Source organism: Nocardiopsis coralliicola (assembly GCF_054779695.1).
On record NZ_BAAGXT010000033.1, the window covers coordinates 1 to 57,671 of the forward strand.

Genomic DNA, 57,671 nt, shown 5'->3' on the forward strand with positions numbered 1-57,671 from the left:
CACCCGGACGGCCGGCGCCGCCGGGAAGCCTGCGGCCGGCGCGCAGGGCCCAGCGGGCCGCCGCGTCGCCGAGCGCGTCGGCGGGCGGGAGCGAGGGGGCGGCAGCCCGCGGGAGCGTGGGGGATCGGTGCTCGGGCACCCTCGCAGTCTGCGCCGGGCGCACCGGTGCCCGGACCGCCGCGGCGGCATTCGCGCGGTGAATTCGCCGGCGTGAGCGCCACCGTTCACCGGCCCGCCACCTGGCCGGCCCGCCGCGCGCGCGACGGGCCGGGCACGGGCGCCGATTGCGAGGCGGCGACGACGCGCGGATGCGTTTCCGGTTGCCTGCGCGCGATCAAGGTGATCAGGCTCTGGCTGCTCGGCTGCATTCGGAGCATTTCCCGAACCAGCCGGACGGCGGCGCAGTCTCCCTGCACATCCGAAGAAGCACGCCAGTGGAAGGGGACCACTCCATGCCTGCACTGAGGTCTGTCCGTGCGGCGGCGACCGCCGTTCTCGCGTCTGCCGCCCTGTTCGCCGGGGGTGCCGTCGCGGGGGCGCCGGCCGCCCTGGCCGACGGTCCGAACACGCCGCCCGAGGTGCGCCAGCAGATCCAGGAGTGCTCCTGGCTGGAGCTGAAGCCGGGTTCCGAGGGCTGGCGCGTCAAGGCCGTCGAGCACCTGCTCGTCGAGTGGGGCCACTTCGGCGGTACCCCGGACACCGTCTACACCGCCGATGGCACCGGCGCGGCCGTCGCCGACTTCCGCGCGGCGATGGGCCTGCCCGAAGGCGACTCGGTCGACGCCGACACCTGGGAGAGCCTGCGGGGGGCGTTCGGCGTCGTCGGCCAGGGGACCGATCAGGAGCCCAGCCAGAAGGTCCACGCCGTGCAGACCGCGCTCCTCGCGCACGGCTACGCGATCAAGCAGGCCGAGGAGACCGACGGCCGCTGGGGCCCGGTCACCGAGCAGTCGGTGCGCGACTTCCAGGCCGAGGCCGAGATCGACGTCGACGGCGACGTCGGCCCGGACACCTTCAAGGCCCTGCTCGCCGCCGACAACTGCACCGGCTAGCCGGAGAGGATCCGCAGAGCCCCGCGGGCGGGTGCCCCGAGCGCCCGCCTGCGGGGCCTCTCCTCCGGTACGCACCGCTTCCTCGGCGGGTTCCCGCCCGCCAGGCGCCGCGGTCGCCGGGTTCCACCCGGTCTGTCCTCGGCCTGCTGCGGGGGCGCAGGCGCGCGGCGGCGTGTGCGGTTGTCCCGGACTACAGAAAGTGATCAAGTCCTGGCTGTGCGGCTGCATTCGGAGCGCTTCGGTGAACCGTGCAGGTCAGAGCCGCGTCTCCCCCCGCGTCCGAGGAAGAATCGAGTGGAAGGGGACCACTCCATGCCCGCAGTTTCGTCCATCCGTGCGGCGGCGACCGCTGTTCTCGCGTCTGCCGCCCTGTTCGCCGGGGGTGCCGTCGCGGGGGCGCCGGCCGCCCTGGCCGACGGTCCGAACACGCCGCCCGAGGTGCGCCAGCAGATCCAGCAGTGCGACTGGGTCGAACTCAAGCCGGGTTCCGAGGGCTGGCGCGTCAAGGTCCTCGAGCACCTGCTCGTCGAATGGGGCCACTTCGGCGGTACGCCGGACGAGCTCTACAACGAGAAGGGCACCGCCGTGGCGGTGACCTACTACCAGGAGTCCAAGCAGGACGCCGAGAACCCGCCGCCGGTCGACGGCGTCGTCGGCAACGAGACCTGGGAGCACATCCGCTCCGACTTCGGCATCGTCGGCGACGGCACCGAAGAGGAGCCGAGCCACATGGTGCGGGCGGTGCAGACCGCTCTGCTCGCGCACGGCTACGACATCAAGCGGGCGGAGGAGACCGACGGCCGCTGGGGCCCGGTCACCGAGCAGTCGGTGCGCGAGTTCCAGGCCGAGGCCGGCATCGACGTCGACGGCGACGTCGGCCCGGACACCTTCAAGGCGCTGCTCGCCGCGGACGTCTGCATCCCGTAGTTCCTGCAGTTCCCGCAGTTCCCACCGCCCCGCGGGCGGGTGCCCCGAGTGCCCGTCCGCGGGGCGGAGGCGTGTCCAGCCGCCCCCGGACACGGCGGTGCATGCCGCGCCGGCGTGCCACGCCGCCCCCCGCCCCGCCCCCTGCTCCCCGCGCTGCGCCGCACCCTGCCCGGATGCCGGCCCGGGGCGGCCGATCCGCTCCGCGGCCCGCCCTGCCGCTCTCCACCCGCCGGTGCGCGAGGCGGGGCGGACGACCGGGGTCCCGGGTATCGGACGTGCCCGCAGCGTCGGGCGGGAGAGCCGGATCACGCGGGCGCGGTGCGCAGCGGCGCCCGGACGCCGCCCCGGGGCAGCAGGTTCCGCGCGCCGGCGGACAGATGCGGACTCGGGCGGAATAGGGCCGCTCTGCAGGACGCTGAACCTTTCGCTGCCACCCGCGCAGTTCCGCGCAGGAGGCTCGCACCGAGCACATGCCGCCCCGACCGGATGGCATGTGCTTTTTGCCGCGCCGCCGCGCCGCAGGCGGCAGCGGCGGCGCCCCGCGGGCAGGCCGCGCACCGCGGGCACGACAACGGACAGGGGGCCGCATGCCGCAGGGCATCCGCCAGGACGGGGCCGCATCCAACCGCGCCGGATCGGCGCCCGACAGCTCCAGCGGCTCCGGCGGCATCGCCCCTGGCGCGCCGGAGAAGCCGCGGCGGTCCCCGGTCTTCCGCCGCGGCATGCGGGTGCTGTGGGTCGCCATGCGCACCGAGCCAGCCGTCTTCCTGGTCGCCGTGTTCGGTGCGTCGCTGCACGCAGCCGTCACCGTCGGCTCCTCCTGGGTGCTCGGACGCGTCACCGACGACGTGATCCTGCCCGCCTTCGCCGAGGGCCGCACCACCGCCGCACTGCTGTCGGCCGGCGCCGCCGCGCTCCTCGCCGTCGGCGTGCTCAAGGCGTTCGGCCTCGCCCTGCGCCGCCTCTACGCCGGCCTGATGCAGTTCCGCATGCAGGCGCGCTACCGGCGCGCCGTCTCCCGCAAGTACCTCGAACTGCCGCTCGCCTGGCACCAGCGCCACCCCACCGGGCAGCTGCTGTCCAACGCCAACGCCGACGTCGAGGCGGCCTGGATGCCGCTGGCCCCGCTCCCGATGGCCATCGGCAGCGTGTTCATGCTCGCCATCGCCGCCGGCGCGATGGTGGTCACCGACCCCTTCCTCGCCCTCGTCGGCTTCGTCGTGTTCCCGCTCCTGTTCGCCGTCAACGTCGTCTTCCAGCGCGTCTCCGCACCCGTCGCCGCCCGCGCCCAGGCGCTCCGCGGCGAGGTCAGCGAAGTCGCCCACGAGTCGTTCGACGGCGCCCTCGTCGTCAAGACCCTCGGCCGGGAGGACACCGAGACCGAGCGCTTCGCGGCCTCCACCGAACGGCTGCGCGACACCCTCATCCGGCTCGGCCGGATGCGCGGCACCTTCGACCCGGTGATGGAGGCGCTGCCCAACCTCGGCGTCCTGGCCGTCCTCCTGGTCGGCTCCTGGCGGCTCGCCAGCGGCGCCATCGACCCCGGCGAACTGGTCCAGATCGCCTACCTGTTCACGCTGCTCGCGCTGCCCATCCGCTCGTTCGGCTGGATCCTCGGCGATCTTCCGCGCTCCGTCGTCGGCTGGAACCGGGTGCAGTCCGTGCTCACCGCCCGGGGCCGCATGGAGCACGGCGAGCGCACCCTCGGGGCGCGCGCGGACGGCGCCTCCGTCACCGTCGAAGGGCTCTCCTTCTCCTACGAGGACGCCTACGACCCCGACGGCGCCGCTGACCGGGACCTCGACGGCGCCGGCGGCTCCGCGGCCGCCGCGGAGCCGCGGCCGCGGACCACGGTGCTGCGCGACGTCGACCTCGCCATCGCGCCCGGCCGCACCGTCGCCGTCGTCGGCCCCACCGGCGCCGGCAAGTCCACTCTGACCGCGCTGCTCATGCGGCTCGTCGACCCCGACACCGGCCGGGTGCTGCTGGACGGCACCGACATCCGCGACCTGGAGCGCGGCGCGCTGCCCGGCGCCGCCGCGCTGGTCCCGCAGACCGCGTTCGTGTTCGAGGACACCGTCCGCGGCAACGTCGAACTCGGCACCGGAGCCGGCGACGACGAGGTGTGGGCGGCACTGCGGACCGCCCGCGCCGACTCCTTCGTCGCCGCCCTGCCCGACGGGCTCGACACCCGGCTGGGCGAGCGCGGCACCTCCCTGTCCGGCGGCCAGCGGCAGCGCCTCGCCCTCGCCCGCGCACTGGTCCGGCGCCCGCGGCTGCTGATCCTCGACGACGCTACCTCCGCCGTCGACCCGCAGGTCGAAGCGGAGATCCTGGCCGGCCTCGCCGACACCGGAGCGGCGTCCACCGTCGTCGTGGTCGCCTACCGGCGGGCGACCATCGAACTCGCCGACGAGGTGGTGTTCCTGGCCGGCGGCACCGTCGCCGACCGCGGTACGCACGCCGAGCTCCTGGGCCGCTCGGCCGGCTACGAGCGCCTCGTCACCGCCTACGAGCGCGCTGCCGCCGACCGCGCCGCCGAAGCCGCACCGCCCACCGACGCCGAGGAGGCCGCCCGATGAGCGCACCGACCCGCCCCCGCGACCGCGCGGACGGCACCGCAGCGCCGGCCGGCCCGGCGCCGGAGCCCGTCCGCGGGCCCGCCCTCGCCAGATCCGCCGACGGCGCCATCGGCACCATCCGCCGCGGCCTGCAGCTGTCGCCGGAGTTCACCCGCGGCATCGGCTGGACCCTGCTGTTCGCCGCCGTCGCCACCGCGGGCAAGGTCGTCGTCCCGGTCGCCGTCCAGCAGATCATCGACGGCGGTATCGCCGCATCCGGCCGCCCCGACCTGGGCTTCGTCGCGACCGCGGTGGGGCTGTGCACGGCGGCGCTGCTGATCACCGCGGTGTGCACCGGGCTGATGAACGTCCGGCTCTACCGTGCTACCGAGTCCGGCCTGGCCACCCTGCGCCGCAAGGCGTTCCGGCACGTGCACGACCTGTCCGTGCTCACCCAGAACAGCGAGCGCAAGGGCGCGCTGGTCTCCCGGGTCACCGCCGACGTCGACCAGATCAGCACCTTCATGCAGTGGGGCGGGCTGATGCTGATCGTCTCCGCCGGCCAGCTCGCCATCGCGACCGGGCTGATGGCGGTCTACTCCTGGCAGCTCACCCTGGTCGTCTGGATCTGCTTCCTGCCGCTGCTGTTCGGCGCGCGCTGGCTGCAGCGCCTGCTCTCCCGCGCCTACCTGGCCGTGCGCGAGCGGACCGGCGCGATGCTCGGCGCCATCGGCGAGACGGTGAGCGGCGCCGCGGTCATCCGCGCCTACGGCACCGAGGACCGCACCGCGCAGCGCGTCGACGAGGCGATCCTCGCCAACCGCACCGCCCAGGTGAAGGCGCAGCGGCTGTCGATGGCGGTCTCGCCGTTCGCCGAGATGATCGCCGCCGTCGGCAACGCGGCCGTGGTCGTCGTCGGCGTGCTGCTCGGCGTCGCCGGCGACATCACGCCCGGCCAGCTGATCGCCTTCCTGTTCCTGGTCACCCTCTTCATCCAGCCGATGATGATGGCCACGGAGATCTTCAACGAGGCGCAGAACGCCATCGCCGGCTGGCGCCGCGTGCTCGGCGTCCTGGACACCGAGCCCGACGTCGCCGACCCCGGCGCCGACGGGGTGGAGCTGCCGCGCGGCCCGGTGGAAGTACGCTTCGACGGCGTCGGCTACAGCTACCCGGACGGCCCGGTGGTGCTGCACGGGGTCGACGAGCGCATCGCGCCCGGAACCCGGCTGGCCGTGGTCGGCGAGACCGGCTCGGGCAAGACCACGTTCGTCAAGCTCCTCACCCGGCTCATGGACCCGCGCGAAGGCAGGGTCCTGCTGGACGGCACCGACCTGCGCGAGGTGTCCTTCGCCTCGCTGCGCCGCCGCGCCGTCATGGTGCCCCAGGAGGGCTTCCTGTTCGACGCCTCCCTGGGCGACAACATCCGGTTCGCCCGGCCCGGCGCGACCGACGCCGAACTCGCCGCTTCGGTGCGCGAACTCGGCCTGGGGGAGTGGCTGAACGGCCTGCCGCACGGCCTGGACACCCCGGTCGGGCAGCGCGGCGAATCGCTGTCGGCCGGAGAGCGGCAGCTGGTCGCACTGGTCCGCGCCTTCGTGGCAGATCCCGACCTGCTGGTGCTCGACGAGGCGACGTCCGCGGTCGACCCGGCCACCGAGGTCCGCATCCAGCGCGCCCTGGACCGGCTGACCCGGGGCCGCACGTCCATCACCATCGCGCACCGGCTGTCCACCGCCGAGGCCGCCGACGAGGTGCTGGTGTTCGACGCGGGCCGGGTCGCGCAGCGCGGCCCGCACGACCGCCTCGCCGCCGAGCCGGGCGTCTACGCCGACCTGTACGCCTCCTGGGTGCGGAGCTCCGCCTGAAGCAGCCCCCGCCCCGCCGCGCTCCCGCGGCGGGACGGGGGCTGCCGTGCGGGTCCCGGCAGCGGCGCCGCACCTGCGCGGGGCGGGCCCTCGTGACGGGCTCGGCTCAGCCGCGCCCCGCCCACCAGCGCGCGGCGAGGAGCTCGCCGACGACCGGCTCGGTCAGCAGCGCCACATCCGGGTCGGAGTCGCCCAGGTAGCGCACCGCGACCGCGGCGCCCTCGACGTCGCGGCCGACGGCGACGAAGCGGCCGCGCAGCTGCAGCAGGTGTTCGGCGAACCGCTCGTCGTAGTGCGAGCCGCCGAACAGCAGCGCCCGGTAGTGCGTTACCGCCGCGATGTGCCGTCCGGTGTGCGACCACTCGGCCGTCTCCCACGCCGCCGCCGGCAGCACCGGCCCCTCGCGCAGCGCCAGCGCCGCCTGCTCGGCCGAGGCGAGCCGCCCCGGCGGCGCCACCGCATACAGCGCCCGCGGTGCCGTGCCCGCCCCCTCGCCGCCGAGCGCGGCAGCGGCCGCCGGAAGCCAGGTGCGGGACCGCTCCAGCAGGTCGGCGGCCGCGTTGGCGGACCGGCGCAGCGTCGGCACCAGCGACGCCGACGAGCCCGCGGCGGGCGCGCCCAGCCGGTGCCCCAGGTGCAGCAGCAGGGCCAGGGCGAGCCGGTGCCGGCGGCAGGCCAGGCCGCTCTCCTCGGGGCCCGCCTGCAGCGGTGCGAGGATGTCGGCGTACCGTGCCACCGGCGAAGCCGGGTCGTCGGCCAGCACGATGATCGCCGAGGAGCCCGCGTAGCGGTCCAGCGCGGTGCACAGCTCCCGCCGCCCGCTGCCCGCGTCGACCGCGACGACGAGGGTGGCCGGCCCCGGCGGCAGCGACGCCTCCGCGGAGGGGTATTCGGCCACCGCGCTCAGCCCGGCCATCCGCAGCCGGTAGGCCGCGGCCGTGCAGGCGTAGCGCGCCGATCCGGTGCCCAGCAGCAGGATGCCGGCCGGCTCGTCGTCGACGAGCGCCGGCAGCGCAGCGAACGGATCGAAGCGCGCCAAGCGGTCGGCGAGGGCGGTGAGCGCCGCCGGAACGGCCGCAAGATCGGCCTGGAGCAGCTGGGCGGTCACGGGACTCCTTCGGGCACGCAGGGGAACGCACCCGACCCTACCGACGCTCGGTCCGGCGGCAGTCCGCCGTACCCGGCGGCCGAGGCACCGCGGCGGCCGGGCAGTGCCCGGTCTGCCCGGCCCCGGCGGCGCTGCGGCATTCCTCCGCCGGGCCGTGGCCAACCTCACCCAGCGCCGGACGGCGGACCCGGGGGAGGGTCCCGCTCCGGGCACCCTAATCTGGAGGTATGAACGGGCGCCCCACTACCGAGCAGGCCGCATCCGGGCTCGACCCGGAGATCGCCGCCCGCCTCACGCGGACCGCCGACGGCCTCATCCCGGCCATCGTGCAGCAGCACGACACCGGCGAGGTGCTCATGCTGGCCTGGATGGACGACACCGCCCTGGCCCGCACCCTCGCCACCGGTGCGGCCACCTACTGGTCGCGCAGCCGCGGCGAGTACTGGGTCAAGGGCGCCACCTCCGGCAACACCCAGCGGGTGGTCTCCGCCGCCCTCGACTGCGACGGCGACACCCTGCTGCTCCGGGTCGACCAGGCCGGCGGCGCCTGCCACACCGGTGACCGCACCTGCTTCGACGCCGACCCGCTGCCCGCCGGGCCCGGTACCGCTCCCGGAGCCCCGGCATGAGCACCGCCGCTTCCCGCCGCGGCTACACCGCCGCAGTCGCCGCCGCAGCGCTCGGCGCCGCAGCGCTCATCGCCGCCACCGGGCAGGTGTGGGCGCACGGCACCGTGGAGATGCCCGGCCGGCTCGCCGCCGCCCCCGTCGAAGCCGGCGGCGCGGACCTCGTCCCGGCCGCCTCCGGGCTGGGCTGGGCCGGACTCGCCGCGCTCGCCGCCGTCTTCTCCACCCGCGGCCGCGCCCGGATGGCCGTCGGCGCCGCCATGGCGCTGCTGGCCGCCGGCGCCCTCGCCGCGCTGTGGACGGGCACCCGCGGCTCCCGCGTCGCCGCCGCCCTGGCGGACGAAGCCGCTTCCGGCCGCGCGCCGTCCGACGTCGAGGTCGCCTGGGTCTGGCCGGCCGCTGCGGCCGCCGGAGCCGCGCTGATCGCCCTGGCCGGCCTGGCCGTGTCGGTGCGGGGACCCGGCTGGCCCGGCATGGGCAGCCGGTACGATCGCCACGGCACCGCAGCACGACGGCCCGCCGGGCCCGCCGACCCTGCTGACCTGTGGAAGTCCCTCGACGGAGGCGACGACCCCACCCTCGACCCCGCGCCCGCCGCAGGCGAGCGGGCCGAGACCACCGAGCACCCGAGCGTCCGTCCCGAGGGCGCCCCGGCAGCACAGAAGGAGCCCTGATGGCCGACACCGCTGAGGCACACCACGAGGAGCACGAAGACCACGGCAACACCGTCGCCGCCTGGTTCCTGACCCTCACCTGGATCATTACCTGGACCGTCGCCGGCGTGGCCATCGTCCTCGGCGGCGACCTCATCGCCTGGACCGGCCTGGCCTTCGGCGCGAGCGTCGTCCTCGCGGTGGTGGCCGGCCTGATGAAGAAGGCGGGCCTGGGCCGCAAGGAGCCGCGCCCGGTGCCGCCGACGCGCCAGGAGTGGGAGGAGTCCCGCCGCTCCGCGGCGAAGCCCGCCGCCAAGGCCGCCGCCGAGAAGGAGACCGTCGGCGCCGAGTAGCCGGAGCATCCCGCGGTGCGCGCCCGATCGGCGCGCCCGCCGCCAGGGACGGGCGGGGACGGGCGGTTCTGCACCCCGCAGAACCGCCCGTCCCTGTCCTGTCTCCCGCTGCGGCCCCCCGGGTCCGCGGCTGCAGGGCCCCCGCGGCCCCGTCCGGCAGTCCCTGCGGAGGCGCTGCCGCCCGCACCCCCCGGACCGGTGCGCCCCGCCAGTGGCCGCATGTGGTCGCGGCGCGGAGGAGCGCCGCCCGCGGCCGGGGCAGGGGCGCGGCCGCGGAAACCGGCTGTCCGCAGGTGCTGTCGCACGCCGCGGGGCGGATGCGGGCGGATGCGGCGCGCGAGGGGGATGCGGCGGACTGCGCAACAAGAGTCCCAATCGTCACCGTGCACTGCCATGATGCAGACCGCTCCGCCGGCAGCGGACGGCCGCGCCCTGCTCCGCGCGTCCTGGCCGGCGGCGCGGACGGGCCGGGCCCGTCCGCGCAGCAGAGCCTCCGCGCCCTCCCGGCGCCGCGACTGCCGCGGGACTTGCGGGCGCACCCTCCCTACCGAGACAGAGAGCAACACGGCTATGAGCTACGGCACTCCCCAAGGTCCCCCTCCCGGCCAGCCCGCTGGCGGTCCGCCGCCGGAGGTGGGCCTGGTCGGCGTCATCCTCTCCCTGCTGTGCTGCTGGCCGCTGGGTATCCCGGCGCTGGTGTTCCAGCTGAAGATCGACAAGCAGTGGCAGACCGGCGACTACGCCGGTGCGCAGGACTCGGCGAAGAAGGCCACGACCTTCCGCAACATCGCCTTCGTCCTGGGCACCATCGCCATCGTCCTCGGCGTGGTGAGCAACCTGATGCTGGCGGGCATGTCGGCGGCGACCTACTGAGGCGCCCGCCTGCCCTGGTGACACCTGCAGGCTCCGGCTCCCGCCCACTGCGGGCGGGGCCGGAGCAGCAGCACGGCCGGCGCCGCACACCCGCGGCCCGGCGCGGGCGGTCCGCGCACGGTTGTGAGTTCCGGACCCGTTCCCTTCACGTCCGGAGTCGGCCAGATCCGGGGTGAATACCGGCCGTTCGGCCCGAATTGGCCATTCAGGACCGGATTATCTGCCATCATGCTCTAGCCCCCGCCGCAGCTGCGGCGCGCGATCCCAGCCCCCGGTCGCCGGCACCATCCCCCCTGAGAAACAGCCCGCTCCGGCCCGCGGTGTCCGCGGCCGGAGCGCTCGGCGTCGTTATCCGTTCCGTCAGAAAGCGCGACTCGGCATGAGCTACGGACCGCCTCCCGGCCCCCCGCCCCCCGGCCAGCCCCCTTACGGAGGCGGACCCGGCGGCTACGGCCCGCCCCCCGGTCCCCCCGCTGGCGGTCCGCCGCCGGAGGTGGGCCTGGTCGGCGTCATCCTCTCCCTGCTGTGCTGCTGGCCGCTGGGTATCCCGGCGCTGGTGTTCCAGCTGAAGATCGACAAGCAGTGGCAGACCGGCGACTACGCCGGCGCGCAGGACTCGGCGAAGAAGGCCACGACCTTCCGCAACATCGCCTTCGTCCTGGGCACCATCGCCATCGTCGTCGGGATCGGCGCCCAGATCTTCAGCGCGATCGTGCTGAACGATCTGGAGCAGCAGCAACAGCAGGAGATGGAGCAGTTCGAGCAGGACATGGAAGACCTCGAGACCGACTTCTGAGCACCCTGCCCGTCTGCAGCGTGCCGGATCGCCTCCGGCCCGCCGTACGCATTGCGGCGCGCCGCCCGCCCGGGCGGCGCGCCGGACCGCACCGGGGCGCCGCCGCACACCGGCGGCGCCCCACGCGCATTAAGGTGGCACCGTGGAAGAGATGGCCCGCCCCGCACCGCAGACCCCCGCCGGACCGGCGGACCGGCTGCGCGCCCTCGCCGCGCGCGTCCACCCCGGAGCGTGGCCGGTCCTGGTGGGCGTGGCCGGCCTGGCCGGCATCGCCATGGTGCACCTGGTCGACCCGCACGAGCCGGGCCACTACCCCACCTGCCCGTGGCTCATGCTCACCGGAACCTGGTGCCCCGGCTGCGGCACCATGCGCGCCGTCAACGCGCTCAGCAACCTCGACATCGTCGGCGCGCTCCAGATGAACGCGCTCTTCACGGTGCTGGTGCCCTACTTCCTCTTCCACTACTTCCGCTGGCTGTACCGCTCCTTCCGGCCGCAGGGGGCGGTGCGCCCGCCGGGCCGGATCGGCGCCGCCGTGATCCGCTGGCGCAGGGTGTGGCTGCTCGGCATCCTCGCCGTCATCATCGGCTACTGGGTCGTGCGCAACACGCCGTTCGGCGCCGTTCTGGCCCCCGGCGGAGTGCTCGCACCCCCGTCCATCCTGTTCTGACCGGCGGCGCAGGGCCGCCCCCGCGCGCTCTGCCGCACCCCGGCCCGACCGCGGGCCGGTGCCCGGTCGGCCAGCGGGTCCGGATACGATCGGAGCACACCGGGCGGGCCGAGCGGCCGCCCCGCACGGAGCCGGAGCCGCGCCCGGTCCGACTACCGTCCACCACGGCTGAAACTAGAGGGGGCAGGCCCACGTGAGCGTGCTCGACGAGATCCTCGACGGGGTACGCGACGACCTCGCCGAACGGCAGGCAGCCACGCCGCTGGAGGAGCTGAAAGACCGCGCCGCGGCCGTCTCCCGCCCCATCGACGTTGCCGCGGCGCTGCGCCGCCCCGGCGTCCAGGTCATCGCCGAGGTGAAGCGCTCCAGCCCGTCCAAGGGCGCCCTGTCGGCGATCGCCGACCCGGCAGCGCTCGCCACCGACTACGCCGCCGGCGGCGCCGCGCTGATCAGCGTGCTCACCGAGCGGCGCCGGTTCGGCGGCAGCCTCGCCGACCTCGCCGCGGTCCGCGCCGCCGTGGACACCCCGCTGCTGCGCAAGGACTTCGTCGTCAGCTCCTACCAGCTCTGGGAGGCGCTGGTGCACGGCGCCGACGCCGTGCTGCTCATCGTCGCCGCCCTGGAGCAGGACGCCCTCGTCTCGCTCGTCGAGCGCGCCGAATCCCTCGGGCTGACCCCGCTGGTCGAGGTGCACACCGAGGCCGAGGTCACCCGCGCGCTGGACGCCGGCGCCACCGTCATCGGGGTCAACGCCCGCGACCTGACCACCCTCAAGGTCGACCGGGACACCTTCTCCCGCGTCGCCCCGGCCATCCCCGCCGACCGGGTCCGGATCGCCGAGTCCGGCGTGCGCGGCCCGCACGACCTGCTGGCCTACGCCTCCTCCGGCGCCGACGCCGTCCTCGTCGGGGAGAGCCTGGTGACCGGCCGCCACCCGCGCACCGCGGTCGCCGACCTCGTCACCGCGGGCGCCCACCCGGCGCTCCGCGACCGGCACTGAGGCCGCGCCATGACCGCGGCTCCGCACCGCACCGCTCCGGCCGCTCCGGCCCGCGGTTGCAGAGCGCTGCGCGCCGCCGCGCCCGCGGCACCCGCGGGGCTGCGCGCCCGTACCCGGCGATGGCTCTAGGGAGACCGCCCACCACGCCGGGACCGGGATAGATATCCGCGGCCCGCACGGCGGCCTCCCCCCTTCGCGCCCGCATAACCCGTACCGCCCGCGGCGGGCCCGCCCACCGGCGCGCCGCCGCGGCTCCCAGGAGAGCAACCGACATGACCACTGCACCGACCGGCCCCGCGGAGCAGACCGCTCCGGTGGGCCACTTCGGCGCCTACGGCGGGCGGTTCGCCCCCGAGGCGCTCGTCGCCGCCCTCGACGAAGTCGCCGCAGCCTGGGAGGACGCCCGCAGCGACGCGGCGTTCCAGACCGAGCTCGCCGACCTCCTGCGCGACTACAGCGGCCGGCCGACGCCGCTGACCGACGCCCGCGCCTTCTCCGCGCACGCCGGCGGCGCCCGCATCCTCCTCAAGCGGGAGGACCTCAACCACACCGGCTCGCACAAGATCAACAACGTGCTGGGGCAGGCGCTGCTCACCCGCCGGATGGGCAAGACCCGGGTGATCGCCGAGACCGGAGCCGGCCAGCACGGCGTGGCCACCGCCACCGCCTGCGCGCTCCTCGGCCTCGACTGCACCGTCTACATGGGCGAGGAGGACACCCGCCGCCAGGCGCTCAACGTCGCCCGGATGCGGCTGCTCGGCGCCGAGGTCGTCCCGGTCACCATCGGCAGCCGCACCCTGAAGGACGCCATCAACGAGGCGTTCCGCGACTGGGTCGCCAACGTCGAGACCACGCACTACCTGTTCGGCACCGCCGCCGGCCCGCACCCGTTCCCCGACCTCGTCCGTGACCTGCACTTCGTCGTCGGCGCCGAGGCCCGCGAGCAGGTGCTGGAGCGCACCGGGCGGCTGCCCGACGCGGTCGCGGCCTGCGTCGGCGGCGGCTCCAACGCGATGGCGCTGTTCGCGGCGTTCATCCCGGACAGCAGCGTCGCCCTGTACGGCTTCGAGGCCGGCGGCGACGGCGCCGAGACGGCCCGCACCGCCGCGTCCATCACCGCCGGCACCCCCGGCGTCTTCCACGGCGCGCGCACCTACGTGCTGCAGGACGAGGACGGCCAGACCCGGCCCAGCCACTCCATCTCGGCCGGCCTGGACTACCCGGCGGTCGGCCCGCAGCACGCCCACCTCGCCGACACCGGCCGCGCCGTCTACGAGCCGGTGACCGACGCCGCCGCGATGGAGGCGTTCCGGCTGCTCTGCCGTACCGAGGGCATCATCCCCGCCATCGAGTCCGCGCATGCCCTGGCCGGTGCGCGCACGCTCGGCGAGCGGCTCGGCCCCGACGCGGTCATCGTCGTCAACCTCTCCGGGCGCGGCGACAAGGACGTCGACACCGCCGCCGCCTACTTCGACCTCCTGGACAGCGAGGAGCAGGCGTGAGCACCTCCACCCCGGCCACCGCCGCAGACGTACCGCAGCCCACCGCCCTGACCCGCACCCTGGAGCGGGCCCGCAGGGAGAACCGGGCCGCCCTCATCGGCTACCTGCCGGCCGGCTTCCCCGACCTTCCCGGATCGATCGAGATCGTCCGCGCCATGGTCGAGGGCGGCTGCGACGTCGTCGAGGTCGGCCTGCCCTACTCCGACCCGATGATGGACGGCCCCACCATCCAGCAGGCCGCCGATAGGGCGCTGGCCGCCGGCACCCGCCCCGGGCACGTGTTCGACGTCGTCTCCGCCGTCGCCGAAGCGGGCGCGGCTCCGCTCGTCATGTCCTACTGGAACCCGATCGACCGGTACGGCCCCGAGCGGTTCGCCGCCGACCTCGCCGCCGCCGGCGGCGCGGGGATCATCACCCCCGACCTGCTGCCCGAAGAGGCGGGGGAGTGGGTGCGCGCCTCCGACGCGCACGGCCTCGACCGGATCTTCCTGGTCGCGCCGTCCAGCACCGACGCGCGGCTGCGGCTGACCACCGCAGCCTCGCGCGGCTTCGTCTACGCCGCCTCGCTGATGGGCGTCACCGGCGCCCGCGAACAGGTGGCCGACACCGCCGAGAAGCTCGTGGTGCGCACCCGCGCCGCGATCGGCGGAACCGGCCTGCCGGTCTGCGTCGGGCTCGGCATCTCCACCGGCGCCCAGGCCGCCGAGGTCGCCGGCTACGCCGACGGCGTCATTGTCGGCGCCGGCTTCTGCCGCCGCGTGCTGGAGGCACCCGACATGGACGCGGCCCGTGCGGCGGTGCGGGCGTTCGCCGCCGAACTCGCCGAGGGCGTGCGCGCCGGGCGCGGCTGAGCGCAGCGGGGGCGCTGCGGCGCAGCGGCCGGGCCGGAATGCGCGCGGCCGCCGACGGCGGTAGGTTCGCCTCACCGGAGCGTTCCCGGGGGTGCCGCACACGGTGCGCGGCACCCCCGGGCGGCTGCGGGCCGCCCCGCCGGCGGCCCGCGCCGGGCCGATCCGTGCGGACTTGCCGTCACGCCGCAGTCACGTGCAGTAGGCTCCGCTGCGACCCCCGGCCCGGCGCGCCTGCGCGCCCCGGGGCCGCCGCCCGCCCTCAACGGGAGAAGCCATGGAATCGACCGACCCGGCCGCCACCGAGGAGCCGACCGCGCAGGACAGCGCTGCGCCCGGCGGCGCCCGCGCCCTGTGGAGCACCGCCCAGCCCTGGGTGACCCTCGCCAGCCGGCTCGCGCTCACCGGCATCCTCGGCTTCGCCGCGGTGACCAAGCTGCCGCCGGCGCTGTCCATCCAGTCGGTCGAGGCCTACGACCTCTTCTCCGACCCGGTCAACGAGTTCATCGGCATTACCCTGCCCCTCGTGGAGATCGCGCTCGCGCTGCTGCTGCTCGTCGGCCTCGCCACCCGCTACGCCGGCGCCGCCACCGCGCTGCTGATGGCCGTCTTCATCGCGGGCATCATCTCGGCGTGGGCGCGCGGCCTCAACATCGACTGCGGCTGCTTCGGCACCGGCGGCCCCGTCGCGCCCGGCGAGACCGAGTACGGCCTCGACATCGCCCGCGACGTCGGCTTCATCGTGCTGGCCGGTATCGTCATGATCTGGCCGCGCTCGCCGCTCTCCCTCGACCGGGTCGCCGGCCTCTACCGGTGACCGCGCCGGCCCCTCCGGCGCCTGCCCCCGCCCGCGCCGCGGCGGCCCCCACCCCCGATCCACGTCCCACACCCGACCGAGAACGGTGAAGGCCAGATGAGCAAGGCGGCGCGGCGCGAGGCCCGCGAACGGTTGAAGCAGCAGCGCATCGCGGAGGAGCGCAAGCGCAAGCGGAACACCTATCTGGTGATCGGGGCGGCCGTGCTGGTGCTCGTCCTCGTCGTCGCCGGCGGTTACCTCTGGTTCAGCTCCGACCGCGGCGACGAGGGGCCGGAGGCGCTCGCTCCGCAGACCCTGCAGGAGGACGGCAGCGTCGTCATGGCGACGGACGGCGGCGGCGAGAAGCCCCTCGTCGAGGTCTACGCCGACTTCCAGTGCCCCGCCTGCAAGCAGCTCGAGGTCGCCAGCGGGCCCGCGATCAAGGAACTCGCCGCCAGCGGGCAGGCGACCGTGCAGTACCGGCCGGTGAGCATCTTCGCCCTGCAGCAGGACCCCATCTCCACCAACTCGCTGCGCGCCGCCGGCGCCGCGCGCGCCGCCGCCGACCACGGCCGCTTCGTGGAGTTCCACGACCTGGTCTTCGAGAACCAGCCCACCGAGGGCCAGCCCGGCTTCGCCACCGAGGACCTCGTCGACTGGGGCAAAGAGGCCGGGATCGACGACCCGGCCTTCGCCGAGCGCGTGGAGTCCGAAGCCGCCGTCGCCGAGGAGTTCGGCACCTCCTTCGGCCCCGACCTGCTCGAGCGCGCCCAGGGCGAGATCGGCGCCGAGCAGATCAACACCATGCCGATCACCGACCTCATCGCCTGGGGCGAGGAGAACGGCCTCGACGCGTCCTTCCTCGACGGCAGCTACGTCCAGGAGGTCCTCGAGGCGACCGCCGCGGTGAACGAGCGCTACTCCGGCGCCGACGCGTTCTCCGGAACCCCCGCCGTCTACCTCAACGGCAGCCAGCTCGGCGACGAGGCGTTCTCCGCCTCCGGCCTGCGCGGCGCCGTCGAAGGAGCCGGCCCCGGCGAGGTCGAGACCCAGCCCCTTGAGGGAGAGGACGCCGGCAGCTCCGACGCCTCGCCCTCCGCCTCCCCTGACGCCAAGGAATGAAGACCAGCACATGACCAGCCCCACCACGGCCGCGCCCGACGGCGCCGGCGAGGGCGCGGCCGAAGCCGGCCGCGCCCTCGCGGCGATCCCCAGCCCACCCATCAGCGGCATCGAAATCGGCCCGCTCACCATCTACCTGTACGCGCTGTGCATCCTCGCCGGCGTCGTCGCCGCCGTCTTCTGGGCCGAGCGCCGCTGGGCCGCGATGGGCGGCGAGAAGGGCACCATCATCGACGCGGCGGTGCCCGCCGTCTTCCTCGGCCTCATCGGCGGCCGGATCTACCACGTCATCACCGACTACCAGCTCTACTTCGGGCCCGGCCGCGACCCGCTGGGCGCACTCGACATCCGCAACGGCGGCCTCGGCATCTGGGGCGCCATCCCGCTCGGCGCGCTCGGTGTGTGGTTCGTCGCACGCCGCCGCGGGCTGTCCCTCACCAAGCTGTCCTTCGCGATCGCGCCGACCATCCCGCTCGCGCAGGCCTTCGGCCGCTGGGGCAACTACTTCAACCAGGAGCTCTTCGGCGCCCCCACCGACGTGCCCTGGGCGCTGCACGTCTCCATCGACGAGGGCGTCCCGGCCGGCTACATCATGGGCGAGACCACCTACCACCCCACCTTCCTGTACGAATCGCTGTGGTGCGTGGGGCTCGCGGTCCTGCTCGCCTGGCTCGGCCGCCGCTACACCGACGCCCTCGGCGGCGGGCGGCTCTTCGCGGTGTACGTCATGGGCTACTGTGTGGGGCGGTTCTGGATCGAATACCTCCGGGTGGATCCCGCACACGACATCCTCGGGCTGCGGCTCAACAACTGGACGTCGATCGCGGTCCTCCTCGCCGCACTGGCCTACTTCATCTGGGCCGGGCGCAGGCTCGACCGCTTCTCCACCCGGGTCGTCCCGGTCGGCCACGACCCCGGGACCCAGGTCTTCGACACCGATCCCGCCACCTCCGGCGGGCGCGGCGCGTCCGCGCCGGACGCCGAGGAGAGCGGATCGGCCGGCGGCGACGCCGGGACCGCGGGCACCGACGGCTCCGACGGCACCGGCCCCAGCGCCGGAGACGCCGGCGGGGACGCTGAGCAGGAGAGCGCTGGAGACGCCGGCGGGGACAGCGCCTCGCCGGAGAGCGGCGCCGACTCCTCCGACGGTGCCCCCGCCGGGCCGTCCGGGCCCGAGCGGAACGCCTAAGGCGCCGGCGGCGCCGCCGCGGCAAGGCGCGGCGGAGACCCGGCGGCGCCGCCGAGGATGAGTGAGCACCCAGGTGAGCAGATCCGAGTCCGCGGGCCGCGCCGGCCGGCGCCGCGCACGCCGTTCGGCGCGCCGCCGCCGCGACGAGCCCGTCCGCGACGGCACCTACACCGGCGACGGCTACACCGAAGAGGACTACGACCGCGCCGGCGAGGGCTATGACGGCGGCTACGGCGACGGCGGCGGCTACGACAGCGGCCGCGACGACCGGGGCGGCTCCGCGGACGACTACGGCGACGACCACTCCGGCGGCGAGGAGCTGGACAGCGAGTCCGCCGCCGGCACGCCCGGGCGCCGCGCGGAGAAGCGCCGCCGCAAGGACGGGTCGCGCCGCAGCGCGCGCCGCGCCGACCCGGTATCCCGGTTCTCCGCCTCGGCCCTGCGCCGGGTCAGCGTGCTGGGCGACCGGCCCAGCCAGATGGTCAACAGCCTCGCCGAGCAGAGCAAGCGCAAGCGCGGGACCGTGATCCTCGGCGTCCTGCTGGCCCTGTGCGGCGTCGCGCTCCTCGCGCTGCTCGGCCTGCTCGCCAGCCTGCTGCTGGCCGGCGGACCCATCTCCGGCGGCGACAAGCCCGAACTGGACCTGCCCGAGGAGGGCCACTCCACCCTGCTGCCCACCGTGTACCAGGGCGCCACCACCGAGCTCGACGTGTTCGACCCGATCGCCGAGCGCGGCGCCGACGCCGCCCCGCTGGACGACAGCAAGGTCTTCGGCGGCGACGCCGAGGAGCTGGAGCAGGGCGACCTGACCATGGCCCTGAAGGGCTCCGAGACCACCGACACCTGCACCCAGTGGGTCTGGGGCGAGGACCTCGGCCAGTCCCTCGTCGACGGCGAGTGCACCTCGGCCGTCCGCGGCGTGTACACCGACAGCAGCGACGACTACGTCGGCCAGGTCGCGCTCTTCGACATGGCCACCGCCGATGCGGCCTCGGCCACCGCGGAGATCCTCGACCCGCGCAACCCCGACGTCCAGCCCGGCTTCCTGGTGCCCATGGACACCTCCATCGAGGGCCTGCAGACCGGCTACAGCCAGGCGTCCACCCAGGCGATGGGCCACTACCTCGCCGTGTACTGGGTGGCGCCCACCGACGGCTCCGCGCCGGAAGCCGACGACACCGGCCTGGCCGAAGCCGGCGTGCTCGCCATGGACGCCTCCATCTGGGTCTACGAGCAGGCTGTCGCGGCCAAGGGGGACGACTGAACGGGGCCGCTTCCCGGGCACCGCGCCCGGGCGGCGGCCCCGCTGCCGGTCCGCTTCCCGCAACTGCGGCCCGATAGCCCCAATGCCCTAAGATGCACCCACCGGGGGAGGGGCGCCCGGTGCCGCAGCGCCGCACGGGGTCCCGCGCGCCGCGCCGGCCGCACCCGCCGCCCGATCCCGAAGCCGCCGACTGGGCCGACCGCGCCCGTCCCGTCCACCCCGAGAGGTACCGGTGTCTTCTTCAGATCCCTCTGACGCGCCCGCTCCGCAGGGCGGACGGCGGAGGCGGGCCGGCTCCGCCGGCGACGCCAGCGAGGGCGGCAGCGGCCGCCGCGCGTCCGGCACCCGCCGGCGCGGTTCCGGCGGCCGCCGGAAGACCGTGCCGATCCTGCTGGGGGTGCTCGGGGCCGCGGTCGTCGCGCTCGCCGTGGTGCTGGTGGTCCAGTTCGCCTCGGGCCCGAGCGCGCCGGAGAACGCGCGGCCGTCCAGCTACACGGTCGTCCACGAGTCCGACCGGATGGGCGCGGTACTCGCCTCGCAGGAGACCGACTCGCGCCCGCTCGCCGAGGGGGAGATGTTCGAGCGCGGAAACGAGGCGATCGACTCCCAGGACATCGAGTTCGAACTGGCCGACCACGAGCTCACCGAGGACTGCTCCGCCGCGGTCTGGGGCGAGGCGGTGGCCGGCGCCCTGGAGGACGGCGGCTGCACGCAGGCCGCCCGGGCTGCCTACAGCTCCGGCGACTACGTCGGTGCCGCCGTCCTGTTCAACCTGCGCGACGCCAAGGCAGCCAAGGCCGTGGCCGACGCCATGGAGCAGCCGAAGGACGTCGAGGCCGAAGGCCCCGGCTTCATCACCAATCCGGGCTCCGAGGACCCGCTGACCCGCCTGGGCGCCGGCTACAGCCGCGCCGAGGCGTCGGTGAACGGCCACTACCTGCTGGTGGCGTGGGCGCAGAGTGCCGGTTCCGACGACCTCGCCGAGCACGAGGACCTCACCTCGCCGCTCATCGCCCTGACCTCGTTCAAGGACCCGCTCTACCGCCGCGTCGTCGAGCTCGAGGCCGCGGCCGATGTGCAGGGCGGCGGAGCGGGATCCGGCCAGGGCGGCGGCTCCGGCCAGGGCGGCGGCGCTGGCGCCGGCCAGGAGGGCGGCGCCGGAGCGGGTGCCGGCCAGGAGGGCGGTGCTGGGGCCGGCACCGGCCAGGAGGGCGGTGCGGGTGCCGACCAGGGCACCGGCGGAGGCGCGGGGACCCCGGCCGGCTGACACCCCCGCTGGTCAGGCCATGACAGCGCCCCTGCCGTGTGCGGCAGGGGCACTGTCATGGAAGACACCAGCAGCAAGGGCGGCTGCGCCGGTAGCGCTTCCCTCTGTCCCGCTTAGGGGCCGTGTGCGCATAGCGCCTGCGTGGGTCGCGGGACTGGTGTGCAGGGATGACAAGCAAGGACGGCTGCGCCGGCCGTCTCCCGCTCTGTCCCGCCGCTTCAGGAATCGCGTGCGACCAGGGTTTCTGCTGGTTGAAGGCGCGGAGAAGGCCGCGGGCTCGCGCGCAGGGGCGCCCGAGTGCTGGATGGCCAGTGCGTCGCAGCGGCAATAGCGACAGCGAGGCGGCCCGGGCCCCGGGCTGGTCGGCCGGGCGGCCGGCCGCGGGGCTGGAGCGGCCGCGACCGCAGGCTCCCGCTTCTCGGCGGCCGGCATTCCGGTGTTCAGTGCGTCGGACCAGCGAAAATGCGGCAGCGACGGGGAGGGCGGCCGGGCCCTCGGGGCGGCGGCCGGGGCGCGGGCTTGCGGCAGGGCTGCCGCGGGCTGGCCGCGTGGGGGGGTGACGAGAGAGACGGGAGAGGGATACAGGCTCCCGCGTGAGGACTGCCGGGTACCCGTTGGTCAGTGCGTCGGAGCAGCGCAAAAGCGGCAGCGACGGCGAGGCGGGGCAGAGGCTCCGGCGGGTCGGCCGGGTGGCGGGCTGGTCGCGGGGCTGGTGTGGATAGAGAGACGGGGGAGGCTACGGGCTCCCGCGCGCGGGCGGCCGGGTGGCGATTGGTCAGTGCGTCGCAAAAGCAGAAAAGCGGCAGCGACGGCCGGGGGAGCAGGGGCTGGGCGGGTCAGCCGGGGGCGGGCTGGTCACGCGGCGGGAGCAGCGGACACATGCCGGGAAATCGGGCACGGCAACGGGGCCCTGCGCACCCCGTCCAAGCAGAAGGGGCCCCGCCCCTACGGACCCTGCGCGGAGAGGCCGATATCGCGCCGCACTGGCCTGCACAAACACGGGGTCACGCAGCGTGGCGGTGCCCGATTCCCGCGCATCCACCTTTTTCTGGGGCCGATCAGCGAAAAGGCGCGATCCGTGGCGCCAGAATGCCCACATTTAGGCGATTTGAGGCGGGAGAGGTTTCACTACCCGGCGAAAAGGAACGCGGCACGCTCCTGCGCGTGGGCCCCCAAACCGGACACCCAGCCCCAGGTGGCGATCGGTGTCCGATTTCGACCCATATGTCGCCACGCAGAGTGAAACCAGGCCCGGAAGCGGGCCGCAGAGGGATCGCGCCTCTCGATTCCACACGCATTTGCCGCTGAAAAGGTGGCAGTCGCGGCGCCGATGGGGTGTTACCAGGGGTTCGCGAACCACCGCCTACACCCGGCCCACCAACCGCCGACCCTGCAGCCCCGCTATTCACACCAGTCACACCTGCTCCCTCGCGCCCGCCCCGCGACCAGCCCGCCACCCGGCCGACCAGCCCGAGCCCCCTGCCCAGGCTCGCCGTCGGTGCCGCTTTTACGCCGGTCCGACGCACTGAACACCGAAAAGCCGGCCGCAGACATGCGGGAGCCTGCGGGCCCCAGCCGTCCCATCCCCGCGAACAGCAGAAACCCTGGTCGTACGCGATTCCTGAAGCGGCGGGACAGAGCGGAAGACGGCCGGCGAACCCGTCCTTGTCTTGAAGCCTTACGCCCCGCCCCGCCCCGACCACCCGCCACCCGGCCGACCCGCTCGCGCCCGCCCCGCGAACAGCGGAAGCTCTGGCCATGTGCCGATCCAGACGCGATGGGAGAGCGCGGAAAGCCTGCCGGCGGGACCGCCCTCGTCCTTGCGCTGTGCGCCCTGCCCTCCGACGCCGCCGTTACCCGCACACCGCCCGGCAGCCCTGCCAGGTCCGTGTTCAGGGCAGGCCGCGCCGCTACTCCGGCAGCCCCGCGGCCGAGGTGATGGCGGTGCAGGCGGAGAACAGGTCGGCGAAGCGGTGGGCGGGCAGGTCGAGCACGGTGTGGCCGGCCGTCCACGGAGCATGCTCGCTGACGAGGGTGCGGGCGGTGCGCTTGTTCACCGCGGTCTCCGACGCACGAGCCTGCTCGATGAGCGCTTCGCGGAGGATGCGGGGGAGCGGGCCGTGGGCGCTGCCGATGCAGTGTGCCGCGAGCTGCGCGCCGTGAGCGAGCCCGGACGCCCGGGTCGCGGACGCCTCGACCGCCGTCCAGCCCGGGGCCGGGGAGCCGGCCAGGAAGCGCACCGTCCGGCCGGGGCCGAGCAGGTCGCGCAGCCCGGCCTGGCCGCGCGCGGTGCGGACCTCCGGAGCGGTCGAGCGGACCAGGGCCCGCACCGCACCGCTGCCCGCCGCCAGCAGCACCCGGGACAGCAGCCCCTCCCAGCCCGACGTCAGGTCGACCACTGCCGCGCGCTCCACCGGCACCGGAGCCGTCAGCCACGCGCGCAGCCCGACCGGTCGCACCCCCTCAGGGAGCTGTTCGGCGTCCCACGGGCCGACCGCGACGTCGGCGCCGTCCAGAAGCGCGTGCACGTCCGCGGCGCGCCCGGCGCGGTCCGCTCCTGCTGCGGCCGCGCCGCCTCCGACCGGGCCGGCGGCCTCCAGCCGGGCCCCCGCGCGGCGGACGGCGCTCTCCTTGGCGTTCCCGCCCTGGCTGTAGATCCGGGCCCGCTCCGGCGGGTCGGCCGGTGCGTTCTTCGCCGTACCGCGCAGCACATACAGGTCGGAGGAGGCGCCGATCGCCTCGGCGCCCGTGTAGCGGTTGAACTCCGGCAGCAGCGCCTCCACCAGGACATCCAGCCGGGCCAGCCGCGCCTGGGTGCTCTTCACCAGCTGCGGAGTGGTCTCGCTGGCGCCGTAGGCGACCGCCACCCGGCCCCGGCGGGGGTCGGCCAGGCCCTGCAGGGCGCGGCGCACGAACAGGTCCACCCCGTCCGGCGTGTAGGGCGGGTCGGTGAACGCCAGGTCGGCGCCGCCGGCCGCGGCGGGGATCCCGAGCCGCAGATCGGCGAAGAAGCAGCGCACCGGCAGGCCGAGCCGGGCGGCCGCACCGTCGATGTAGTCGAGCATCCGCTCGTCGACGTCGACCACGGCCGCCTCGGCGTCCGGCGCCACCAGCAGCGCAGCGAGCGAGGTCAGGTCGTGGTCGCCCACGCAGAGCAGGCGCCGCCCGCCCAGCGCCAAGTGGTCGGCGAGGTAGGCCGCCCTGCGCAGTGCCGTGCCGGGCGTCGCCGCCACGTGGTCGAGGTCGGCGCGCGCCGCCGGCGCTTCAGCGACGAGCCGCGCCAGCTCCGCGGCCGCTTCCGGAAAGCGCTGCTCGGCGTCGGTGAGCGGGCCGGCCGCCGGATCCGGCGCGGCGAGTGCCGCAGCCCAGGAGTACTCGGCGCCGCGGCGCAGCCGGTACTGCGGCTCTGCGCGGCCCGCCCCGCGGGCCGGCCCCTGCTGCGGCGGCTGCTCCGCTTCGAGGTCGGCCGCGAGCGCCCCGAGCACCGCGTCCACGTTCCGGTAGGCGACCGCCGTGTGCCGGACGAGCCCGCGGGCCGTCCACCACCGGCCGTCGGACAGTGCCGCAGGCACGCGCAGGAGCCGGCCCGCGTCGGCTCCCGCCTGGTGGAGGAGTGCGGTCAGCCGGTCTGCGGGCGACTCTGCTCCCGCCGCCGTCGGAGCCGGCGGTGCGGCTGAGGAGGGGGGTCCGGCGTGCTCAGCGGCTGCAGAAGGGGCGCGATCGTTCACCCGTCGATCCTCCCACCTGCGCCGACCGGGTGCCGCCCGGGCCGTGCGGGCCGCGGCGCGCGGACACCCCGGCGTCTCCTCGAGCGCGTGCGTCCGCCGCCCGGTCACCACCGCAGCCCCGCCCGCGGCACTCGATGCCCGGTGAGCTGCAGAGAGGGGGATCATCCATCCGGCCGGAGCCGGGTCAGTCGCCGCCGGGTGCGCCTTCGCCGGCGACGCAGAGCCGCACGCCCGCGGCGTGCAGCTCACGGGCGAGAGCGGGGGCGGGTTCGGAGTCGGTGACCAGGACGCCCGCCGCTGACAGCGGAGCCGTGGCGAAGTCGGCGGCCACCCCGAACTTCGTGTGGTCGGCCACCACCGCCACCGTTCCGCGGGTGCGCTCGATCATCAGCCGCGCCACCTCCCCCTCCGCCGGCGACGGCGTGCTCAGCCCGCTGCGCGGCCCGATGCCGTCCACTCCGATGAACGCGCGGTCGGCGTGGAACTGGCGGAGCACCTGGCCGGCCAGCGGCCCGACCAGCGAGTTCGAACGGGCGCGGTAGACGCCGCCGACAACGATGAGCTCGCTGCCGCCGCCGTGGTGGAGCGGAGCAGCGGCGTTGGTGGTGATGATCCGCAGCCCGGACCGGTCCGCCAGGTGGTGCAGCAGCCGCGCCGTCGTCGAACCGCTGTTCACGAAGACCGTTTCGCCGCTGCGGGCCAGCTCCGCCGCGCACCGGCCGATCCGGTCCTTGGCGGCGCTCTGGCGCTCGTCCTTCTCGCCGAAGCCGCGCTCGGCGTGCAGCCGGGTGGCGAGCAGCCCGCCGCCGTGGGTGCGCTCCAGAGTGCCCTCGGCCTCCAGCCGGTCGAGGTCCCTGCGGATCGTCACGTCGGAGACCGACAGCTCGCCGGCGAGTTCGGCGACGCGCACCGACCCCGCGGCGTGCAGCGCCGCGAGGATGCGGCGGCGGCGCTCGGCCGGGATGACGTGGCGGGTACGGGGCGGCATGGGGCGGGTCCTCTCTGGTCAAGCGGGGGACCGGAGCGCCGTCGCAGCGCACCGCGGCCGCGCCGGGGCGCCGCCCCATCCGCCCACGCCCGCTCCGACGTGCAGAACTGTACGGCAGTGAACGCTTTCTGGGAATTCCTCCGGAAACACACCGGCTTCCTCGCGGTGAACGGCCGGGGAATACTCCCGGTAATGCCGCAGCGCCGGTGGGCAGGGCCTCGGCGGCCACCTGCTGAGCGGCCCCGGAAGGCCTCTTGACTCGGTTGTTCATGCGTGCGTAACCTCGCGTTCAGCACCGGTACCGAACAGAAACGCACAACTACCGGCACAAAGCGCCACGGAGCCGTTCCCCGAACCGTCCGCGTTTCTGGGACCGGCACAGCGTCGGCCCATGGCCGCCGTTGGCGAGCCGCACTCCGCGCCCGCCGTAGGTGCCGCGGAATCCCCCCGTCCATCCCCCATATCCCCCCGCCAGCCACACGACTTCCTCCGCGGTTCCGGAGCGTCCGCGGCGCTGCCCCCTGCCTGAATCCTTCCGGCCCTGCCGGTCCGGGGCGCCGCCGCGGCCGGTCTCCGACGCGCACCGGCTGCATCCCCCACCACGCGCCACTGCTGACCGCAGACCGCCGCATCGGTCCGCCCCCGGCCGGCGCAGAAGGAGTAATCGCGACATGCGCAGAACCATCCCCCTTCTGGCGGCGAGCGCCGCCGCCACCCTCCTCGCCTCCGGCTGCGGCGGATTCGGCGGCGGAGGATCCGGCGGTGACGGCAGCCTCGGCACCATCACCTTCTATTCGCCCGAGACCCCGGATATGACCGAGGAAATGGCGGCCGCGTTCGAGAAGACGCACGACGCAGATGTGCAGGTCGAATACGGCGGCACCAACGTCATCGTCAACAAGCTCATGGCGGAGCAGAACAACCCGCGCGGCGATGTCTGGTACGGCGGCGGCGGATTCCTGCCGTTCGAAAACGCCCTCGACGACGGCCTCATCCAGGCATACACCCCCGAGACCACCGCCGATATGCCGGAAACACAGGGCGACGTGCGGCTGCGCGACGACGAATGGGGCTGGGTCGGCGCGGAGCTGTTCGTGCTCGGAGTGGCCTACGACCCCGAAAAGGTCAGCGAGGACGAACTCCCGGACAGCTGGGCCGACCTCGCCGACGAACGGTGGGCCGACGAACTGCAGTTCCCCAACCCGTCCGCCTCGGGCACTGCGACGCTCCTGGTGCTCAGCCAGCTCATGACCCAGGGCGAGGACGAGGGCTGGGAGTACTTCGACGCGCTCGTGGACAACGCCAGCGCCATCCCCGACTCCGGCGCCGCGCCCACCCAGGCCGTCGGCCAGGGGGAGGCGAGCATCGCCGTCGGCTACGACTTCATGGCCTTCCAGGCCGCCGAGCGCGGCGAGAGCGTGGCCTTCCACATCCCGGAGGAGACCCCGGTCCTGGTCAACCCGGTCACCATGGTCGCCGACGCGCCCAATGAGGAGGGTGCCCAGGCGTTCATCGACTGGATGATGTCCACCGAAGGACAGCAGGTCCGCGCAGACTGGGGGATGATCCCGCTCGACCCCGAGGTGGAGGCGAAGACCGACCTCACGCTCGACCAGGTCGAAGAGCACGCCCAGGAGCTGGACGTCGACTGGGTCGTGGACAACTACGACCTCGTCCGCGACGAGTGGCGCACCCGCTTCGAGGTGTGAGCCGGCGCCCCGCCGTCCGGCCGGCGGGGCCCCGAACCCCTGCCCTGACCGCCGCCCGCTGCGCCCGCGGCGGGCGGCCCGGGCGCCGCAGCCCGCCGCACCGTGACCTCCCACCGTGCCGCCGCGCTGCGCTGCGCCCGCAGCTCCAGAGAAGGTGAACGATGGGATCAGTGGACCTGCGCGGTCTCACGAAGGTCTTCAGCGGCGGGGTCGCCGCGGTCGACGGCGTCGACCTGGAGATCGCCGAGGGCGAGTTCTTCGCGCTCCTTGGCCCCTCCGGCTGCGGCAAGACCACCACGATGCGCTGCATCGCCGGCTTCGAGGCGCCCACCTCCGGCGAGGTCCGCATCGCCGGGACCGACGTCGGCAGCGTTCCGCCGCACCGCCGCAACACCGGGATGGTGTTCCAGAGCTACGCGCTCTTCCCGCACTACGACGTGTTCCGCAACGTCGCCTACGGCCTGGTCATGCGCGACCTCTACACCGGCACCGGCGGCACCCGGGCCCGGGCGGCCGCCGCCCTGTTCAGCGGGCGCGCCGCCCGCCGCTCGGCCGACATCCGCGCCAAGGTCGACGAGGCGCTGGACCAGGTGGGCCTCACCGGCTACCAGGACCGCGCCATCACCGCGCTCTCCGGCGGCCAGCAGCAGCGCGTCGCGCTGGCCCGCGCCCTGGTGCGGCGCCCCGCGGTGCTGCTGATGGACGAGCCGCTGTCCAACCTGGACAAGAACCTGCGCATCCAGATGCGGGCCACCATCCGCACCATCCAGCGCGACGTCGGCATCACCACGGTGCTGGTCACCCACGACCAGGAGGAGGCCATGGGCATGGCCGACCGCGTGGCGCTGATGCGCGACGGCCGCCTGGTCCAGGTCGACACGCCCACCGGCCTCTACGAACGGCCCGCCGACGCCTGGGCCGCCCGCTTCGTCGGCTCCTCCAACATCCTGGAGGGCACCGTCGAGGATGCCGCCGGCGGCGCCGCGGTCCGCGTCGGCGGAACCCGGCTCCGCACCGCAGCGCTGGACCGGCCCGCCGGCGCCAGCGTGCGGCTGCTCATCCGGCCCGAGGCGATCGAGGTGGTGCCGCCCGGCCGCACCCCCGCCGCCGGCGCGAACCTGCTGCCGGGCACCGTCGCCCGCCGCTCCTACCTCGGCCCGGCCGTCGTCTACGACGTCGACGCGGCCGGCGCGCAGATCGCCGTCGAGGACACCTTCCGCGGAGCCGGTGCGCTGCTGGCCGAGGGCGACGAGGTCCGACTGGCCGTGGCGCCGGAGCGGATCGTCGCCATCGCGGGAGACGCACCCCCGGACACGGCCGGCAGTACAGCCGGCCCGGGCCCGGACCGGAGCCGAGCAGACCGCGGGGAGGACCAGTGAGCACCCCCGGCGCCACCGGCAGCAGCGGGGACGCCGCCGCGCCGCCCCCCGTCGTCAAGCGCACCACCCCCGCCGACCGCGTCCGCAGCCGCGGCATCGACCTGCTCGGCCTCTGCAAGTTCCTGGCGCTGTCCTTCTTCGCGCTCTTCCTCGTCGTGCCGCTGCTGTCGATGGTGGTCGTCGCCTTCACCGGCGAGCAGGCCAACCTCTTCGGCGCGCTGACCGACGCCGGTGTCCGCGCCGACCTCTTCGCCGCCTTCGGCAGCGCCTCCGTGCAGACCTTCACCGAGGTCGCCACCACCCCGGTCTACCTGTCCGCCGTGCGCAACAGCCTCGTCCTCGCGCTCGGCGTCACGCTGCTGGCCACACTGATCTGCCTGCCCATCGCCTACGGGTTCGCCCGGACCGCGATGCCGTTCAAGCGGACCCTCGGCATCCTGTGCACCATCCCGATGGTCGTGCCGACCTTCGTCGCCGCGGCCGGCTTCATCGTCATGTTCGGCCGCGCCGGCTGGGTCAACGCGCTCTACCAGCGCTTCGGCGGGTCCGGCGTGCTGTTCGACGTCTACTCGATGACCGGCATCGTCGGTGTGCTGCTGTTCTTCATGTTCCCGTTCGTCCTGTGGCCGCTGGTCGCGGCGTTCCGGATCAGCAGCGCGCAGGTCGAGGAGGCGTCCGCGAGCCTGGGCGCCCGCTCCCTCGTCACCTTCGCCACCGTGACGATGCCGCTCGCGCTGCCGTCCCTGCTCTCCACCGCGCTGCTCGCCTTCGCGCTGGTGTTCAGCGACTTCGGCGCCGCGATCATCCTCGCCCCCGACCGGCTCAACCTCGTCGTCGTGCAGGCGTACCGGGAGATCTCCGGCTTCTACAACTGGGCCGCGGGCTCGGTGCTGGTGATGGTCATGGTCGCGGTCGTCGCGCTCTTCTTCGCCCTGCAGCGCCTGGTCCTGCGCGGCCGCGACTACGGCACCCTGACCGCCCGCGGCGGCAGCGCGCCGCTGATCCGGCACCGCGGACTCTGCCGCGGCCTGTCGGCGTTCACGCTCCTGGTCACGCTGGTGCCGACGCTGGCACTGGCCTCGGTGGCGGTGCAGTCCTTCGCCACGACCTGGGGTGCGACCCTGCTCCCCGACGGCTACACCACTGCCCACTACGAGATGGTGTTCTCCCGCTCCGCCTACGCCATCCTGAACAGCCTCGCGCTGGCCGGCAGCACCCTCCTGGTCGTGGTGTTCGTCGCCGTCACCGTCGCCTACTACACGGTGCGGCAGCGCTCCGCCGGGCTGGACTTCCTCGCCACCATGCCGCTCATCGTGCCCGGCATCGCCCTGGGCATCGCGCTGATCCAGACCTTCAACACCGCGCCGCTCGCGCTGTACGGCACCGGGATCCTGCTGGTCGCCGGCTACGCCGTGCGGCGCCTGCCCTACATGCTGCGCCCCGCCGTGGGCGCCATGCAGGCGATCGGATCGGAGGTGGAGGAGGCGGCCCGCAGCCTCGGCGCGACCCGGTTCACCGCCGTCACCACCACCGTCCTGCCGCTGCTGCGGCCGGCGCTGTCGGCCGGCGGGATCCTGGTGTTCGTCACCGTGCTGAAGGAGACCAGCCTCACCGTCATGGTCGCGCCGCCCGGCTGGGCCCCGATGAGCCTCGACATCTTCACCAACCTGCTGCGCGGCGAGCTCTACACCGCCTCGGCGATGTCGGTCGTCCTGCTCGTGATCGTCATCACGCTGCAGCAGATCGCCTACCGCTTCAGCAAGGACTCGCTGTACTGACCGGTACGGCGCCGCCCGCTCCGCCCGCCGCCCGCCCGGTTGACCCCCGCACCGCTACCGACCGGCCGCGCCGCGGCGGAGAGGGCTGCACCATGCTCGGAATCATCGTCGATCTGGACGGCACCGTGTACCGCGGCGACCAGCCCCTCGCCGGAGCGGCGGACGCGCTGCGCCGGCTCCGCGCCGCGGGCCACCGGGCCGTCTTCGCCACCAACAAGTCCATCGCCCGGCGCGCCGACTACGTGCGCCGGCTCGCCGCGATGGGCATCCCCGCCGACCCCGCCGACCTCGTCGTCGCCAACGACGTGCTCGCCGCCCACCTGGCCGCGCGCTTCCCGGCCGGCACCCGGGTCCTCGCGGTGGGGGAGGAGCCGCTCGCCGAGGCGCTGGCCGCCGCCGGGCTGGCCCCGGCGGACGCCTCCGACGGCTCTGCGCCCCCGCCCGAGGCGGTCGCCCTGGGCTGGGACCGCGGCCTGACCTACGCCAAGCTCGCCGCCGCGCACCGGGCGGCCCGCGCCGGCGCCTACATCGCGGCGACCAACCCCGACGCGACCTGCCCGGTCGACGGAGGCGACGTGCCCGACTGCGGCGCCGTCATCGCCGCCGTCGAGACCGCGGCACGGCGCAGCATCGACGCGGTCACCGGCAAGCCCTCGGCCGAGATGGCGCGCGCCGCGGCCGGCCGGATCGGCCCCGGGGCGAGCGCCGTCTGGGTGGTCGGCGACCGCGTCGACACCGACCTGCGGATGGCCCGCGCCGCCGGAATGCGCGCCGCACTCGTCCTCACCGGCGTGACCTCGGCCACCCGCGCCCGGCGCCTCGACCCCCGCCCCGACCTGGTCTGCGCCGACCTGGCCGCGTTCGCCGACCGCGTCCTGGGACGCTGAGACGCGGCCGCGGCGCGGGCTCCCGGCGGCGGCCCGACGCCGGCGAAACCGCTTGCTACGCTCCCGTTTGGCGGTTTCGTCTGGTTTGCGGATGTTTGCCGCTGGGGCCGCCGGGAAACACCTCCCTCAGCCCGGTGCCGACCCGGCGGCCGGAGCCGCTTATCCTTGCTCGCAGCTCCGACGGAGGGGCGATCGAGCCGCCCAGTGGCCCCAGCCCCGATGTGCGGGGCACACCCGCCACCGGGTAACTTGCCACTCGGCAGGACCGGAACCGCCCGGTCCGCCACAGCGGACCGCTCCGCGGTCCCGGCCGGCGCACGAGGATGTGACGCACGCCGGCCGGATGGCGGCGCACCCCGCCCCTGCGAGGGGGCGGGCGCAGCACCCGCTCCCCGACAACTGAACAACGCCACCGCAGCAGGGCCAATGTCGTCCCGGATGCGCTTTCGAAAAGCCCATACGCACGACGACAGGAGGGTAGATGCCTGCTGGCCAGGTGCAGCGTCCCACCGCCCCGGACGCCCCGTTCACCACTGCGGCGACCCACCCCGCCCCCCAGGGCCTGTACGACCCGTCCTTCGAGCACGACGCCTGCGGCGTCGGTTTCGTCGCCGACCTGACCGGGCGGCGCACCCACGCCACCGTGGACAGGGCACTCGCCGTCCTGCGCAACCTGGACCACCGCGGCGCCGCCGGTGCCGATCCCGACGACGGCGACGGCGCCGGCATCATCACCCAGGTTCCGGACGAGCTCTACCGCGCCACCGCCGGACTCGACCTGCCCGCCGCCGGCGCCTACGCCACCGGCATCGGCTTCCTGCCCGCCGGCGAGAACGACCGGGCCCGCGCCACCGCCCGCATCGAGCAGATCGCCGCCGAAGAGGGACTCACCGTCCTCGGCTGGCGCGAGCTTCCCGTCGAGCCCCGCTACTGCGGCCCCGCCGCCCGCGCCGCCATGCCGCACTTCGCGCAGCCCTTCCTCGCCGCGGCACCCGGCGGCCCCGCCGACGGCCGCACCGGCATCGACCTGGAGCGGTTCGCCTACTGCGTCCGCAAGCGGGCCGAACACGAGGCCGGCGTCTACTTCCCGAGCCTGTCCCCGCGGACCGTCGTCTACAAGGGGATGCTCACCACACCCCAGCTGGAGCCGTTCTTCCCGGACCTGTCCGACCGGCGCTACACCTCCGCGCTGGCCCTGGTCCACTCCCGGTTCTCCACCAACACCTTCCCGTCCTGGCCGCTGGCCCACCCGTTCCGCTACGTCGCGCACAACGGCGAGATCAACACGGTCAAGGGCAACCGGAACATGATGCGCGCCCGCGAGGCCAGCCTCGCCAGCGAACTCATCCCCGGCGACCTGTCCCGGCTGTTCCCCATCGTCGACCCCGAGGACTCCGACACCGCGTCCTTCGACGCCGCCCTGGAGCTCCTCCACCTCGGCGGGCGCTCCCTCCCGCACGCCGTGCTGATGATGATCCCGGAGCCCTGGGAGAGCCACACCGAGATGGACCCGCAGGTGCGGGCCTTCTACGAGTTCCACTCCATGCTCATGGAGCCCTGGGACGGCCCCGCCTCGGTCTCCTTCACCGACGGCGAGATCGTCGGTGCCGTCCTCGACCGCAACGGGCTGCGCCCCGGCCGCTACTGGGTGACCGACGACGGCCTCGTCGTCCTCGCCAGCGAGGCCGGCGTCCTCGACATCGACCCCGCCGCCGTCGTCCGCAAGGGCCGCCTCGCCCCGGGCCGCATCTTCGTCGTCGACACCGCCCAGGGCCGCATCGTCGAAGACACCGAGATCAAGGCCGAGCTCGCCGCCGAGCACCCCTACGCCGACTGGCTCGCCCAGGGCGTGGTCCGCCTCGCCGACCTGCCCGCCGCCAAGCCGGACCCGGTGCCCGCCACCGCGTCCGCAGCGGACCTCACCACTGCGCAGAAGGCGTTCGGCTACACCGAGGAAGAGCTCCGCACCATCCTCGCGCCGATGGCCCGAACCGGAGCCGAACCCATCGGCTCCATGGGCACCGACACCCCCGTCGCCGCCCTCTCCCAGCGCTCCCGCCAGCTGTTCGACTACTTCACCCAGGGCTTCGCGCAGGTCACCAACCCGCCGCTGGACGCCATCCGGGAGGAGCTCGTCACCAGCCTCGGCGTCGCCCTCGGCGCCGAGGAGAACGTGCTGCACGCCTCACCCGAGGACTGCCGGCGCATCGTGCTGCCCACCCCGATCCTCGACGACGCCGAACTCGCGGCGATCCGCGCCGCCGGCGAGCCGGGCGGCGACCCCGCATTCCGCACCGCCGTCCTGGACACCACCTACGACCCCGCCGGCGGCGGCACCGCGCTGGCCCGCCGGCTCAGCGAGATCAACGACGCCGCCGACCGCGCCATCGCCGCCGGCGCCCGCATCCTGGTGCTCAGCGACCGCGCCGCAGGCCCCGAACGCGCCGCCGTGCCCAGCCTGCTGGCCACCGGCTCGGTCCACCACCACCTCGTCGGCGAGAAGACCCGCAACCAGGTCGGCCTGGTCATCCAGGCCGGCGACGCCCGCGAATGCCACCACATGGCACTGCTGCTCGGCTACGGCGCCTCCGCGGTCAACCCCTACCTGGCCCTGGCCACCGCAGCCGACCTCGCCGAACGCTCCGTGCTGACCGGCACCGACGCCGCCACGGCCGTCCGCAACACCGCCAAGGCCTACGCCAAGGGCGTCCTGAAGGTCATGTCCAAGATGGGCGTGTCCACCGTCGGCTCCTACACCGGCGCGCAGATCTTCGAAGCGGTCGGCCTGGGCGCCGAGGTCGTCGAGCGCTGCTTCACCGGCACCACCTCCCGTCTCGGCGGCGTCGGCTTCGACGTACTCGCCGAAGAGGTCCGGATGCGGCACGCCGCCGCGCACGCCGCCAACCCCGCCGACCACCGGCGGCTCCCCGTCGGCGGCGAATACCAGTGGCGCCGCGAGGGCGAACCCCACCTGTTCGACCCCGAGACGGTCTTCAAGCTGCAGCACTCCACCCGGACCCGCCGCTACGAGATCTTCAAGGAGTACACCGCCAAGGTCGACCAGCGCGCCGGCGAGCTGATGACGCTGCGCGGCCTGCTCGACTTCGCCGGCGGCAGCCGGCCCGTCCCGATCGAGGAGGTCGAGCCCGCCGCCGAGATCGTCAAGCGGTTCTCCACCGGCGCCATGTCCTACGGCTCCATCTCCGCCGAGGCGCACGAGACCCTCGCCATCGCGATGAACCGCCTCGGCGGCAAGTCCAACACCGGCGAAGGCGGCGAGGACCCCGACCGGTTCACCCCGGACGCCAACGGCGAACTGCGCCGCAGCGCCATCAAGCAGGTGGCCTCCGGCCGGTTCGGCGTCACCTCGCACTACCTCGTCAACGCCGACGACATCCAGATCAAGATGGCCCAGGGCGCCAAGCCCGGCGAGGGCGGCCAGCTGCCCGGCCACAAGGTCTACCCATGGGTGGCCACCACCCGCCACTCCACGCCCGGCGTCGGCCTCATCTCGCCGCCGCCGCACCACGACATCTACTCCATCGAAGACCTCGCCCAGCTCATCCACGACCTGAAGAACGCCAACCCGCAGGCCCGCGTGCACGTCAAGCTGGTTTCCGAGGCCGGCGTCGGCACCGTCGCCGCCGGCGTCTCCAAGGCCCACGCCGACGTCGTGCTCATCTCCGGCCACGACGGCGGCACCGGCGCCTCCCCGCTGACCAGCCTCAAGCACGCCGGTACGCCCTGGGAGCTCGGCCTCGCCGAAACCCAGCAGACCCTGCTCCGCAACGGCCTGCGCGACCGCATCACCGTCCAGGCCGACGGGCAGATGAAGACCGGCCGCGACGTCGTCATCGCCGCGCTGCTCGGCGCCGAGGAGTTCGGCTTCGCCACCGCCCCGCTCGTCGTCTCCGGCTGCGTCATGATGCGCGTCTGCCACCTCGACACCTGCCCCGTCGGCGTCGCCACCCAGAACCCCGAGCTGCGCGCCCGGTACGCCGGCAAGGCCGAGTTCGTCGTCAACTTCTTCGAGTTCATCGCCGAAGAGGTCCGCGAGATCCTCGCCGAACTGGGCTTCCGCAGCATCGAGGAGGCCGTCGGCGCAGTCGGGGCACTCGACGCCCGCCGCGCCGTGGACCACTGGAAGGCCTCCGGCCTCGACCTGGAGCCGGTCCTGCACCGCGTCCCGCCCCGCGAAGGCGACCACCTGAGCCGCACCCGCAGCCAGGACCACGGCCTCGCCAAGGCCCTGGACAACACCCTCATCCAGCTCGCCGAAGGCGCCCTCGACTACGGCCAGAAGGTCACCCTCGACCTGCCGGTCCGCAACGTCAACCGCACCGTCGGCACCATGCTGGGCCACGAGGTCACCCGCCGGCACGGCGCCGCCGGCCTGCCCGACGACACCATCGACACCACCTTCACCGGCGCCGCCGGCCAGTCCTTCGGCGCCTTCCTGCCGCGCGGAGTCACCCTCCGCCTCATCGGCGACGCCAACGACTACGTCGGCAAGGGCCTCTCCGGCGGCCGCATCACCGTGCGCCCGCCCGAGAACGCCCCCTACCGCGCCGAAGAGCACATCATCGCCGGCAACGTCATCGCCTACGGCGCCACCGGAGGCGAGGTGTTCCTCCGCGGCCAGGCCGGCGAGCGGTTCTGCGTGCGCAACTCCGGCGCACTCGCCGTCGCCGAAGGCATCGGCGACCACGGCTGCGAGTACATGACCGGCGGCCGCGCCGTCATCCTCGGCCCCACCGGCCGCAACTTCGCGGCCGGCATGTCCGGCGGCACCGCCTACGTCCTCGACCTCGACCCCGGGCGGGTCAACGGCGAGATGGTCGACCTCGACCCGCTCGACGGCCAGGACAGCGCACTGCTCACCGACGTGCTCACCCGGCACGCCGAGGAGACCGGCTCCGAGGTGGCCCGCGCACTGCTCGCCGACCCCGGCCGCGCGGCCCGGTTCACCAAGGTCATGCCGCGCGACTTCAAGCGGGTGCTGGCCGCCCGCGCCGAAGCCGAGGCCAACGGAACCGACGTCGACCAGGCCGTGATGGCCGCCGCGCAGGCATAGCGCCGGCACAGAGAGGAGGGACCCGGCTATGGCCGACCCCAAGGGCTTCCTGAAGACCACCGAGCGCGAACTGCCCGCGCACCGCCCCGTCGACGTGCGCATCATGGACTGGCGCGAGGTCTACGCGGACTTCGATCGCGGCGCCGTCGAACGGCAGGCGTCCCGCTGCATGGACTGCGGCATCCCGTTCTGCCACAACGGCTGCCCGCTCGGCAACCTCATCCCCGAATGGAACTCGCTGGTCTCCGAGCACGACTGGCACGCCGCCATCGAGCGGCTGCACGCCACGAACAACTTCCCCGAGTTCACCGGCCGGCTCTGCCCCGCGCCGTGCGAGTCGGCGTGCGTACTCGGCATCAACCAGCCCGCCGTCACCATCAAGAACGTCGAGAACTCCATCATCGACCGGGCATGGGAGGAGGGCTGGGTCCGCCCGCAGCCCCCGGCCGTGCGCACCGGCAAGCGCGTCGCCGTCGTCGGTTCCGGCCCCGCCGGCCTCGCAGCCGCCCAGCAGCTCACCCGCGCCGGCCACGACGTGACCGTCTACGAGCGCTCCGACCGCATCGGCGGCCTGCTCCGCTACGGCATCCCCGAATTCAAGATGGAGAAGCGCCACCTCGACCGGCGCCTCGCCCAGATGGCCGCCGAGGGCACCCGGTTCCGCACCGGACTCGACATCGGCACCGACCTCTCAGCGGCCGAACTGCGCGCCGCCAACGACGCCATCGTCCTCACCGGCGGCGCCACCGTCACCCGCGACCTGCCGGCGCCCGGCCGCAGCCTCGACGGCGTCCACCAGGCGATGGAGTACCTGCCGGCCGCCAACCGGGTGCAGGAGGGCGACACCGCCGCCCCGGCGATCACCGCCGAAGGCAAGCACGTCGTCGTCATCGGCGGCGGCGACACCGGCGCCGACTGCGTCGGCACCGCCCACCGGCAGGGCGCCGCCTCGGTGACCCAGCTGGAGATCATGCCCAAGCCGCCGCTGAACCGCCCCGACCACCAGCCGTGGCCGACCATGCCCGCGGTCTACAAGGTGACCTCCGCACACGAGGAGGGCGGCAGGCGGGTCTACTCCTCCAACACCGTCGAGTTCCTCGGCGACGGGCAGGGCCGCGTGCGCGCGCTCAAGCTGGTCGACGTGGAGCGCACCGACAGCGGCTTCAGCCCGGTCGAGGGCACCGAGCGGGAGATCCCCGCCCAGCTGGTCACGCTGGCCATGGGCTTCACCGGACCGCAGAAGGAGGGCCTGCTGGAGGGGCTCGGCGTCGACCTCGACGGGCGCGGCAACGTGTCCCGGGACGACGCCTACGCCACCTCCGTCGACGGCGTCTACTGCGCCGGCGACATGGGCCGCGGCCAGTCGCTCATCGTCTGGGCCATCGCCGAGGGCCGCTCGGCCGCCGCGTCGGTCGACAGCTACCTGGCCGGCGCCACCGAACTCCCCACGGCGATCCCGCCCACCGCCCGGCCCCTGGTCTGACCGCCGGGCCCGACCGGCGCCCGCCCCCGGCACCCCCGGTGGCGGGCGCCGGCGGAGTCGGCTGCTGCGCCGGCCGGCGGCCGGGACCGGACCCGGGACGCGTGCCGCAGCGCACTCCACGGCGTGCGGGGCGCGCACCCGGACGGGGCCTGCACCCCGGCCGGCCGCCAGAGGTCCGCGGGTACCGGAACCGCCGACTGCGTTCCGTCCGGCCGCCGGTGCGCGGGCCCTCCCGCAGTGCTGCCGCGCGCCCGCACGGGTGCGGCCGCTGCCGAGCCGGTGCGCCCGGCGGCGGCACGGTGCGGTCCCGGAGGCGCCGATTAGGCTGGGCGGATGGCCTTCCGACTGCTGGCCGATGCGGCGATGGTGCTGCACTTCGCATTCCTGGCCTACGTCGTGCTGGGCGGGTTCTGGGCCTGGCGGCGGCCGGCGGCCATCTGGCCGCACGCCGCCGTCGCCGCCTACGCCCTGGGGATCACCGCCATCGGCTGGGACTGCCCGCTCACCCACGTCGAGAACTGGGCGCGCACCCGGGCCGGCGAGGCCTCGCTGCCGCACAGCGGGTTCATCGACCACTACCTGACCGGCGTCGTCTATCCGGGCGAGCACCTGGCCGCCGCCCGCGCCGCCGCGGCGGTCGCGGTGGCCGCCTCCTACACCGGAGCCCTGGTGCTGTACGTCCAGAGGGGGGCGCGTCCCGGCACGGCGTCCGGTCCGGACACCGGGCGCGTTAAGGATGCGTGAGCATTTCCCGCTGCACCCGGGAAGCATGCCCGTATTGTCCGGGTAGAGATCTGACAAAATACCGCAAACCACGCAAGTCGTTCAGGTTTGCCCCGGCCCGCCACCGCGCAGATTCCGACCATGACGACGGTCACCACGGACACCCTGCGCGCTGCCGAGCACTTCATCACCCGCACCGCCCGGCTCCTCGACCGGCACCGCTACGACTACCTCTTCGCCGCCGGCCCCGCCGAACCCGTCCGCTCCGCACTGGACGCCTACCGCAACCTCGACGGCGGCTACGGCAACGGCCTCTACCCCGACCTCCGCGGCCACCGCAGCGAACCCCTCGCCGTCGAGTACGCCCTGCGCAACCTCCTCGAAACCGGCCCCATCCCCGCCGACACCGCGCACCGGATCAGCACCTACCTCACCTCTGCCAGCAGCCGCGACGGCGGCGTCCCGCCCGTCACCCCCGGCATCCGGCACACCGAAGCCGCACCCCCCTGGCGCGACTACGCCCACACCCGCCGCGGCGCCCTCCGCCCCACCGCCGCCATCGCCGGGCTCCTCCACCGCGGCCACGCCGCCAGCGCCTGGCGCGACCGCGCCACCGCCTTCAGCTGGACCCGCATCGCCGCGCTGCACTGGACCGACCCCGACGAAGCCATGGCCATCTGCACCTTCCTGCACCACGTGCCCGACCAGCACCGCGCCGCAGCAGAAGCCGACCGGCTCGCCCCCATGATCCGCGCGGTCACCGAACTGGACGCCGACCGCCCCGGCGACGTCCGCCGGCCCGTCGACCTCGCCCCCAGCCCCAGCTCCGCCGCCCGCCGCATGTTCACCGACGCCGAAATCGACGCCAACCTCGACCTCCTCGAACGCACCCAGCAGTCCGACGGCGGCTGGCCCACCGCCCGCCCCTACTGGACCGAGCGCGCCCGCACCGACTGGCGCGGCATGGCCACCATCCGCCGCCTGCTCGTACTCCGCGCCTACGGCCGCCTCCCCGGCCCCGCGGTACCCCGCGTCGCCGAGGGCTGACCGCCGCGCCGCCCCGCCCCCGCAGCGCCCACCGCCCAGAGTGCACCCGCCGCGCCGCCCAGAGCGCGCGTGCGCCGCCGCTGCGCCCCGCCCCGGCATGCACACCGCACACAGCACCCCGGGCCACTGGCGGCCGATCCAGAACCGCCACCGCAGCGTCACCGCAGCGCACGGCGCCGGAGCCGCCACCCCGCAGACGCCTTCCGGTCGCCCATTCGCAACCTGGTTTAGACCACTCTGGGCCCGAAACGCTCTAGAGTGGGAAGAGTGACACGTCGAGCCAAGATCGTCGCCACCCTCGGCCCCGCCACCGCGAGCCCGGAGATCCTCTCCGAACTCGTGGACTCGGGCCTGGACGTGGCGCGCCTCAACCTCAGCCACGGAACCCACGAGGACCACCGCGCCTCCTACGAGAACGTGCGCGCGGCCGCACAGGAGAAAGGCCGCAACGTCGGCATCCTCGCCGACCTGCAAGGACCCAAGATCCGCCTGGGCACGTTCTCCGGCGGCCCGGTCGAACTCACCCCCGGAGACCCCTTCACCATCACCGTCGACGACATCGACGGCGACGCGCGCCGCGTCTCCACCACCTACAAGGGCCTCCCCGGCGACGTCCGCCCCGGCGACCGCGTCCTGATCGACGACGGCCGCGTGGTCCTGGAATGCACCAAGACCACCGGAACCGACGTCCACACGCGCGTCGTCATCGGCGGCACCGTCTCCAACCACAAGGGACTCAACCTCCCCGGCGTCGCCGTCAGCGTGCCCGCGCTCACCGAAAAGGACGAGAACGACCTCCGCTGGGCCCTTCGCCAGGGCGTCGACATGGTCGCCCTCTCCTTCGTGCGCAGCCCCGCCGACGCCGACGAAGTCCACGCCATCATGGACGACGTCGGCATCCGCGTCCCGCTGATCGCCAAGATCGAGAAGCCGCAGGCCGTCGAGCGCCTGCACGACATCATCGAGGTCTTCGACGGCGTCATGGTCGCCCGCGGCGACCTCGGCGTCGAACTGCCCCTCGAGAACGTCCCGATGGTGCAGAAGCGCGCGATCGAGCGCTGCCGCGACAAGGCCAAACCGGTCATCGTCGCCACCCAGATGCTCGAATCCATGATCAGCGCACCCCGGCCCACCCGCGCGGAAGCCTCCGACGTCGCCAACGCCGTCCTCGACGGCGCCGACGCCGTCATGCTCTCCGGCGAGACCAGCGTCGGCGACTACCCCGTCGAGACGGTCCGCACCATGGACCGGATCGTCGTGGCCGCCGAACAGGAGTCGCTGCGCGCCTCGCACATGCTCAACCGGGTGCCGGAGACCACCGGCGGCGCCATCGCCCGCGCGGCGGCCGAGGTCGGCGCCACCGTCGGCGCCACCGCCCTGGTCGCCTTCACCATGTCCGGCGAGACCGCCCGGCGGCTGGCCCGCTACCGGTCCCCGATCCCGCTGATCGCGTTCACCACCCAGACCGCCACCCGCGGCCGGCTCTCCCTGCAGTGGGGCGTCGACGCCTACTGCGTCCCCTGGGTCGACCACACCGACGAGATGGTCCGCCAGGTCGAGACCGAACTCCTCGACATGGGCATCTACACCAAGGGCGACAAGATCGTCGTCGTCGCCGGCAGCCCGCCCGGCACCCCGGGATCCACCAACTCCCTGCGCGTCCACCGCATCGGCGACGCCATCACGCACGGATCCTGAGGAATCCCCGAGGGCAGGCGCATCCGCGCCGCCCTCCGCCCCCCGGTGGCGCATCCGCGCCCCGGTCGGGGCACCGGGGGCCCAGAGCGCTCCGGCCGCCGCTACGGCCGCCGCGAGCGCACCGCACCGCGCAGCGGACCCCGCCACCGCTCCCGGCCCCGCGGCGCAGCGGCCGCGTCCGCCGCACCCGCGGCTTCGGCCGGATCCCGCTCGAGAGCCCCGGCCGCCCGCTCCAGCGGCATATCCCACGGCAGCAGGTTCCACGGGCTCTCCGGAGACGCGTGCAGCAGCCCCAGCGCCGTCCACACCCGGTCCGGCGACTCCTCCTCGGCGCCGCCCCGCCACAGCAGGTAGCCGCCGTGGAACGCCTCGGACAGCCGCTGCCAGCCGGAGAAGCGCCGCTGCAGATCCGAGGCCACCCGGCGGAGCATCCGCTGCGACTCCACCTGGCTGAGCCAGTCCAGGGTCGCCCCCGCGCACGCCAGCCGGACCAGATGCGCCGACCGCCACCACTCATACGAGCGGACCACGACCGTCTCCGCCGCCTCGGCAGCGCCGGTCACCTCGCGCATCCGCGCCACCTGGTCCGGGGAGAGCAGAACCCGCCGCTCCGGCTGCTCCGCGGCACCGCCGCGGGTGTGCGCCGCGCCGGTGCGCAAGTCGATGACGAGGTCGGCCGAGGGCCCTCCGTGCAGCTCCGACCAGAGCCGGTCCACGGTCGCCAGCAGGCCGGCGCGGTCCTCGACCCCCCACTCGTCCAGCAGGATCCGCCGGTAGCGGCGCCGCAGCTGCGGCCGGACCACGGCATCCCACGGCTCGGCGACCGCGACCCGGAACGGCGCGGCGACCGCGGCCGCCCACCGCTCGGTGCTCAGCGGGGCCTCGGGGTCGCGGGCGCGGATCACCGGAGCCTCGCGGGCGCCGATCACCAGGACGGCGAACGCGCCGGCGGCGAGCAGCACGATCGGGACGAAGGACCAGCCCGGCAGGCCGAGCACGACCAGGAGCACGATGAGCAGCGCCAGCGGAGCCAGCAGCCACGGCTGCCGCCGCTCCGCCGCCCACGCCACGAACGCCCAGGCGCCGATCACCAGGGTGCCGACGACTCCGGCCACCGCGGTCAGCACGTCCACTCCCTCCGATCGGCCCGCGGACGGACCCGTGCGCCCGTTCCGCCCGCACATCCAGGATCGTGGACCACCCCCCGCCCCGGCGACCAAACCCACGGGTTGTGCCCGGGTTGTAGCCGTGATGTGACCGCTGGGCCTCCGCCCCGCCCCGATCAGCCTTTGGGGCCGATGAACGTGTCGAGCAGGGCGACGGAGTTCCGCTTGGACACGGAGAGGACCCCGGTCGGCTGATGGGTGTCGCGGACCGGCTCCTTCCAGATGAGCTTCCACTCGACCCCCATCAGATCGAGCGCGTTCCCGAGGAGCCCGTGGATGTCGGCCGAAGTGTTGCTGAACATGTACCGCGGATATGAGTAGTACTTCCATGCTCCGCCGACTCTGGCCCGGACCCTGTTGTCTACGCGGCAGCCGTCGGAGTGGAAGAGCCCTTTAGTGAATTCCCGGGGGCATTCGCGGACGATTCCCTCCTGCCAGTCGGTGAGGGCGATGCGGCGCGAGTGCTTTGTGCCCGGACCGTGCTGAGGGAAGAGGCATGGCCAGTGCTTCCATCGGGCGCAGACTTCAGTGCAGCCGACCCTCGGGACCCGGTGTACCGGGTGGTTGGGGCGGATCGCCTTTATGGCTTCCGAGCATGCAGTGATCAGCCGCGGCCAGGTGTCGTCGCAGGCTATGCGGAGTGACCAGATCAGTTTCGCCGGGTCACCGCATAGGCTAATGGCTCCATCACCGAGATAGAGGCCGAGTAAGTAGGCATAGGCGGCCGATGGTACTGGCGCTGATGGGAAGGGCTGGCAGCGCGGGCATGAGCCAGGGCCCGCGTACTTGTTGACGAGGGTTCGGTCCCTATTCCATGTGGCGATTGTGCTCCGACTGATTCCGTAACGCTGGCCGGCCTCGGAAATAGAGGCGCCCGAGTCGAGCAGTGAAACAACTGCGTGGCGGACGTGGGGAGGGTGCATAGGCCGATGGTGGAGTACTGGCCGAAGCTGCGTTCGGTCAACGCAAAAAAAAGAAGGCCACCATTTGGTGGCCTTAAGGGTACCCCGGGCGGGATTCGAACCCGCACTGTATTGATTTTGAGTCAATCATCTCTGCCATTGGATTACCGGGGCTTATCAGTAGGACTGCTTGATGTGGCCGTCAGCTCGGGAGGCACGTTGCGCATGCCACCTGACGCGGACTTCCGTTCGGCTCTCAAGGCGCACCAGGCGGCCATCCGGTGCAGCCTACCCTAGCGGATCTCGGTACCCTCGTGTCCGTGACGACGACGCAGAGCCGCGTGGTGATCGCGGAAGACGAGGCCCTGATCCGGTTGGACCTCAAGGAGATGCTCGAGGAGGACGGCTATGCCGTCGTGGGGGAGGCGGGCGACGGCGAGACCGCCGTCCGGCTCGCCGGCGAGCTCAAACCCGACCTCGTCATACTCGACATCAAGATGCCGGTGCTGGACGGGCTGTCGGCCGCGGAGCGGATCGCCGCCGACCGCATCGCGCCGGTGGTCATCCTGACCGCGTTCTCGCAGCGCGACCTGGTGGAGCGGGCCCGCGACGCGGGTGCGATGGCCTACCTGGTGAAGCCGTTCTCCAAGACCGACCTGGTGCCGGCCGTGGAGATGGCGGTCAGCCGCTACGCCGAGCTGTCCGCCCTGGAGGCGGAGGTGAGCGGGCTCCAGGAGCGCCTGGAGACCCGCAAGCTCGTGGAGCGCGCCAAAGGGCTGCTGCAGAGCCGGCACGGGCTCACCGAGCCCGAGGCGTTCCGGTGGATCCAGAAGAACTCCATGGACCGCCGCCTGACGATGCGCAGTGTCGCCGAGACGGTCGTGGAGACCCTGGAGGGCGACGGCTGAGGTCCGGTCCCCGGTTCTCCCGGGGGCCCTGACGCAGAGGGGGTCCGCCGCACTCGCGGCGGACCCCCTCTGCTGTGCGTACGCCTCCCGCCTCCGCCCGCCGCGGGACGCCGGCCGGAGACGGAGCGTCACCGGCACCGTGCAGGTGGTCCGTGGGAACGCCCGCGCGGTTGCGATCCGGTCACGAAAACGGACGGGCGCGTACCGGTTCCATCACGGCATATAAGGCGATCTGAACAGCACTCTTGAATCGGGCTAAACTCTCGCCACCGATGGATACCTCCCGGTTTCGGACGAACAGTCCGCGACCGTTCGATATCGAATGCGCAAGGAGCGCGCGTGCGCACACGCCTCGTGACTGTGCTGCTCGCCGTGGTCGCCGTTCTCATGGTGATCCCCGGGACGGCAGCGGCAGACCCTGAGGGCGGTGGAGAGAACCTCAACGGTCAGATTCGCAACCCGGATACCGTCGAAGGACTGGACATCACGGTCTACGAGGGTGCCGAGGGCGACGAAGAGATCGAGCAGGTCACCACCGACGCCGAGGGCAAGTGGGAAGTGGAGCTCCCGGGACCGGGCGAGTACCGGGTGGTACTCGACGAAGCAACGGTGCCCGAGGAGTACGTGGTCCCCGACCAGCCGGGTTCTGAACTGGAGGTCGAGGTCCGCGAGGGCCAGCAGCGGACCGTGGTCTTCCGCCTGCAGACTCCGGAGCAGGTCCAGCAGGAGGCGGCCGAGGAGTCGGCGGAGGCCGAAGAGCCCTCCGGCAGCGGCTCCGGCAGCGAGGAGGCCGAAGAGGGCGACGGCGCGGTACCCGGCGTCGATCCGGGCGCGTCCTTCGGCGACCGGGTCGTCCAGCTGATCGTCGCCGGCCTCATCTTCGGCCTGGTGATCGCCGTGTCGTCGGTCGGCCTCTCGCTGATCTTCGGCACCACGCGGATGATCAACTTCGCGCACGGCGACATGGTCACGTTCGGCGCGTTCATGGCGATGATGTTCAGCTCCATGACGCTGTTCTCGTCGCTGCATGACTCGGTGGCCGGCATCCCGGTGCTGGGCTTCCTCCTCAATCCGCTCGTGGTCGGCCTGCTGCTGGCCGTGGTGCTGGGCGGCGCGCTCGGCATGGCGCTGGAGCGGTTCCTGTGGCGCCCGCTGCGGCGGCGGCACGTGGCGCTGATCCAGATGTTCATCGTGACGATCGGCGTCTCGCTGATCCTGCGGCACGTGCTGCTGGTGCTGTTCGGTGCGCGGCGGGAGAAGTACGAGCAGTTCCGCATCCAGCAGCCGCTGGAGCTGGGCCCCATCTCGATCACCCCGCGCGATCTGGGCATCATGCTCGTCGCGGTGGTCGTCCTGGTCCTGGTGGCGAGCATGCTGCAGTTCACCCGGATCGGGAAGGCGATGCGCGCCGTCTCCGACAACCGGGACCTGGCGGAGTCGTCCGGCATCGACGTGGACCGGGTGACCCTGTGGGTGTGGGGCCTGGGCGGCGCGCTGTCGGCGCTGGGCGGCGTGCTCTACGGGCTGAACCAGACGGTGCACTGGCAGATGGGCTTCCACCTGCTGCTGCTGATGTTCGCCGCGGTGATCCTCGGCGGCCTGGGCACGGCCTACGGCGCGATGGTGGGTGGCCTGGTCGTCGGCCTGGTCGCGATGCTGTCGACGCTGTGGTTCTCTCCGCAGCTGATGAACGTGTGGGCGCTGGGGATCATGATCCTGGTGCTGCTGGTGCGGCCGCAGGGCATTCTCGGGCGCCGCGAGCGAGTGGGCTAGGGGAGAGCGACGATGGACATCTTCTTCAATATCCTCAGCGCCTCGTTCACGACGGCCATCGGACCGATCGCTGCGATCTACGTGCTCGCGGCAATCGGCCTCAACATGCACTTCGGCTACACCGGCCTGCTCAATTTCGGGCAGGTCGGGTTCATGCTGGTCGGCGCCTACGGCGTCGGGATCGGTGTGGGCACCTTCCAGCTGCCGCTGCTGGTGGCGTTCGCGCTGAGTGTGGCGTGCGCGGTGCTGCTGGCGCTGCTGCTGGGTATCCCGACGCTGCGGTTGCGCGCCGACTACCTGGCGATTTCCACGATCGCGGTGGCTGAGGCGCTGCGGCTGCTCTATCGGGCGGATTTCGCGCGCCCGCTGACCGGTGGCGTGTACGGGCAGCAGAGCCTCGCGTCGGGGTTCATCGAGGTGAACCCGATCCCGGCGGGCCGGTACGGCGTGCTGGGCGTGGAGTTCACCCACAACCAGCTGTGGACGATGGCGGTGGCGTGGGGCCTGGTGGGTCTGGCGCTGCTGGCCACCTGGGCGCTGATGCACAGTCCGTGGGGCCGCGTCATCAAGGGCATCCGCGAGGACGAGGATGCGGTGCGCAGCCTGGGCAAGAACGTCTTCGTCTACAAGATGCAGGCGCTGGTGCTGGGCGGCGTGCTGGGCGGTGTGGCCGGCGCGATGCTGGCGATCCACCAGCAGAACATCACGCCGGACCAGTTCATGCCGCAGGTGACGTTCTACCTGTGGGCGATGCTGCTGCTGGGCGGTGCCGCGCGGACGCTGGGTCCGGTGATCGGGCCGATGGCGCTCTGGTTCCTGCTGACGGCGTTCGACGAGACGCTGCGGTCGCTGCTGACGCTGGGCATGCTGCCGTTCATCGAGGGCGGCGACATCGGCGCGCTGCGGCACGCTTTCGTGGGTCTGGCTCTGGTGCTGCTGATCGTGTACCGGCCGCAGGGCCTCATCGGGAACCGGAAGGAGATGCTGGTCAATGTCAAGTGACGCAGAGCGGGCGGCTGCGGGCGACCGGATGGCCGGTGTCGAGCCGCGGCCCGGTGCGGCCAAGCCGGACGCGATTCTGACCGCGGATGGGGTGCAGCGCTCCTTCGGCGGTCTGACTGCCGTGGACGTGGACCACCTGGAGGTGCAGCGGGGCACGATCACGGCGCTGATCGGCCCGAACGGCGCGGGCAAGTCCACGCTGTTCAATCTGCTGACCGGGTTCGACCGGGTGGATTCGGGTTCGTGGTCGTTCGAGGGGCGCAGTTTGGCGGGTCTGGCCGGCCACCGGGTGGCGCGGGCCGGGATGGTGCGGACGTTCCAGCTGACGAAGGCGCTGACGCGGTTGACGGTGCTGGAGAACATGCTGCTCGCGGCGCCGGGCCAGACCGGGGAGAGGTTCCTCGGGGCGCTGCGGCGCGGTGCGTGGCGGCGCCAGGAGGCGGAGAACACGGCGCGCGCGATGGAGCTGCTGGCCCGTTTCAAGCTGGACGCGAAGAAGGACGACATCGCGGGCAGCCTGTCGGGTGGTCAGCGCAAGCTGCTGGAGATGGCGCGGTCGCTGATGGTGAACCCGTCCATGGTGATGCTGGATGAGCCGATGGCGGGGGTGAACCCGGCGCTGGTGCAGTCGCTGCTGGGCCACATCACTTCGCTGCGGGACGACGGTATGACGGTGCTGTTCGTCGAGCACGACATGGACGTGATCATGGGCATCAGCGACTGGATCGTGGTGCTGGCGCAGGGCCGGGTGATCGCGGAGGGCCGGCCGGAGGACATCCGGTCGGACCGGCAGGTCATCGACGCCTACCTGGGGGCGCACGCGGGTGCGGGCCAGGGCGGCGAGGGGTCTGGCGCGGATGGGGAGGAGTCCTGATGGGCGGCGCGCAGGGCGGCGGGGCGGACGCGGCGGAGCCGCGTCCGGGTGCCGCGGCGGAGGGTGCGGCTGAGGAGGGTGTGCACGGCCCGGCGGGGTCGGCGGAGGCGCTGCAGGATGCGCGCGAGGAGGTCCTGGAGCACGCCGGCACGGGCCCGGTGGTGGATCCGGAGGCGCATCTGCTGGTGGCCGATGACGTCAAGGCCGGCTACATCCCTGAGGTGAACATCCTCAACGGGTGCACGCTCACGTTGGACGAGGGCGAGGTCGTCGGCATCATCGGCCCCAACGGCGCCGGTAAGTCGACGCTGGTCAAGACCATCTTCGGGCTGCTTTCGGTGCGTTCGGGGGCGCTGCTGCTGAACGGGCGGAGCATTGCCAACCTGAGCGCGCACGAGCTGGTGTCGCGCGGGGTGGGCTATGTGCCGCAGACGCAGAACGTGTTCCCGACGCTGACGGTGGAGGAGAACCTCGAGATGGGGGTCTTCCTCAAGCCGAAGACGTTCAAGGACCGGTTTGCGTCGGTGGCGGAGCTGTTCCCGCTGCTGGGGGAGCGGCGGCGGCAGAAGGCGGGTGCGCTGTCCGGCGGTGAGCGGCAGATGGTCGCGATGGGCCGGGCGCTGATGATGGAGCCGTCGGTGCTGCTGCTGGACGAGCCGACGGCGGGTCTGTCGCCGATCTTCCAGGACGAGGTGTTCCAGCGGGTCAAGCAGATCAATGCCACCGGTGTCTCGGTGGTGATGGTGGAGCAGAACGCGCGGCGCTGCCTGGAGATCTGCGACCGGGGCTACGTGCTCGACCAGGGCCGCAACGCCTACACGGGTACCGGCCGCGAGCTGCTGGAGGATCCGAACGTGATTGAGCTGTATCTCGGTACGCTCGCCAAGGCGGACTGAGCGGGCGGTCGGCCGCCGGGCCGGCCGGGCAGGGGCGGTGCCTTTCGGCGCCGCCCTTTCTGCTGTCCCGGCTGCCCGGCTGGTCTCGCGCCGTGCGCGGGAGGCGGGTACCGGTGCCGTGTTCCGGGGGTGCGGCAGGGGGCGCCGGGGGGGGTATCCGGCGTTCGGGCGCGGGGGAGTTCGGGCCTGGGCTGCCCCGGCGGGCATACGGAGAGGCCCCGCCCCCGATTGCTCGGGTGCGGGGCCTCTCGTGGGGGGTGCCGCCAGGAGGCGGCGCGGTGGGGTGGTGGTCAGGGAACGGTGATGGCGTCGACCTTGGAGTGGACGCCTTCGTCATCGAAGCCGTACACCTGGAAGGTGGCCTGGGTGACGTCGCCGTTCTCGTCGAAGTTGATCGGGCCGCTGACGCCCTGGTAGTCGATGTCTTCGCCGTCGGCGATCAGCTGCTTGCACTCTTCGAAGGCGGAGCACTCGGTGCCGTCCTTGGAGACGGCCTCCATCTCGCCGACGAATTCGGCCGGGTCGGTGCTGCCGGCCTGCTCTGCGGCGAGGGCTGCGAGGTTCACGCAGTCGTAGACCTGGCCGGCGAACTGGAAGACCTCGAGGCTGTCGTCGAAGCCCTTGAGGCCTTCGATGAACTCGTCGCCGCCGACGTCGGGCGCGGTGCCCTGGAAGCCGGAGACGGTGCCCGGGTCCTCGGCGTCGACCTTTTCGGCGAGTGTCTCGTCGTTGAGGCCGTCGGTGGCGTACATCCGGTCGGCGTCGACGCCTTCTTCGACCAGGCCGGTGATGATCTGGACGCCTTCCTCGAAGGAGACCATGACCACCGCGTCGCTGTCGGCGTTGGCGATCTCGCCGACCGCGGCGTCGAAGTTGGGGGCGTTGGGGTCGTAGCCCTCGTTGTAGTCGACGCTGATGCCGGCCTCTTCGAGCGCGTCGGCGGTGGCCTGGGCGAGGCCTTCGCCGTAGTCGTCGGCGCGGTAGGTGATGGAGACGCTCTGGTGGCCGTCGGCGGCGATCTGCTCGGCGAGCACGGGGCCCTGGAGCAGGTCGCTGGGGGCGGTGCGCCAGTAGTAGCCGGTCTCGTCTTCCTCGGCCAGGCCGGGCGCGGTGTTGGACCCCGAGCACTGCATCACTTCGTTGCTGGTGACGTTGTCCATGATGGCCTGGGTCATGCCGGAGGCCGCGGCGCCGATGATGACGTCGGCGTCGTTGTCGATCAGCCGGGTGGCGGCGTCGTTGGCCTGGGCGGCGTCGTTGGCCTCGTCGCCTTCGAGGAACTCGGGCAGCTCGGTGTCGAGGACGCCGCCGGCGTCGTTGATCTGCTGCAGAGCGTACTTCGCCGCCTGCTCCTGGGGCGGGCCGAGGTGGGCCAGGTCGCCGGTCTGGGGGAGGACATAGCCGAACTGGAGGGCGTCGCCTCCGCCGCCTCCGTCGTCTCCGCCGCCGCCGCAGGCGGTCAGTCCCAGTCCCAGGGCCGCGATGGCCGCAAGGGCCTTTCTGCTCCGCATCGAGGTTCTCCGTTCACGCCGGCTGGTTCGGTGCCCAATCGGTCTGCGGGGCAGCGCCGTGAGGTGCCGCTTAACCGATCCTGTTAGCGGAGCTTAAACAGGGCGAACCGGGACGGGGAAGGAGCGATGGGGCGTTGGTGCCGAGTCGGGTTCAGGCCGTTACCGGGTTGTAGTGAAGACGGCGCGCAGTTGTGTCGCGCTCCGTCGGCGCAGCGCTGCTCTGCGTGAAACCCCAGCTCAGGGGGTGTGCGGAGGCGGGGGCGGGCGCCCGTCTGCGCGGGGGCGGCGCCGGGCCGCGCTGCGCCGGCCGCTGCCTGCGGCGCAGCGCGGCGGCCGTGCGGGGCGGTGCCGGTCAGGCGTCGCGCAGCATGCAGGTGAGGCGCGCGGTGCACACCCGCTTTCCGTCCTCGCGGGCGATGGTGATGTCCCAGGTGGCCAGGGTGCGGCCGACGTGTACGGCCACCGCGGTCCCGGTGAGGACGCCCTCGGTGGCGGCGCGGTGGTGGGTGGCGTTGATCTCGATCCCCATCGCGATGCGGCCCTCGCCGGCGGCGAGGGCCGAGCCGACCGAGCCGAGGGTCTCGGCGAGCACGCAGGAGGCGCCGCCGTGCAGGATCCCGTAGGGCTGGGTGTTGCCCTCCACCGGCATGCGGCCGACCACCTTCTCCGCGGACGCCTCGGTGACCTCCAGCCCCATCCGCTCGCCCAGTGCGCCGCCGCTGACCCCCAGGATTTCGGTGAGCTGCTCGGACGTCAGGTTCATCGGGTCCCCCTCGGGTCTGTCGCCGGCCGGTGGCGGTGCGGCGCGCTGCGGTGCCGGGCGGCGCTCGGCGGCGGCCGCACCGGTGTGCGGACATCCGGCGGGCCGGATCGCGCTCCGGCGCACGTATGTCCGCACCGCATCCTAGGATTCGGGGTGTGGTGACCAAGCGAGAGACCCCCGATGAGACCAGTGCGGCCGCAGCTCCAGCGGAGGGGGGTGGTCGGCTCCTCCTGCTGGACGGGCACTCGATGGCGTTCCGCGCGTTCTTCGCCCTGCCGGTGGACCGCTTCGGCACCAGTACCGGGCAGTCCACGAACGCGGTGTACGGCTTCACGTCGATGCTGATCAAGCTTCTCCGGGAGGAGGAGCCGACGCACATCGCCGTGGCCTGGGACCTGTCCGGGCCGACGTTCCGGCACGAGGAGTACGGCGACTACAAGGCGGGGCGCGCCGAGACGCCGCCGGAGTTCCCCTCCCAGGTGGACCTCACCCAGGAGCTGCTCCGGCTGCTGGGGGTGCCGTCGGTGTCGGCGCCCGGTTTCGAGGCGGACGACGTCATCGCCACCCTCGCCGGGCAGGGCGGCCGCGCGGGCATGGAGGTCCTCATCGCCTCCGGTGACCGGGACGCGTTCCAGCTCGTCACCGATTCCTGCACGGTGCTCTATCCGGGCAAGAGCCTCTCCGACATGACGCGGATGACGCCGGAGCGGGTCGAGGAGAAGTACGGCGTCCCGCCGGAGCGCTACCGCGACCTGGCGGCGCTGGTCGGGGAGAAGGCCGACAACCTTCCGGGTGTGCCCGGGGTGGGGCCCAAGACCGCGGCCAAGTGGATCGTGAAGTACGGCTCGCTGGACGACCTGGTGGCGCATGCCGACGAGGTCGCCGGCAAGGCGGGCCAGAGCTTCCGCGACCACCTGGACGGGGTGCTGCGCAACCAGCGGCTCAACGCGCTCGCCGGCGACGTGCCGCTCGACGCCGCACCGGGCGACCTGGTGCTGGGTACCGCTGACCGCGAGGCGGTCAACGAGCTGTTCGACACCCTGGAGTTCGCCGCGACGCTGCGCGACCGCCTGTTCGGGGTGTTCGGCGGCGCCGGGGAGGCCGCGCCGCAGAGCGCGGGCGAGGACTTCTCCGACGAGGTGGAGACCGCCGGGCCGGGCGCGCTCGGCGCCTGGCTGGCCGGGCACACGGCGCAGGGCCGCTCCGGACTGGCCGCTGAGGGGGAGTGGGGCCGCGGCACCGGGCGGTTCACCGCGCTCGCCGTTGCTGCGGCCGACGGCGCCGCGCTCTACCTCGACCCGGCGGAGCTGGGCGAGGAGGACGAGCGGGCGCTCGCCGCCTGGCTGGCCGACGCGGAGCGGCCGAAGGCGCTGCACGACGCGAAGGGCCCGCTGCTCGCCGCGGCGGCGCACGGCTGGACCGTCGCCGGCCTCAGCAGCGATACGGCTGTCGCCGCCTACCTGGTGCAGCCGGGGCAGCGCAAGACCGGGCTGGAAGACTTCGTCCAGCCCTACCTCGGCAAGGAGCTGGCCCGGAAGGAGAGCGGCGGGGCGCAGCTCTCCCTGGACCTGGGCGCTGAAGACGGTGCGGACAGCGACCCGGACGCGGGCCGCCGCGCCGACCTCGCAGTGCGGGCGAGGGCTACCGCCGAGCTCGCCGACCGGCTCGACGTGCTGCTTGCCGAGCGCGGGGCCGCGGAGCTGATGCGCGACCTGGAGCTGCCGCTGGAGCAGGTGCTGGCCGGGATGGAGCGGGTCGGCATCGCCGCTGACCGCGGTTACCTGGACGAGCTGGAGGCCGAGTTCGCCGGCGAGCAGCGCAAGGCGATCGAGGAGGCGCACCAGGCGGTGGGGCAGGAGTTCAACCTGGGCTCGCCCAAGCAGCTGCAGAAGATCCTCTTCGAGGACCTGGAGCTGCCGCGCACCAAGAAGATCAAGACCGGCTACACCACCGACGCCGACGCCCTGGCGTGGCTGGCGACCCAGACCGACCACCCGCTGCCCGGCATCCTGCTGCGGCACCGCGACCAGACCCGGCTGCGCACCACGGTGGAAGGGCTGATCAAGACCGTGGCCGACGACGGCCGCATCCACACCACGTTCAACCAGACCGTGGCGGCCACCGGGCGGCTCAGCTCGGTCGAGCCCAACCTGCAGAACATCCCGGTGCGCACCGACGCCGGACGCCGCATCCGCCGCGCGTTCGTCGTCGGGGGCGGCTACGACCACCTGCTCACCGCCGACTACAGCCAGATCGAGCTGCGCATCATGGCGCACCTGTCAGGCGACGAGCAGCTCATCGACGCCTTCCAGAGCGGCCGGGACTTCCACGCCGAGACGGCGGCGCGGGTCTTCGGCACCGACCCGGACCAGGTCGGCGCGGAGGAGCGGGCCCGCATCAAGGCGATGAACTACGGCCTGGCCTACGGTCTGAGCGAGTACGGCCTGTCCCAGCAGCTCGGTGTCACCCCCAAGGAGGCGGCCGCGCTGATGGAGGACTTCTTCGCGGTCTTCGGCGGGGTGCGCGACTACCTGCGCTCGGTCGTGGACCAGGCGCGGCGGGACGGCTACACCTCGACGATCCTCGGCCGCCGCCGGTACCTGCCCGACCTCACCAGCGACAACCGGCAGCGCCGCCAGATGGCGGAGCGGATGGCGCTCAACGCGCCCATCCAGGGATCGGCGGCCGACATCATCAAGGTCGCGATGCTCGGTGTCGACCGCGCGCTGCGCGAGGGCGGCTACGTTTCGCGGGCGCTGCTGCAGGTCCACGACGAACTGGTGCTGGAAGTGCCGGCCGGGGAGTCCGAGGCCGTCCGAAAACTGGTTTCGGACCGGATGGCCGCCGCCTATGCTCTGCGTGTGCCGCTCGCCGTCTCGGTCGGCGAGGGCGGGAACTGGCGCGACGCCGCGCACTAGCGCCCCCTGCCGGGGCCGCGGGTGCGTGCCGGGCCGCCCCGCGGGGCGGCCCGGGCGCACGCGCGCGGGAATACTCAGGTGTGCCGGGCTGCTCCGCTGGTCGGGGGCTGCGGGCAGGGCGACGGAGGAACGGAGGCCGGTGATGGGACGGGCACGCGGGGCCGCAGGCGGGTCTGCGCCGGCGGGCCGGCCGGCGCTGCCGGAGGTTCCGCCGGGCGAGCTCACCTGGCGCTTCTCCCGGTCGCCGGGCCCGGGCGGGCAGCACGTCAACACCGCGGACACGCGCGCCGCTGTTTCGGTCGATGTGGCCGCGACCAGCGCCCTGGACGAGTCCGAGCGCGCCCGCGCGCTGGAGCGGCTCGCCCCGCGGCTGGCCGGCACCGTGCTCACCGCCACCGCGGCCGACACCCGCTCCCAGGGCCGCAACCGCGAACTCGCCCTGGAGCGGCTGCGGCACCGGCTCGCCGAGGCGGCCGCGCCGCCGCCGAAGGAGCGCCGCGCCACCCGGCCCAGCCGCGCTGCGCGCCGCCGCCGGATGGACGCCAAGAGCCGCCGCTCCGCGCTGAAGCGCACCCGCGGCCGCCCGGCTGAGGACTGAGCGCCGGGCGGTGCCGGCCCCTGCCGGCCGCGCTCCCGGCCGGTGTTTTCCGGTGCCCGCGCGGGCGTGTAGCATGCGCCGGATGCGGTCTTGGTCGCATTCGCCGCCCGGATTCCGATTGACCAGGACGCCCGCGTCTCATATTCTGGCTCGAGCGTTGAGAATGCGCGTGCGCTGTCCGGCCCCGGCGGTACCAGGGGCGGGGCGCGCGGCGGGCGCCCCGGTGCAGCAGGGAATCGCGGCGAGCGGATCGTGTATCCGCGGTTTTTCGTCTCTGGACCCCGTTGGCCGGGCGGACGTGTGTGCTCTTCTCGCCCAACTTTCTGCCAATGTCCGTATCCGGAGTCCACCCACACATGACGAGCAGCACCGAGGCCACCTCGACACCCCAGGTAGCGGTCAACGACATCGGGTCCGAGGAAGCCTTCCTCGCGGCGATCGACGAGACCATCAAGTACTTCAACGACGGTGACATCGTCGAGGGCACCATCGTGAAGGTCGATCGAGACGAGGTCTTGCTCGACATCGGTTACAAGACCGAAGGCGTTATCCCCTCGCGGGAACTCTCGATCAAGCACGACGTCGACCCCAACGAGGTCGTTGCTGTCGGCGACCACGTCGAGGCCCTGGTCCTCCAGAAGGAGGACAAGGAGGGTCGGCTCATCCTGTCCAAGAAGCGCGCCCAGTACGAGCGCGCCTGGGGCAAGATCGAGCAGATCAAGGAAGAGGACAACGTCGTCACCGGTACGGTGATCGAGGTCGTCAAGGGCGGTCTCATCCTCGACATCGGACTGCGCGGCTTCCTCCCGGCCTCCCTCGTGGAGATGCGCCGGGTCCGCGACCTCCAGCCCTACGTGGGCCGGGAGCTCGAGGCCAAGATCATCGAGCTGGACAAGAACCGCAACAACGTGGTCCTGTCCCGCCGCGCCTGGCTCGAGCAGACCCAGTCGGAGGTCCGCCAGACCTTCCTCAACACCCTGCAGAAGGGCCAGATCCGCAAGGGCGTCGTCTCCTCGATCGTCAACTTCGGTGCGTTCGTGGACCTGGGCGGCGTCGACGGCCTGGTGCACGTCTCGGAGCTGTCCTGGAAGCACATCGACCACCCCAGCGAGGTCGTCGAGGTGGGCCAGGAGGTCACCGTCGAGGTGCTCGACGTGGACATGGAGCGCGAGCGCGTCTCCCTGTCGCTGAAGGCCACCCAGGAAGACCCGTGGCAGCAGTTCGCCCGGACCCACCAGATCGGGCAGGTCGTCCCGGGCAAGGTCACCAAGCTCGTCCCGTTCGGCGCGTTCGTCCGCGTCGAGGAGGGCATCGAGGGCCTGGTGCACATCTCCGAGCTGGCTGAGCGCCACGTGGAGATCCCCGAGCAGGTCGTCCAGGTCGGAACCGAGATCTTCGTCAAGATCATCGACATCGACCTCGAGCGGCGCCGGATCAGCCTCTCGCTCAAGCAGGCCAACGAGAGCGTCTCGCCGGACCAGGAAGAGTTCGACCCGACGCTGTACGGCATGGCCGCCGAGTACGACGAGCAGGGGAACTACAAGTACCCCGAGGGCTTCGACGCCGAGACCGGCGAGTGGATGGAGGGCTTCGAGACCCAGCGCGACGAGTGGGAGCGCCAGTACGCCCTCGCCCAGTCCCGTTTCGAAGCGCACCGCAAGCAGGTCGAGGACGCCCAGGCCGCCGAGGCCGAGGCGGCTGCGGCCCCGCCCGCTCCGTACGAGGGCGACTCCGCGTCGGCGTCCTCCTCCTCCGGCGGCGGTGGCGGCTCGTCGAGCAGCTCCAGCAGCAGCTCGGAGAGCACCGGCGGCGCCCTGGCCTCCGACGAGGCCCTGGCCGCGCTCCGCGAGAAGCTCGCCGGCGGCGAGTAAGCAGTACCCGCACCCGCGCCGGCCGCGTTCCGGTGCGTGCGTGACCGAGGGCCGTCCCCGAGCGATCGGGGGCGGCCCTCCGCTGTGTCCGGGGGCGGGAGGCGCCCGGCCCGCCGGGCCGTTCCGCGCGGCCGGAGCCCGGAGCCGGGCGCGCCGCCCCCCGGCTGCGCGCCGCGCCGGTATCGTCGCCCCTGCCGCGGCACGGCGCTGCGGCAGGGCGACGGCGGGAGCGCGGCATGGGCGAGCACACGGCGGCGGACGTACCGGCCGAGGCGCGGCGCCAGGACGGCAGCGGCGGGTCCGCCGCCGCTGCAGGCGGGGTGCCGGTGCGGATCGCCGAGGCGCGCGCCGCCGACCTCGGTGAGCTCTGGTCGGTCCAGCGCGCCGCCTACGTCGACGACGCCCAGCTCTACGGCGACCCGTTCGTGCTGCCGCTCACCGAGACGCCCGACCAGGTGGCCCGCGCAGTGGCGGCCGGCGCCGTCCTGCTCAAGGCGGTCGAGGGCGCCCGCATCGTCGGCGGCGCGCGCGGCAAGGCGGTCGGCGCCAGCGGCGTCGTGGCGCGGCTGTTCACCGCACCCGACCGGCGCCGCGCCGGCATCGGCCGCGCTCTGCTCAGCGCGCTGGAGGAGCGGCTGGTCGGTTCCAGCGGCGGAACCCTCACCCTGTCCACCGGGCACGGCGGGGGTGCGGCGCCCGCCCTGTTCCGCTCCGCCGGCTACCGCGAGACGCGCCGGGAGGCCCTGCACGACCACCTGACGCTGGTGCACTTCGCCAAGGACGCCGGGCCTCCCCCGTGAGCGGACGCTGCCCCGGCCGCCCGGGCATGCCCTAGGCTCGCCTCCATGCTGAGTGTCGGTCTGACCGGAGGAATCGGCTCGGGCAAGAGCGCCGTGGCGGCGCGGCTGTCTGAGCGGGGCGCACTCGTGATCGACGCCGACGCGATCGCCCGCGAAGTCGTCGAGCCCGGCACGCCGGGGCTGGCCGAGGTGGTGGCCGAGTTCGGCACCGGGGTGCTGGACCCCGCCGGGGCGCTGGACCGGCCGCGGCTGGGCGCGATCGTGTTCGCCGACGCCGACCGGCTGGCGGCCCTCAACGCGATCGTGCACCCGCGGGTCGGCGCGCGCACCGAGGAGCTGATGGCCGCCGCCCCCCAGGGCGCGATCGTGGTCTACGATGTCCCGCTGCTGGTCGAGAACGGGCTGCAGGAGCTCTACGACGTGGTTGTGGTGGTGGACGCGCCCGAGGAGGTGCGGCTGCGGCGGTTGCAGGAGCAGCGCGGGATGGATCCGGACCAGGCGCGGGCCAGGATGGCCGCGCAGGCCGGCCGGGAGGACCGGCTCGCAGCGGCCGACCTGGTGGTCGACAACTCCGGCGGGCTGGCCGAGCTCGACGCCCGGGTGGCCGAGGTCTACGCGGCGCTTGAGCGCCGCGCCGCGGGCTGACGGGTCCGGCCCGCCGCCTCCGGCTGAGCAGGAGGGGGGTCTCAGCGGCCGCTGCCGGGCTCCTCGTCCCGGCCG

At 73.6% G+C, this 57,671-nt stretch carries 46 protein-coding genes and 1 tRNA gene (1 of these 47 running past the window's edge); 37 read left to right on the forward strand and 10 right to left on the reverse strand.

The features are described from left to right. Positions 1-224 precede the first annotated feature (224 nt). Positions 225-368 carry a hypothetical protein gene (locus ACYVGT_RS20060; RefSeq protein ID WP_460860721.1) on the reverse strand — a complete coding sequence of 48 codons (144 nt, stop codon included), beginning with the start codon at positions 366-368 and terminating at the stop codon, positions 225-227. 84 nt (positions 369-452) lie between these two features. Between ACYVGT_RS20060 and ACYVGT_RS20065 the strand changes: the two genes are divergently transcribed. From ACYVGT_RS20065 to ACYVGT_RS20080, 4 genes are all read left to right on the forward strand, one after another. Continuing rightward, complete coding sequence (locus ACYVGT_RS20065) at positions 453-1,052, forward strand: peptidoglycan-binding domain-containing protein (RefSeq protein ID WP_460860724.1); 600 nt, start codon at positions 453-455, stop codon at positions 1,050-1,052. A gap of 312 nt (positions 1,053-1,364) precedes the next feature. Beyond that, positions 1,365-1,979, forward strand: coding sequence for a peptidoglycan-binding domain-containing protein (locus ACYVGT_RS20070; RefSeq protein WP_460860726.1), 615 nt, complete (start codon positions 1,365-1,367; stop codon positions 1,977-1,979). A 587-nt stretch (positions 1,980-2,566) separates the two neighbouring features. Continuing rightward, the gene (locus ACYVGT_RS20075; RefSeq protein WP_460860729.1) at positions 2,567-4,561 is read left to right on the forward strand and encodes an ABC transporter ATP-binding protein; all 1,995 of its coding nucleotides are present in this window, start codon (positions 2,567-2,569) and stop codon (positions 4,559-4,561) included. Beyond that, a complete protein-coding gene (locus tag ACYVGT_RS20080) occupies positions 4,558-6,408 on the forward strand; it encodes an ABC transporter ATP-binding protein (RefSeq protein ID WP_460860733.1) in 1,851 nt (616 codons plus the stop codon). Before ACYVGT_RS20075 ends, ACYVGT_RS20080 begins: the two co-directional genes overlap by 4 nt. A gap of 106 nt (positions 6,409-6,514) precedes the next feature. Here the strand turns inward: ACYVGT_RS20080 and ACYVGT_RS20085 are convergent, their stop codons facing one another. Next, complete coding sequence (locus ACYVGT_RS20085; protein ID WP_460860735.1) at positions 6,515-7,516, reverse strand: sugar isomerase; 1,002 nt, start codon at positions 7,514-7,516, stop codon at positions 6,515-6,517. Positions 7,517-7,743: 227 nt separating this feature from the next. Between ACYVGT_RS20085 and hisI the strand changes: the two genes are divergently transcribed. From hisI to ACYVGT_RS20155, 14 genes are all read left to right on the forward strand, one after another. Then, positions 7,744-8,145 carry a phosphoribosyl-AMP cyclohydrolase gene (gene hisI, locus ACYVGT_RS20090; protein WP_460860737.1) on the forward strand — a complete coding sequence of 134 codons (402 nt, stop codon included), beginning with the start codon at positions 7,744-7,746 and terminating at the stop codon, positions 8,143-8,145. Then, the gene (locus tag ACYVGT_RS20095; RefSeq protein WP_460860739.1) at positions 8,142-8,816 is read left to right on the forward strand and encodes a Trp biosynthesis-associated membrane protein; all 675 of its coding nucleotides are present in this window, start codon (positions 8,142-8,144) and stop codon (positions 8,814-8,816) included. Before hisI ends, ACYVGT_RS20095 begins: the two co-directional genes overlap by 4 nt. Continuing rightward, complete coding sequence (locus ACYVGT_RS20100) at positions 8,816-9,148, forward strand: HGxxPAAW family protein (protein WP_460860741.1); 333 nt, start codon at positions 8,816-8,818, stop codon at positions 9,146-9,148. Before ACYVGT_RS20095 ends, ACYVGT_RS20100 begins: the two co-directional genes overlap by 1 nt. Positions 9,149-9,718: 570 nt before the next feature. Continuing rightward, the gene (locus ACYVGT_RS20105; RefSeq protein ID WP_460860743.1) at positions 9,719-10,021 is read left to right on the forward strand and encodes a CD225/dispanin family protein; all 303 of its coding nucleotides are present in this window, start codon (positions 9,719-9,721) and stop codon (positions 10,019-10,021) included. Between the two features lie 379 nt (positions 10,022-10,400). Then, on the forward strand, positions 10,401-10,817 hold the full coding sequence (locus tag ACYVGT_RS20110; protein WP_460860745.1) for a CD225/dispanin family protein: 417 nt from the start codon (positions 10,401-10,403) through the stop codon (positions 10,815-10,817). Between the two features lie 151 nt (positions 10,818-10,968). Then, positions 10,969-11,487, forward strand: a complete 519-nt coding sequence (locus ACYVGT_RS20115; RefSeq protein ID WP_460860839.1) for a DUF2752 domain-containing protein — start codon at positions 10,969-10,971, stop codon at positions 11,485-11,487. 193 nt (positions 11,488-11,680) lie between these two features. Next, on the forward strand, positions 11,681-12,487 hold the full coding sequence (gene trpC, locus ACYVGT_RS20120; protein ID WP_460860747.1) for an indole-3-glycerol phosphate synthase TrpC: 807 nt from the start codon (positions 11,681-11,683) through the stop codon (positions 12,485-12,487). A 272-nt stretch (positions 12,488-12,759) separates the two neighbouring features. Beyond that, positions 12,760-13,989, forward strand: coding sequence for a tryptophan synthase subunit beta (gene trpB, locus ACYVGT_RS20125; protein ID WP_460860750.1), 1,230 nt, complete (start codon positions 12,760-12,762; stop codon positions 13,987-13,989). Continuing rightward, entirely contained in the window at positions 13,986-14,840 is an 855-nt protein-coding gene (trpA, locus tag ACYVGT_RS20130) for a tryptophan synthase subunit alpha (RefSeq protein ID WP_460860752.1), read from the forward strand. The genes trpB and trpA overlap by 4 nt, the downstream gene beginning before the upstream one ends. Positions 14,841-15,114: 274 nt before the next feature. Continuing rightward, positions 15,115-15,654, forward strand: a complete 540-nt coding sequence (locus ACYVGT_RS20135) for a MauE/DoxX family redox-associated membrane protein (protein ID WP_460860754.1) — start codon at positions 15,115-15,117, stop codon at positions 15,652-15,654. 96 nt (positions 15,655-15,750) lie between these two features. Beyond that, positions 15,751-16,755, forward strand: coding sequence for a DsbA family protein (locus ACYVGT_RS20140; protein WP_460860757.1), 1,005 nt, complete (start codon positions 15,751-15,753; stop codon positions 16,753-16,755). Between the two features lie 10 nt (positions 16,756-16,765). Beyond that, a complete protein-coding gene (gene lgt, locus ACYVGT_RS20145) occupies positions 16,766-17,944 on the forward strand; it encodes a prolipoprotein diacylglyceryl transferase (RefSeq protein WP_460860759.1) in 1,179 nt (392 codons plus the stop codon). 73 nt (positions 17,945-18,017) lie between these two features. After that, a complete protein-coding gene (locus ACYVGT_RS20150; RefSeq protein WP_460860762.1) occupies positions 18,018-19,208 on the forward strand; it encodes a hypothetical protein in 1,191 nt (396 codons plus the stop codon). A gap of 232 nt (positions 19,209-19,440) precedes the next feature. Then, positions 19,441-20,475, forward strand: coding sequence for a hypothetical protein (locus ACYVGT_RS20155; RefSeq protein ID WP_460860764.1), 1,035 nt, complete (start codon positions 19,441-19,443; stop codon positions 20,473-20,475). Positions 20,476-22,385: 1,910 nt separating this feature from the next. Here the strand turns inward: ACYVGT_RS20155 and ACYVGT_RS20160 are convergent. Both ACYVGT_RS20160 and ACYVGT_RS20165 read right to left on the reverse strand, forming a co-directional pair. Beyond that, positions 22,386-24,203, reverse strand: a complete 1,818-nt coding sequence (locus tag ACYVGT_RS20160; RefSeq protein ID WP_460860766.1) for a bis-aminopropyl spermidine synthase family protein — start codon at positions 24,201-24,203, stop codon at positions 22,386-22,388. A gap of 184 nt (positions 24,204-24,387) precedes the next feature. Continuing rightward, the gene (locus ACYVGT_RS20165; protein ID WP_460860768.1) at positions 24,388-25,191 is read right to left on the reverse strand and encodes a DeoR/GlpR family DNA-binding transcription regulator; all 804 of its coding nucleotides are present in this window, start codon (positions 25,189-25,191) and stop codon (positions 24,388-24,390) included. Positions 25,192-25,862: 671 nt separating this feature from the next. On the opposite strand from ACYVGT_RS20165, the gene ACYVGT_RS20170 reads away from it, so the two are divergent. From ACYVGT_RS20170 to pyk, 9 genes are all read left to right on the forward strand, one after another. Beyond that, entirely contained in the window at positions 25,863-26,900 is a 1,038-nt protein-coding gene (locus ACYVGT_RS20170) for an ABC transporter substrate-binding protein (protein ID WP_460860771.1), read from the forward strand. Positions 26,901-27,061: 161 nt separating this feature from the next. Beyond that, positions 27,062-28,279 (forward strand): ABC transporter ATP-binding protein, encoded by a 1,218-nt coding sequence (locus tag ACYVGT_RS20175; RefSeq protein ID WP_460860773.1) that lies wholly within the window; start codon positions 27,062-27,064, stop codon positions 28,277-28,279. Continuing rightward, complete coding sequence (locus tag ACYVGT_RS20180; protein ID WP_460860776.1) at positions 28,276-30,057, forward strand: ABC transporter permease; 1,782 nt, start codon at positions 28,276-28,278, stop codon at positions 30,055-30,057. Before ACYVGT_RS20175 ends, ACYVGT_RS20180 begins: the two co-directional genes overlap by 4 nt. A gap of 92 nt (positions 30,058-30,149) precedes the next feature. Next, positions 30,150-30,944, forward strand: coding sequence for an HAD-IIA family hydrolase (locus ACYVGT_RS20185; protein WP_460860777.1), 795 nt, complete (start codon positions 30,150-30,152; stop codon positions 30,942-30,944). Positions 30,945-31,425: 481 nt separating this feature from the next. Continuing rightward, on the forward strand, positions 31,426-36,018 hold the full coding sequence (gene gltB / locus ACYVGT_RS20190) for a glutamate synthase large subunit (RefSeq protein ID WP_460860779.1): 4,593 nt from the start codon (positions 31,426-31,428) through the stop codon (positions 36,016-36,018). A 28-nt stretch (positions 36,019-36,046) separates the two neighbouring features. Then, positions 36,047-37,501, forward strand: coding sequence for a glutamate synthase subunit beta (locus ACYVGT_RS20195; RefSeq protein ID WP_460860781.1), 1,455 nt, complete (start codon positions 36,047-36,049; stop codon positions 37,499-37,501). Between the two features lie 333 nt (positions 37,502-37,834). Continuing rightward, complete coding sequence (locus ACYVGT_RS20200) at positions 37,835-38,245, forward strand: DUF2784 domain-containing protein (RefSeq protein ID WP_460860784.1); 411 nt, start codon at positions 37,835-37,837, stop codon at positions 38,243-38,245. A 120-nt stretch (positions 38,246-38,365) separates the two neighbouring features. Beyond that, the gene (locus ACYVGT_RS20205) at positions 38,366-39,271 is read left to right on the forward strand and encodes a prenyltransferase (RefSeq protein WP_460860787.1); all 906 of its coding nucleotides are present in this window, start codon (positions 38,366-38,368) and stop codon (positions 39,269-39,271) included. Between the two features lie 267 nt (positions 39,272-39,538). Next, complete coding sequence (gene pyk, locus ACYVGT_RS20210) at positions 39,539-40,969, forward strand: pyruvate kinase (protein ID WP_460860789.1); 1,431 nt, start codon at positions 39,539-39,541, stop codon at positions 40,967-40,969. A gap of 101 nt (positions 40,970-41,070) precedes the next feature. On the opposite strand, the gene ACYVGT_RS20215 is transcribed toward pyk, so the two are convergent. The 3 genes from ACYVGT_RS20215 to ACYVGT_RS20225 all read right to left on the reverse strand — a co-directional run bounded on the left by ACYVGT_RS20215 (position 41,071) and on the right by ACYVGT_RS20225 (position 43,211). Beyond that, positions 41,071-42,096, reverse strand: a complete 1,026-nt coding sequence (locus ACYVGT_RS20215) for a DUF1266 domain-containing protein (RefSeq protein WP_460860791.1) — start codon at positions 42,094-42,096, stop codon at positions 41,071-41,073. Positions 42,097-42,251: 155 nt separating this feature from the next. After that, positions 42,252-42,437: a hypothetical protein gene (locus tag ACYVGT_RS20220; RefSeq protein ID WP_460860793.1), complete on the reverse strand. Its 186-nt coding sequence runs from the start codon at positions 42,435-42,437 to the stop codon at positions 42,252-42,254. 701 nt (positions 42,438-43,138) lie between these two features. Continuing rightward, positions 43,139-43,211 (reverse strand) — tRNA-Leu (locus tag ACYVGT_RS20225). A gap of 167 nt (positions 43,212-43,378) precedes the next feature. Between ACYVGT_RS20225 and ACYVGT_RS20230 the strand changes: the two genes are divergently transcribed. The 5 genes from ACYVGT_RS20230 (at position 43,379) to ACYVGT_RS20250 (ending at position 48,490) form a co-directional block, all read left to right on the forward strand. After that, positions 43,379-43,945 carry an ANTAR domain-containing response regulator gene (locus tag ACYVGT_RS20230; protein ID WP_460860841.1) on the forward strand — a complete coding sequence of 189 codons (567 nt, stop codon included), beginning with the start codon at positions 43,379-43,381 and terminating at the stop codon, positions 43,943-43,945. A 360-nt stretch (positions 43,946-44,305) separates the two neighbouring features. Then, a complete protein-coding gene (locus tag ACYVGT_RS20235) occupies positions 44,306-45,718 on the forward strand; it encodes an ABC transporter permease subunit (protein ID WP_460860844.1) in 1,413 nt (470 codons plus the stop codon). A gap of 12 nt (positions 45,719-45,730) precedes the next feature. Then, positions 45,731-46,720 carry a branched-chain amino acid ABC transporter permease gene (locus tag ACYVGT_RS20240; protein WP_460860796.1) on the forward strand — a complete coding sequence of 330 codons (990 nt, stop codon included), beginning with the start codon at positions 45,731-45,733 and terminating at the stop codon, positions 46,718-46,720. After that, on the forward strand, positions 46,710-47,594 hold the full coding sequence (locus ACYVGT_RS20245; RefSeq protein WP_460860797.1) for an ABC transporter ATP-binding protein: 885 nt from the start codon (positions 46,710-46,712) through the stop codon (positions 47,592-47,594). Before ACYVGT_RS20240 ends, ACYVGT_RS20245 begins: the two co-directional genes overlap by 11 nt. Continuing rightward, entirely contained in the window at positions 47,594-48,490 is an 897-nt protein-coding gene (locus tag ACYVGT_RS20250) for an ABC transporter ATP-binding protein (protein ID WP_460860799.1), read from the forward strand. The genes ACYVGT_RS20245 and ACYVGT_RS20250 overlap by 1 nt, the downstream gene beginning before the upstream one ends. A gap of 290 nt (positions 48,491-48,780) precedes the next feature. Here the strand turns inward: ACYVGT_RS20250 and ACYVGT_RS20255 are convergent, their stop codons facing one another. Beyond that, the gene (locus ACYVGT_RS20255) at positions 48,781-50,001 is read right to left on the reverse strand and encodes an ABC transporter substrate-binding protein (RefSeq protein WP_460860801.1); all 1,221 of its coding nucleotides are present in this window, start codon (positions 49,999-50,001) and stop codon (positions 48,781-48,783) included. A gap of 352 nt (positions 50,002-50,353) precedes the next feature. Then, positions 50,354-50,764 (reverse strand): PaaI family thioesterase, encoded by a 411-nt coding sequence (locus tag ACYVGT_RS20260; protein WP_460860804.1) that lies wholly within the window; start codon positions 50,762-50,764, stop codon positions 50,354-50,356. 155 nt (positions 50,765-50,919) lie between these two features. Between ACYVGT_RS20260 and polA the strand changes: the two genes are divergently transcribed. The 5 genes from polA to coaE all read left to right on the forward strand — a co-directional run bounded on the left by polA (position 50,920) and on the right by coaE (position 57,596). Further along, a complete protein-coding gene (gene polA, locus ACYVGT_RS20265) occupies positions 50,920-53,682 on the forward strand; it encodes a DNA polymerase I (RefSeq protein WP_460860806.1) in 2,763 nt (920 codons plus the stop codon). Between the two features lie 142 nt (positions 53,683-53,824). Next, positions 53,825-54,280: an alternative ribosome rescue aminoacyl-tRNA hydrolase ArfB gene (arfB, locus tag ACYVGT_RS20270; protein WP_460860808.1), complete on the forward strand. Its 456-nt coding sequence runs from the start codon at positions 53,825-53,827 to the stop codon at positions 54,278-54,280. Between the two features lie 356 nt (positions 54,281-54,636). Next, the gene (rpsA, locus tag ACYVGT_RS20275) at positions 54,637-56,151 is read left to right on the forward strand and encodes a 30S ribosomal protein S1 (protein ID WP_460860811.1); all 1,515 of its coding nucleotides are present in this window, start codon (positions 54,637-54,639) and stop codon (positions 56,149-56,151) included. A 236-nt stretch (positions 56,152-56,387) separates the two neighbouring features. After that, positions 56,388-56,951 carry a GNAT family N-acetyltransferase gene (locus ACYVGT_RS20280; RefSeq protein WP_460860813.1) on the forward strand — a complete coding sequence of 188 codons (564 nt, stop codon included), beginning with the start codon at positions 56,388-56,390 and terminating at the stop codon, positions 56,949-56,951. Between the two features lie 45 nt (positions 56,952-56,996). Then, positions 56,997-57,596, forward strand: a complete 600-nt coding sequence (gene coaE, locus ACYVGT_RS20285; RefSeq protein ID WP_460860816.1) for a dephospho-CoA kinase — start codon at positions 56,997-56,999, stop codon at positions 57,594-57,596. 41 nt (positions 57,597-57,637) lie between these two features. Here the strand turns inward: coaE and nhaA are convergent, their stop codons facing one another. Next, positions 57,638-57,671, reverse strand: the final stretch of a protein-coding gene (nhaA, locus tag ACYVGT_RS20290) for a Na+/H+ antiporter NhaA (protein WP_460860818.1). Its footprint extends 1,940 nt past the window's final position; only the last 34 of its 1,974 coding nucleotides appear in the window; its start codon lies off the right edge, out of view; its stop codon occupies positions 57,638-57,640.

Bases quoted from the DNA above. Each gene is read 5' to 3' on its own strand.
- ACYVGT_RS20060 (WP_460860721.1), bottom strand. From the start codon at position 368: ATGCAGCCGAGCAGCCAGAGCCTGATCACCTTGATCGCGCGCAGGCAA.
- ACYVGT_RS20065 (WP_460860724.1), top strand. From the start codon at position 453: ATGCCTGCACTGAGGTCTGTCCGTGCGGCGGCGACCGCCGTTCTCGCG.
- ACYVGT_RS20070 (WP_460860726.1), top strand. From the start codon at position 1,365: ATGCCCGCAGTTTCGTCCATCCGTGCGGCGGCGACCGCTGTTCTCGCG.
- ACYVGT_RS20075 (WP_460860729.1), top strand. From the start codon at position 2,567: ATGCCGCAGGGCATCCGCCAGGACGGGGCCGCATCCAACCGCGCCGGA.
- ACYVGT_RS20080 (WP_460860733.1), top strand. From the start codon at position 4,558: ATGAGCGCACCGACCCGCCCCCGCGACCGCGCGGACGGCACCGCAGCG.
- hisI (WP_460860737.1), top strand. From the start codon at position 7,744: ATGAACGGGCGCCCCACTACCGAGCAGGCCGCATCCGGGCTCGACCCG.
- ACYVGT_RS20095 (WP_460860739.1), top strand. From the start codon at position 8,142: ATGAGCACCGCCGCTTCCCGCCGCGGCTACACCGCCGCAGTCGCCGCC.
- ACYVGT_RS20100 (WP_460860741.1), top strand. From the start codon at position 8,816: ATGGCCGACACCGCTGAGGCACACCACGAGGAGCACGAAGACCACGGC.
- ACYVGT_RS20105 (WP_460860743.1), top strand. From the start codon at position 9,719: ATGAGCTACGGCACTCCCCAAGGTCCCCCTCCCGGCCAGCCCGCTGGC.
- ACYVGT_RS20110 (WP_460860745.1), top strand. From the start codon at position 10,401: ATGAGCTACGGACCGCCTCCCGGCCCCCCGCCCCCCGGCCAGCCCCCT.
- ACYVGT_RS20115 (WP_460860839.1), top strand. From the start codon at position 10,969: ATGGCCCGCCCCGCACCGCAGACCCCCGCCGGACCGGCGGACCGGCTG.
- trpB (WP_460860750.1), top strand. From the start codon at position 12,760: ATGACCACTGCACCGACCGGCCCCGCGGAGCAGACCGCTCCGGTGGGC.
- ACYVGT_RS20135 (WP_460860754.1), top strand. From the start codon at position 15,115: ATGGAATCGACCGACCCGGCCGCCACCGAGGAGCCGACCGCGCAGGAC.
- ACYVGT_RS20140 (WP_460860757.1), top strand. From the start codon at position 15,751: ATGAGCAAGGCGGCGCGGCGCGAGGCCCGCGAACGGTTGAAGCAGCAG.
- lgt (WP_460860759.1), top strand. From the start codon at position 16,766: ATGACCAGCCCCACCACGGCCGCGCCCGACGGCGCCGGCGAGGGCGCG.
- ACYVGT_RS20165 (WP_460860768.1), bottom strand. From the start codon at position 25,191: ATGCCGCCCCGTACCCGCCACGTCATCCCGGCCGAGCGCCGCCGCCGC.
- ACYVGT_RS20170 (WP_460860771.1), top strand. From the start codon at position 25,863: ATGCGCAGAACCATCCCCCTTCTGGCGGCGAGCGCCGCCGCCACCCTC.
- ACYVGT_RS20175 (WP_460860773.1), top strand. From the start codon at position 27,062: ATGGGATCAGTGGACCTGCGCGGTCTCACGAAGGTCTTCAGCGGCGGG.
- ACYVGT_RS20185 (WP_460860777.1), top strand. From the start codon at position 30,150: ATGCTCGGAATCATCGTCGATCTGGACGGCACCGTGTACCGCGGCGAC.
- gltB (WP_460860779.1), top strand. From the start codon at position 31,426: ATGCCTGCTGGCCAGGTGCAGCGTCCCACCGCCCCGGACGCCCCGTTC.
- ACYVGT_RS20195 (WP_460860781.1), top strand. From the start codon at position 36,047: ATGGCCGACCCCAAGGGCTTCCTGAAGACCACCGAGCGCGAACTGCCC.
- ACYVGT_RS20200 (WP_460860784.1), top strand. From the start codon at position 37,835: ATGGCCTTCCGACTGCTGGCCGATGCGGCGATGGTGCTGCACTTCGCA.
- ACYVGT_RS20205 (WP_460860787.1), top strand. From the start codon at position 38,366: ATGACGACGGTCACCACGGACACCCTGCGCGCTGCCGAGCACTTCATC.
- ACYVGT_RS20220 (WP_460860793.1), bottom strand. From the start codon at position 42,437: ATGTTCAGCAACACTTCGGCCGACATCCACGGGCTCCTCGGGAACGCG.
- ACYVGT_RS20240 (WP_460860796.1), top strand. From the start codon at position 45,731: ATGGACATCTTCTTCAATATCCTCAGCGCCTCGTTCACGACGGCCATC.
- ACYVGT_RS20245 (WP_460860797.1), top strand. From the start codon at position 46,710: ATGTCAAGTGACGCAGAGCGGGCGGCTGCGGGCGACCGGATGGCCGGT.
- ACYVGT_RS20250 (WP_460860799.1), top strand. From the start codon at position 47,594: ATGGGCGGCGCGCAGGGCGGCGGGGCGGACGCGGCGGAGCCGCGTCCG.
- ACYVGT_RS20255 (WP_460860801.1), bottom strand. From the start codon at position 50,001: ATGCGGAGCAGAAAGGCCCTTGCGGCCATCGCGGCCCTGGGACTGGGA.
- ACYVGT_RS20260 (WP_460860804.1), bottom strand. From the start codon at position 50,764: ATGAACCTGACGTCCGAGCAGCTCACCGAAATCCTGGGGGTCAGCGGC.
- arfB (WP_460860808.1), top strand. From the start codon at position 53,825: ATGGGACGGGCACGCGGGGCCGCAGGCGGGTCTGCGCCGGCGGGCCGG.
- rpsA (WP_460860811.1), top strand. From the start codon at position 54,637: ATGACGAGCAGCACCGAGGCCACCTCGACACCCCAGGTAGCGGTCAAC.
- ACYVGT_RS20280 (WP_460860813.1), top strand. From the start codon at position 56,388: ATGGGCGAGCACACGGCGGCGGACGTACCGGCCGAGGCGCGGCGCCAG.
- coaE (WP_460860816.1), top strand. From the start codon at position 56,997: ATGCTGAGTGTCGGTCTGACCGGAGGAATCGGCTCGGGCAAGAGCGCC.